The following is a 55,202-nucleotide window of genomic DNA, read 5'->3' as shown; positions in this document are numbered from 1 at the left end:
TTTCCCTGCCAGATCGACGACACCGGGCGCGAGTGCTGCGATCTCGGCGGTGACGTCGCGGTCATTCTTCGAGCCGAAGAGCGCTACCCGAAAGCCTTTCGCCATCATCTCGCGGGCGAGGCCGGCATAGCTTTCGCTCGGCCAGCGCTTGGCCGGGCCGAATTCGGCGCCGGGCATCATGGCGACGAATTTTCCCGGCTGCAGGTCGAAGCGGGCGAGAAGCTCGCCCTGATTGCTCGCATCGACGGTCAGCTGCGGCGGCCGGAAATGTCCGCCCTGGGCAAGGCCGAAATAGGCTTGCGCGGTGCGCCGCTTGACGGCCTCGGGCAGCGGCACGATGTCGGTCAGCAGGCCATAGCGCATTTCGCGCAAATTGCCGAAGCGGCGCGGGATGCGGGCGAAGAAGGGGATCAGCGCCGATTTCCAGCTTCCCGGCAGGACATACGCCATGTCGTAGCGGCCGCGCAGCAGGCGGCCGAAGCGGCGGCGAATGGTGAATTCGAGCGCGCCGGGTTTTAGGGGGAAATCGATCTGCTGGCGCAGTTCGGGCATGCGCTTGACCAAGGGTGCCGCCCAGGCCGGGGCCAGCACGTCGATGGCGGCGTTGGGATGGAGTTCTTTCAGCGCCGAGAACAGGCACTGCGCCATGACCATGTCGCCCACCCAGCGTGGGCCGATCACGAGGATCGTTGGGCTTTCAGCCATTCGACATAGTCTCTGACGCCGGTTTCCACGGTGCGGAATTGCCCATTATAGCCGGCTGCGCGCAAGCGGGACATATCAGCCTGGGTAAAACTCTGGTAGCTGCCCTTGAGATGGTCGGGGAATTCTATGAATTCGATCTCGCCCTTGCCCAGCGTGTCGATGACGGTTTCGGCAATGGCGCGGAACGGCTGGGCGCGGCCGGTGCCGCAGTTGAAGATGCCGCTAGAGCCTCGCTTCCACAGCCACAGATTGACGTCGGCGACGTCGCCGACATGGATGAAGTCGCGGCTCTGCTCGCCTGGTCCAAAACCGTCATAAGCGCCGAACAATTTTGGGTTTTCGCCCCGCTCGACCTGGTTGAACAGATGGAAAGCGACCGAAGCCATTGCGCCCTTGTGCGCCTCGCGCGGTCCGTAGACGTTGAAATAGCGCAGACCGGCGACCTGCGAATGATCGCTATCGAAGACGGTGCGCCTGACATAGTCGTCGAACAATTTCTTCGAATAGGCGTAGACGTTGAGCGGCCGCTCAAGCGCCGGATCCTCGCGAAACTCCGAGCCGCCGCCATAGACGGAAGCCGAGGAGGCATAGAGGAAGGGCAGGCGCAGCGACAGGCAAGCATGCAGCAGCCGTTTCGAATAGGCGTAGTTCACCTCCATCATGAACTTGCCGTTCCACTCGGTGGTGGTCGAGCAGGCGCCCTGGTGGAAAACGGCCTCGACGCGGCCGAGGTCGCCGGCTTCGATGCGGGGCAGGAATTCGTCCTTGTCGAGATAGTCGGCTATCTTGAGATCAGCCAGATTGGCGATCTTGTGGCCATCGGTGAGGTCATCGACGACGAGGATGTCGTCATGGCCTTCGGCATTGAGTGCGGCGACGATGTTGGAGCCGATCATGCCGGCGCCGCCCGTGACGATGATCATGAAGGCCTCTGGTTGCTGCGATTCCGGTCCTTATAAGGGAGGCCAGCCGGACTGTCGATGAAGTGTCGGCCACCCTTCCATTCCGTTCTTGTCTATTTTGTCTGTTTTGTCTATTGTGTGCAAAACGGAGTACCCATGAAGCATTATCCATCTACCGATCTGAAACAGAATCTCGGAGACGTGCTTGCGGCTGCCAGCCAGCAACCGGTCTCCATCACCCGTCACAACAAGCCGAGATACGTCCTGATGAGTATCGAGGCTTACCAGGCTCGCTTCGTCAACGACAGCCGCCGCGCCTACGCCGCCAAGGATGCTCCTCCCGAACATGTCGAGATGCTTGAAGAGTACTCTCGAGAGTTGGATCGTGACTAAAGCCGCCGCCGCCAGCAGTGCAGTCGCTATGGGTTGATTGCCGACAATCACGTGAAGTCAGCGCCGCCCCTCATCCGCCTGCCGGCACCTTCTCCCCGTATATTGACGGGGAGAAGGGTATTGGCCGCAACCTGCCGCTTTTCTTGCAACGCTGGCGATGGCGAAACCATCGATGAGAGCGCCCCTCTCCCCGTCACTATACGGGGAGAGGATGCCGGCAGGCAGGTGAGGGGCAGCGCCAACGCCTGGTAAGATAGTTGGTCGAGTTCGAAGATATCCATATCCGTGATATCGCCAATATGGATGGACCAATATGGATGGATATGAGGGCAGTGAGACGTAGCCCGCCAGAAATGCAATCATTCATCAGGAGCAAAAGAATGCCGTCGACCGAACTGCTCATTGCGTTTTTCGCCACCACGGCGATCTTTGCCTACATTCCGGGTCCGGCGATGCTCTATGCCGCCGCGCAGACCATGGCGCGCGGGCGCTGGTCGGGGCTGACGGCTGCACTTGGCATCCATCTCGGCGGTTATTTCCATGTCTTCGCCGCTGCCGCCGGGCTGTCGGTGCTGTTCCACGCCGTGCCGCCACTCTACATGGCGGTCAAGCTGATCGGCGCGCTCTATCTGATCTGGCTCGGCGTGTCCCTGTTCCGCAAGCGCGGGGAGGGCGACACGGCGCTGCCTATTCTGGAGCGCAAATCGGCGCGCCGCGCCTTTTTCGAGAGCATCACCGTCGAGGTGCTCAATCCAAAGACGGCGATCTTCTTCATGGCGTTCCTGCCACAGTTCATCGATGCCTCGGCGGCCTTCCCGGTCTGGCTGCAGTTCGTCGTGCTGGGCACCATCGTCAATCTGATGTTTTCCTCGGCCGATATCGTCTGCGTGTTCCTGGCTGGTGCGGTCATCGGCCGGTTGCGGCGTTCGAGCCGTGCGCAACGCATGATGCAGCGGGCGGGCGGCGCGGTGCTGGTCGGACTGGGCGTCCACGTCGCCCTGCAGAAGAGCTGACGGCTGCCCTGACGTTGCGCTGCGTGGATTTGCGGTATATCGGCTTCGCCATGAACGATCCGGCCCGTAAATTGACAATTTTCAGCGTGATTGAGATCGGCCTTTCCCTCGCATTGCCAGTGACATGATCAAGCACAATCCGCCTTCTCCCGAACCCTTGCATCGCGCCATTGCCCGCTTTGGCGACGTCGCCGTGCTGGTGGTCGGTGACTTCATCCTCGACCGTTTCGTCAACGGCGTCATCGAGCGGATCTCACCGGAAGCGCCGATCCCGGTTCTGCACGGTCGTGGCGAGACCTCGACGATGGGCGGCGCCGGCAATGTCGTGGCCAATATCGTCTCGCTGGGTGCCAGCGCTATCCCCGTCTCAGTCATCGGCACCGATGTGGCGGGTGACAACCTTGTGCGGATGCTCGGTGAACTCGGCGCCGATACAGCTGGCCTGGCGCAGGCGCGGGACCGCATGACGTCGTCGAAGAGCCGCTTCAGCGCGCTCAACCAGCAGGTGCTGCGCTTCGACGAGGAAGAGATCAAGCCGCTCGACGACAAGGAACGGGCCGGCCTGATTCGGCATTTTCGGGACGCACTGACCCGCGCGGACATCGTCATCCTGTCCGACTATGGCAAGGGCATTTTGCTCGACGGCGTCGCCGCCGAACTGATCGCCATCTGCCGCGAGGCGGGAAAGCCGGTGCTGGTCGATCCGAAGGGCCGCGACTATGCGTGCTATGCCGGGGCGACCGCCATCACCCCGAACCGCAAAGAACTTGGCGAAGCGGTCGGTCATCCGGTTTTTGCCGATGACGAGATCGTAGCTGCGGCACGCGAATTGATTGCCGCGCATGGCTTCGACTTCGTCGTCGCCACCCGCAGCGAAAAGGGCATGAGCGTCGTAGGCCCCGATGAGGCGCGCCACATCGCCACCCAGGCGCGTGAGGTGTTCGACGTTTCAGGTGCCGGCGACACGGTGATCGCGAGCTTCGCGCTGGCTCTGGCCGCGGGCGCCGATCGCGTCATGGCCGCATCCATCGCCAATGCCGCCGGCGGCGTGGTGGTGGGCAAACGCGGCACGGTACGGCTGACGGTCGAGGAACTCACCGGCGCCCTGTTCCGCTCGCATGGGCCGACCGCGCACAAGGACGCCATTCTCGATGCGGCATCGGCAGCTCGCATGGTCGCGGCGTGGAAGGACGAGGGCCTCAGCGTCGGCTTCGCCAATGGCTGCTTCGACATATTGCATGCCGGCCATGTCAGCCTGCTGCATGCGGCGCGCAGCCAATGCGACCGGTTGGTGCTCGGCCTCAACAGCGATGCCTCGGTGCGCAGGCTGAAGGGACCGGGCCGTCCGGTCAACGATCAGCATGACCGCGCCTGCGTGCTCGCGGCCCTGGCGTCGGTCGATGCAGTTGTGGTGTTCGAGGAGGACACGCCGCTGGCGCTGATCGAGGCGCTGCTGCCCGACATACTGGTCAAGGGCGCCGACTACACCGTCGAAACCGTGGTCGGTGCCGATGTGGTGCAGAAAGCGGGCGGACGCGTCGTGCTGGTCGATCTCGTCGCCGGCAAGAGCACCACCGGCACCATCGGCAAATTGCGCGCCGGCGGCGCCACCAACTGAGGGATTTCATGTCGGGACTGAACGATTACCTGGTCCGCTCGGCGGCTGCCATCAACGCGATGGTCGAGCGCGACCTGACCGGCGAGATGGAGCGGGCGGCAGTGGCTGTCGTCACCGCCCTTTCTTCTGGAAAGGCATTGCTGATCTGCGGCAATGGCGGCTCGGCTAGTGACGCCATCCATATTGCCGGCGAACTGGTCGGCCGCTTCCTGAAGGAGCGCAAAGCCTACAATGTCATCGCGCTGCCGGCCAATGCAGCGGTGCTGACGGCATGGGGCAATGACTACGGTTTCGATACGGTGTTTTCACGCCAGGTCGAGGCGCATGGCGCGGCCGGCGGCGTGCTTTTGGCGATCTCGACGAGCGGCAATTCGCCGAGCATTCTTGCCGCCGCCGAACAGGCGCGGATGATGGACATGACCGTGATCAGCCTGACCGGCGACACCGGCGGCAAGCTCAAGCCGCTTACAGACATCCTGCTCAACGTGCCCTCGACCTCGACGCCGATCATCCAGCAGGGGCATCTGTGCCTTTATCACTATCTCTGCGAAGTGGTCGAAGCGCGTCTCAGCGATGGCTGACACCAGCACCTCCGGTCCATACCCGCTGGCAGAGCCCGGCCTGTGGGTCGAGCGGGTCGGTTCGCGGGTCTTTTCAGCCGGGACGCCGGCGCTGTTCCTCGACCGCGATGGCACCATCAATGTCGATACCGGCTATCCCGACGATCCAGCCAAAATGGTGCTGCGCGAGGGCATCATGCCGGTGATTGCTGCGGCCAACCGGGGCAACATTCCGGTGGTCATCGTCACCAACCAGTCCGGCATTGCGCGCGGCTATTTCGGCTGGAAGGAATTTGCCGCCGTCAACGGCCGGGTTCTCGAACTGCTTGCCGACGACAATGCCTTCGTCGACATGGTTCTGGCCTGCGCCTATCACGAGGCAGGCAACGGGCCACTAGCCATCGCCGATCACCCGATGCGCAAGCCCAATCCGGGCATGTTGTTGGAGGCGCGGACGCGTCTTGGCCTCGATCTCAAACGTTCGCTGATCGTCGGTGACAAGCCGGCGGACATGGAAGCGGGGCAGCGCGCCGGCCTGGAGCGTGGCTGGCTGGTCGACGGCGAGGGGGCCAACGAACCGGGCTTCGAGGTTCTGCCGCTGCGCAACCCCGGCGATCTGGGAGGGCTGCTGGCGGCGGTCGAGTCGCTCGGGTCGAGACTGAGCTAGCCGGCCCCTTTCCCGATCTGTTCCCCCGCAGCAATCTCAATAACTTACCTGAATCTTCTCATCGTTTCACAGAGACGGTGAGTCGCGCCGTTCTTTGCTTTTGAGCAATTCCCCCAGGGAAGAGCTACGCGCTTTTTGCGGAAAAACTGCAGAGATCAGACATCATTCAAGCAAGAAATTTGCAGATGTCAGTCTATCGAAGAATGAGGGGGAATTCATTGAAGAAAGCGATCTCTATTGCCGTTGTCTTGTCAACGTTGGCTGTGCTTTCAGCCGTGGGGTATGTTTGGCAAAAACACGGCGTGTATGGGCTTAATGTTCTTCTTCGCCGAGGCGGAAGCTATTGGGTCACCGTTGCACCCGATGATGCGCGTCTCTCGCCTGCCATGCGGCTTGCCTTGAAGCCGGAAATTCCTGGCGTGACCGCTGGAGCCAGCTCATGGAGCGAAACCGAGCCCGGATTCCAGGTCAGAGAAATCCCCGTCATGGCGGGCGATCGTGAAATTGACAGGCTCTATCTCAACCGTTTCGATCCAGCCAAATTCGGTTTCGTCGCCCATAACGAGCCCAGTGGTGCCAAGGACATCGATCAGTGGGAAGCGGCACTCGATCCCGACGGCGCGTGCGGCACCGTTCTAATCGTCAATGGCAGCTATTTCGGACTTAAGGGCGAAGCCGACACGCCCTTTATCAGCAAGGGCGACAGGCTCGGACCTGATGAGTACGATGCCAAGGCTGGGGCATGGGTTGCGAATGCCTCTGGCACGCAGGTAGTCGATCTGGCCGGGCGCGACTGGCGCGCAGTCCTGGAAAATGCTGAAAACGCCATGGTTTCCTATCCGCTGCTTGTTGGCGAGGACGGCCGCAACAATGTCCGCGCCAAGAGCAACTGGCTGGCGAACCGAACGTTTATCGCGGAAGACCGTCAGGGCCGGATCATCGTCGGTTCGACCAAGGATGCCTTCTTCTCATTGGACAGGCTGGCAAATTTCCTTCTCGAGGCTGAACTTGAGCTCAAGACGGCATTGAATCTTGATGGCGGGCCGATCGCCGGTCTGAGCGTTCGCTCCGGAAACTATCACCTGAAGCACTATGCGAGGTGGGAAGCCCAGGTCGTGGATGGCAAGGTATCGCTTCTTCAGGCTCCGCTGGACGTGGCCTGGGGAATGCCTGTCGTTCTCACCGTGGAACGCAGATAGCACGTGCTGCCCTTGGCCTGACTGGCCGCGAGAATGATCCCGATCAAGCGCTGAACGCTACCAGCCCTTCGTCCTTGACGCGGCGGATGGTGAGCGCGGTACGCACCGTGTCGACATTGGGCGCCGAGGCGAGTTGCTCGATGACGAAGGTCTGGAAGGTGCCGAGATCGCTCGCCACGCAATGCAGCAGAAAGTCGGATTCGCCCGACACCATCCAGGCGTCGCGCACGATCGGCCAGCCGCGGGTGCGCTCGGCGAAGGTTTTGAGCTCGGCATCAGCCTGGTGGTGCAGGCCGATCAGGCAGAAGGCGACGACATCCATGCCGAGCGCCGGCGCGTTGAGCAAGGCGCGGTAGCCGCGGATGATGCCGGTCTCCTCCAGCCGACGGACACGGCGCAGGCAAGGCGGGGCGGAAATGCCGACGCGGCTCGACAGTTCGACATTGGTCATGCGCCCGTCGGCCTGAAGCTCGCGCAGGATCTTCCAGTCGATGGCGTCGAGGTCGGCTTTCAGGGGCATGGCTGTCTCAGCTTAAGCGCAAGAATCTTTCGCGATCTCGTCATTAAACGACTTTTGTGGCGATGCCAGCCCTTGGTCAGGCGATTTTCGGGCGGTAACGAAAGCGGTGATTGCACGAATAAGCCTGTGGGCCGAAGCTTTCCGGGGACGACGGCCTGTCCGTCTTGCTGGCGTGGTTGGCAACCCTTACATTACCAGCGACATTTCACGTCTTTTTCCAAGGCACACTCGATTGTCTGCCCCGCAGAGGCTTTAGATGACCACTAAGCACGCGCCTGTTCTCATCATCGGTTCCGGCCCGGCCGGCTATACCGCCGCGGTTTATGCCGCGCGCGCCATGCTGAAGCCGGTGCTCGTCGCCGGCCTGCAGCAGGGCGGCCAGCTGATGATCACCACCGATGTCGAAAACTATCCCGGCTTCGCCGATCCGATCCAGGGTCCTTGGCTGATGGAACAGATGCTGAAACAGGCCGAGCATGTCGGCACCGACATCATCAACGACATAATCACCGAGGTCGATCTCAACGTGCGGCCGTTCCGAGCCAAAGGCGATTCCGGCACCATCTACACGGCCGACGCGCTGATCATCGCCACCGGCGCGCAGGCGAAGTGGTTGGGCATCCCGACCGAACAGACCTTCATGGGTTTCGGCGTCTCGGCATGTGCCACCTGCGACGGCTTCTTCTATCGCGGCAAGGATGTCGCTGTCATAGGCGGCGGCAATTCGGCGGTGGAGGAGGCGCTCTACCTCTCCAATCTGGCGAAGAGCGTGACCGTCATCCACCGGCGCAACGATTTCCGCGCCGAGCGCATCCTGCGTGAGCGGCTGTTGAAGAAGGACAATGTCCGCGTCATCTGGGATACGATCGTCGACGAGATCACCGGCCGGCCCGGCAAGACACCGCTGCCGCCTTCGGTCGAAGGGCTGAAGCTCAGGAATGCGGTGACCGGGGAGATCAGCCATCTCAAGGTCGACGGCGTGTTCGTGGCGATCGGCCATGCGCCGGCGGTGGAGCTGTTTGTCGGCAAGCTGAAGCAGAAGCCGAACGGCTATCTGTGGACGGCGCCGAATTCGACCCGCACCGACGTACCCGGCGTGTTCGCCGCCGGCGACGTGACCGACGACATCTACCGCCAGGCGGTGACCGCCGCCGGGCTTGGCTGCATGGCCGCGCTCGAGGCGGAAAAATACCTGGCCGGCATCGAGGTGCTCCGCGAAGCGGCGGAATAAAATCTATCAAGACGGCGGAGCAAGCCGTTCAAAAGCCTGATTTTTCATTCAGACGCCAAAAACAGAACGAGGGGAACTCAATGGCGTTGGACTGGGACAAGCTTCGCGTGTTTCACGCTGCGGCGGAGGCTGGGTCGTTTACCCATGCCGCCGAGACATTGCATCTGTCGCAATCGGCGATTTCACGCCAGGTCAGCGCGCTCGAACACGATGTCGGCGTGCCGCTATTCAACCGGCATGCCCGCGGCCTGGTGCTGACCGAGCAGGGCGAGATGCTGTTCCGCACGGCCCATGACGTGCTGATGAAGCTGGAGACCATCAAGTCGCGGCTGACCGAGGCCAAGGATCGGCCGTCCGGCGTGCTCAGGGTGACGACGACAGTCGGGCTCGGCGCCGGCTGGCTGACCGAGCGGGTGCAGGAATTCATCGAGCTCTATCCGGAAATCAGCCTGCAGCTGATCCTCGCCAATGAGGAACTCGACCTCACCATGCGCCAGGCCGATTGCGCGATCAGGCTGCGCCAGCCGCAGCAGCCCGACCTGATCCAGCGCCGCCTGTTCACGGTGCATTTCCACCTCTATGCCTCGCCGGCCTATGTCGGCAAACACGGCAAGCCGACCTCGGTCGCAGACCTGAAGAACCATCGCATCGTCACCTTCGGCGTGCCGGTGCCGTCGCATCTGTCGGAGCTGAACTGGCTGGAAACGATCGGCGATTTCGAAGGCGGGCAAAGGGTGCCGACGCTGCAAATCAACGACATCTTATCGATCAAGCGCGCCGTGCAGGGCGGCGCCGGCATTGCCATGCTGCCCGACTATGTGATCTCCAAGGAGTCGGATCTGGTGCAGCTGCTGCCAGAGACCGAGGTGCCGTCCTTCGACACCTATTTCGCCTATCCCGACGCGATGAAGAACCAGGCCAAGCTGCACGTGTTCCGGGATTTCATCATCGCCAAAGCGCGCAGCTGGTCGTTTTAAACATGCCCTTGGGAGGTGCTGCTTACCCCCGCCACGGCGTCAGCCGCGGCAGCCAGCCGGGGACGTTGCGGCGGTAGGTCTCGTATTCGGCGCCGTAGCGGCTGGCCAGTGTCGGCTCTTCGTAAAGCTTCACAAAGGAGCCCATGGCGATCGCGCCGATGACGGCATAGGCGACGACGGTCCAGCTCGAAAACAGCAGCGCCTGGCCGAGGATGATCGACAGCACGGCGACATACATCGGGTTGCGGACATGGCGGTAGATGCCGCCGATCACCAGTCTCTCGGTGGGTGCGACAGGTGCCGGCGTGCCGAGGCCTTCGAGCGCAAAGCGGGCAAAGGAATGAACGAGCAGGGCGATTGCCGCGAGGATCAGAAGCCAGCCGAGCGGAACGAAGCCCGGCACAGTCGATAGCGGCAGATGGTAGTGGTCGGTCAGCAGCCAGGGCACCACACCGGCGACGATGCAAGGTGCGGCGATGAAGAAGACCGCGCTGCCGGCAATCGCCTGAGCTGTCCGCATTTCAGGTCTCCTCGCCGACCCTATCCCGGTCCGATGCTGCAAAAATAACCGCGCTCTGCTCGATTCGACGTCATTCCAGTTTCTTGCGTTTCGGCGCGGAAATCAGGCCCAGTGATGGTCCCTTGACAGCAATGGGCCGTTCGCGCAGGCCATTTGAAGTCTTTTTCTGGTCCTATCGGGCCCCAAAATGGGTTAGACCACAGCCTGCGCCTTTTTGCATGCGTGTGTTGCAAAATAGATGCTTGTTTCTTGGGCATGATGAGCACATATATAGATCATCTCCTGGGCGCGTTCTCCTCCCATTAGCGCCCTCGAGTGTTCCCCTCTGGAGGTTAGCCTTAACAGGCACTTCCAATCAAACTCAGCCGGATCTTCGTTGATCCGGCTTTTTTGTTTTCAGGCCTGCCGCAACCGCCGAAAAAAACCGATCAGCATTGCCGCGTAACAGTGACATGTAACCTCAGGTAACATGGCGCAGGCGCGATTCATCGTTTAAGCAGATCATAGGACGCGGTTTGGTTCGTCCGGGAGATGGGGGCATCACTCGGAAGATCCGGGCTCAGGCGGCTACCGCGTCCGAACCTATTCGTCTGCCAGTGCCGCCAGGCGCGGCGGATACATGCGGCGGACCTGCCGTTTTCCTCCCAAGAAGACGGTCCGCAATAGGAGCGGCGTCCGGATCATCCGGGCGCCGTTTTTTGTGCGGATCAGCACCGCCTGTCATGCAGCCTTGCCGTTGGTGTTCATCGCCTCGTCGGCCAACCGTCCGGTAAGCTCGGCCATATGATCGAAGGCACAGCGATAGCTGGCGACGCCGGCGGTCGCCGAGCGCAGTTCGATGATCAGATCGCCGATCTCGGCCTGCGGCATGGTCGCCTCGACGACATCCCATCCGGGCCAGTCGGGCCGCGCGTCGTAGCCGAGGATCTGGCCGCGCCGCTGCGGGATCAGCGCAATGATCTTCGACGTGGCTTCTGACGGCGTGACGATCTCGACCTTCATCACCGGCTCGAGCAGCACCGGCGAGCAGGCCGCCATGCCTTCCTTCATCGCCAGCTTGGCCGCCATCTGGAAGGCCATGTCCGAGGAATCGACCGCGTGGTAGGAGCCGTCGGAGAGGTTGACGGCGACATCGACCACAGGGAAGCCGAGCGGGCCGGATTTCAGATAGTCGCGCACGCCGGTCTCTACCGACTGGATGTAAGTCTTGGGCACGACGCCGCCAGTGATGGTGTCCGAGAACTGGAAGCCGGAGCCGCGCGGCAGCGGCTTGATCTCGATCACCACATCGCCGAACTGGCCATGGCCGCCGGACTGCTTCTTGTGACGGCCGCGCTGTTGCACCGTCTTGCGGATCGTCTCGCGATAGGGAACGGCCGGAGCATGGCCTTCGACCGGAATCTGGTTCTTGCCTTCCAGCCGCTCGCGCACGACCCGCAGATGCATCTCGCCATGGCCGGACAGCACGGTCTCGGCCGAGTCCTGGTTGTGGCGCAGGGTGAGCGAGGGATCTTCCTCGGCCAGGCGCTGGATGGCCGCCGACATCTTGACCTCGTCCTTGCGCTCCTTCGGCCGCAGCGCGAAGGCAAAGACCGGCTGCGGCGGCGCCAGCGTAAGCAGCGGTTTCATGCCGCCCTTGGCGGAGCTCAGGGTCTGGCCGGTCTTGACCTCGTCCAGCTTGCCCAACGCCACCGTGTCGCCGGCCTTGGCGGCAACGAGCTTGGACTGGTCCTTGCCGAGCATCTTGTAGATGCCCGAGATCTTCGCCGTCTCACCGTTCGACAAATAAAGCTCGGCGGCATCGGCGATCTGGCCGGAGAGCACGCGCGACACCGACAGCTTGCCACCATGCGCGGTGTGGATGGTCTTCATCACCTGGACGACGGTCTGGTTGCCGTCCGGGACGCCGAGCCGCTTACGCGTCGCCTCAACGTCCGGCGCGTCATGGCGGATCGCTTTCAGCAGGCGCAGCACGCCATTGCCCTTTTCGGCGGTGCCGATCAGCACCGGGGTCACCGCGCCGGCGCGCAGGTCGGCGGACAGATCGTCGAAGACCGCGTCCTTCGGCGGCTCGATCTCCTCCAGCAACTGCTCCATCAACTGGTCGTCATGGTCGGCAAGCGTCTCCAGCATGGAGAAACGGGCCTCCAGCTCGCGCGCCTTGTCGTCAGTTGGTATTTCGGCAACCTGGCTTTCGGCATATTCGCGGTAGATGTAGGCGCGCTCCAGCGCCAGGTCGATCGAACCGATCACCACATTGTCCTTGCGCAGCGGAATCTGGCGCAGCAGCAGCGGCGCCGCGCTCGTCGGCTGCAGCATCTTCAGTGTGTCGCGCACGCCGGCGATCGCCTTGTCGACCTTGTTGAGGAACAGGATGCGCGGCACGCCGAGATCGTCGAGCTTGCGCATGATCAATTGCAAGGCGGGGATCTTCTTCTCGTCGGCCTCGGCGACGACCACGGCGATGTCGCAGGCGGCCAGCACCGGCTCTGCCTCGAAGGAGAATTCGATCGATCCGGGACAGTCGACGAAGGTGAGCTGCTCGCCCATGAATTCGGTGGTGGCAAAAGTCGCCTCGACGCTCATGGCATGGGCGCGGGCCTCGGGCGAATGATCGGAAACGGTGCTTCCCGATGAAACAGGATTTTGGCGGGGGATGGCGCCCGTACGGGCGAGGATGGCTTCGAGAAGTGTCGTCTTACCGCTTGCAAAGGGACCGACTATGGCAATGCATTTCGGTCCCGTGCGTCGTCCTCCGGCGCGAGTACCCATGGCTGACCTCCACTCAGGCGTTGCCTTTGGAGTGCGATCAGCAAAAGTGGAAACGGTTTTGCGCCGATCGCACCCTGACGTAAGCGGCGGCCGGCCTGTTCGACCGTCGCGGGCGGGGTTGTTTTCATTTAGCCACCTGCCCAAACCCATCGTCCCACGGGTTAGCCGGCAGGGCAAGGAAAATAGAAATGCGCGGCCGTCTGGCGGAGAGGCAGAAGCCGGGATCAGAAACTGTCGGGAAGTTTCAGCGGGCCTGGCTTTGCAGCGCAGGACTGGCTGTGCTCTGCTTCACTACCGCCTCGGCAAAGCGCGACAGCAGCGGGTTGAACAGCTCCGGCTGTTCCCAGAACGGTGCATGGCCGGCGCCTGATATGACATGGCACTGTTCCCACAGCGAGGCGTAGGCCACCGTCTCGAAGTAGCTCAGCCGCACCAGCGGATCATGCTCTCCGTTGATGACAGCGACCGGGAACGAAGCGTGTTCGACCACCTGTTTCTGGTCGGCGCCGCCGCCGGCAAACATGCTGCGCGCGACGCCGGCGCGAAGCCTGCCGTCGGTGCGCCTTATGGCTTCGCGGAAAGACGGACTTGCGGTGTCGCCGAAGCAAAGCGCCTCAAAACGCTCGACGTCGCGTTCGGAGTAGACCTTCTTGGAAGCGAGCAGCATGTCCCAGTTGGCATGAAAGCCGCGCAACATTCCGAGAGGCCCCCTCGAAACCGGCGGCGCCCCGGTCAGCACCAGGCCGCTCACCGCATGGTGGAAGCTGGCAAGTTCGATCGCCACATGGCCGCCGAGCGACCAGCCGAAGATGATGGCGCGGTCGATGCCCAAGGCATCGAGAAGTCGGGCTGTGGTCTGGGCAAGGCCGGCAATCGTATAGGCGGTTGCCGGGTCGCGGGCATCGGAGGACTCACCATGGCCGGGAAGGTCGAAGGCGATCAGCCGGTGGGCATCGGCGAGCGGACTGTCGAACTGACGGGCAAACACGGCGCGCGAACTGCCGGAACCATGAATCATGACGATGGGTATGCCGGAGCCCGACGACTGGCTGAGGCGCAAATCGGCCTGGGGCGTGCGGAACGTGCGGTCGGAAATGCTCATGCTGGATTAGACCTTCAGATTTGCCTGAAGGCCAACATCGCATCGCGGGCTCTATATGTTCTTTAAACATGTGGTTAAGAAAGGATTTCTAGAAATCGACCATCGGCGTGACCGCCGGGTCCATGGCAACCACCGCGGAATCCCGACAATGGAACCAGCCCTCGACCTTCTTGTCTCGATCTGCAGCATCGCGACGCTTGGCCAGTATGTCTGGTCGATGCGGGCGCATTTCCAATCGCAGGCCATGTCTCCAGGCGCCATCGTGATATCGGCGGCGGTCATCGCCACGGCGCTGTTCTTTCTGGCCATACTGTGGATCCAATCGCAGCCGGTTTCGGCAAAGCTCATCGGGCTCGTCATCGAACTGGCAAGCTCGGCCCTGTTCTGGTGGGCGATTGTCACGTCGCGCAAGGCGCGGCTGCGCTTCGCATTCGCGCCTGACGATCCGCACAGCCTGCTGACCGACGGCCCCTATGGCTATGTCCGCCACCCGTTCTATACGTCCTACATCATCTTCTGGATCGGGTGGGGAATCGCGACCTGGTCGATCTGGGCGGTAGTGCCCGTCGCTGGGATTGCCGTCCTCTATGTGTTTGCGGCGCTCGACGAAGAGAAGAAGTTTTCGCGCACACCGCTCGCCGACTCATACAAGGCCTATCGTGGGCGTGCCGGCTTGTTCTGGCCGCGGCTGGGGTGGTAGCCGGCGCCGGGGCAGGGTAGGTTCAGCCGAACTCGAGGATTGCCAAAGATGAAGATCATTGCCTGCGGCAGCGTGCCGACCATCATCGCCCCGGAGAAGTATTTCACCGGCCGCGTTCTGCAGACGCCGATCATCGAGAAGGAAGCGCCGGCGCGGCTGCGCGCCACGCTGGTCAGCTTCGAGCCCGGCGCACGCACCCACTGGCACACGCATCCGCTTGGCCAGACGCTCTATGTCACTTCGGGCGCCGGCCTCGCGCAGGCATGGGGCGGGCCGATCCAGGAGATCAGAGCCGGCGACGTCATCTCGTTCGAGCCCGGCGAGAAGCATTGGCATGGTGCGGGTCCGAAGACGACGATGAGCCATGTCGCCATGCAGGAAGCGCTCGACGGCGTCCATGCCGATTGGATGGAAGCGGTAACCCCTGAACAATATGGCGGCTGAGCGCATGGCGGCGAAACCGGCATGCACGAAACTCTTCGCCACCGCCTATGCCGGAGCAAGAGCATGAGGCGCCAACAAAAAACCCGGCGGTGACGCCGGGTTTTTCTGTTTCAGGCTGTCCTGATCAGGTCAGCGATGCCGTGAACCGCTGGATGCGCGTGCAGGCTTCCTCCAGCAGCGTCTCCGACGTCGCGTAGGAGATGCGGAAGTTGGGGCCGAGGCCGAAGGCCGAGCCGAACACCACCGCGACGCCCTCAGCCTCGAGCAGTTCCGAGCAGAAGGCTTCGTCGGTGTCGATGACCTTGCCGGCCTTGGTCTTCTTGCCGATCAGCTGCGCGCAGGATGGGTAGACGTAGAAGGCACCTTCGGGCGACGGGCAGCTGATGCCGCGCGCCTGGTTCAGCATCGACACGACAAGATCGCGCCTGCCTTGAAAGATTGCCTTGTTCCTGGCGACGAAATCCTGCGGACCGTTGAGCGCCTCGACCGAGGCCCATTGCGCGATGGTGCAGGCGCCCGAGGTTTGCTGGCCCTGGATCATGTCCATAGCCTTGATCAGCTGCACCGGACCCGCGGCATAGCCGATGCGCCAGCCGGTCATGGCATAGGCTTTCGACACGCCGTTCATGGTCAGCGTGCGCTCGCAGAGTTTTGGCTCGACCTCGGCGATCGTCTTGAAGACGAAGTCGCCATAGGTCAGGTGCTCGTACATGTCGTCCGTCAGCGTCCAGACATGCGGATGCTTCAACAGCACATTGGCCAGCGCGCGCAGCTCGGCTTCCGTATAGGCGGCGCCCGACGGGTTGGACGGCGAGTTCATCAGCAGCCATTTGGTCTTCGGCGTGATCGCCTTTTCCAGCACGGCCGGCGTCAGCTTGAAACCATTGTCGATCGAGGTGTCGGCAAACACCGAGGTACCGCCGCAGATCGCCACCATTTCGGGATAGCTGACCCAGTAGGGGCGGGGGATGATGACCTCGTCGCCTGGGTTCAGCGTCGCCATGAAGGCGTTGAACAGGATCTGCTTGCCGCCGGTGCCGACAATGGTCTGCTCAGGCTTGTAGTCGAGATTGTTCTCGCGCTTGAACTTTTTGGCGATTGCCTCGCGCAGCGGCACAATGCCCGAAACCGGCGGGTACTTGGTCTCGCCACGGCGGATCGCCTCGATCGCCGCATTCTTGATGTTGTCGGGCGTATCGAAATCCGGTTCGCCGGCGCCGAGGCCGATAATGTCACGGCCGGCATTTTTCAGCTCGCGGGCTTTCTGCGTCACGGCGATGGTGGCGGAAGGCTTCACGCGGGAAAGGGCGTCGGCAAGAAAGGCCATGACCAGATATCTCCAGAGGGGTCGGCGCAGCGGAAACAGCTGCGGCGCTTCTCATGTCGCATCAACCCGCCAAGTGCAAGCATTGTCGGATGAGCCAGGGTCAAGGGCCTGTGAAGATCGGCCTTTGGAGCACCGCGTATGCCGGGTTTCGTCCGAGCTTGGGACCTTGCAATCCATGGGGCGCATCCCCGGCAAGAATAAATTCATCAACGGCCGTTAAAACCTTTGACTGCAGGATCGCCAGCCATTTCGCCTGTCTCGCGGAGCGAGGGACCCTTGTCGCGCAGCATCGGGCTTGCCCACATCATCCGTAACGATGACGGCACCTCTTCAGGTGTCTGGGGGCTCTACACCCTGCAGAGCGCCTTCCAGCCGATCTTCGCCTTCAACGAGGGCAAATTGTCGGTGGCGGCGTTCGAGGGGCTGATCCGGCCGTTCCGCGACGGCGAGCCGCAATCGCCGATGAATTTCTTCTCGACCTGTCCGGCCGGCGACCGCCTGCATATCGAGGCGCTGACGCGCACGCTGCATTTGCTCAACGCCGGCGCCTGCCTGCCGCAAGAGGCCTCGATCTTCATCAATTTCGACCCGTCGGTGTTCACCGAGCGTTCCATCGCCGACAACGCGCTGCGCGACATGCGCCTGGTGTTGCACGAGGCCGGGATCGATCCGCGCCGCATCGTGTGCGAGGTCACCGAGCAGAAATCGGCGTCGCAGGAAACGCTTTACAGCTTCGTCGAGGCGCTGCGTGCCAATGGCTTCCGCATCGCCGTCGACGACTATGGAGCCGATGAATCCGACATCAACCGCATCAAGGAACTCAAGCCGGACATCGTCAAATTCGATGCGCACTGGATCACGCAGCTGATGGAGTCCGGGGCCGGCTTTGCCCTGTTGACCACCATGGTGACGAACTTCGAACAGCAAGGCATCCGCACCGTGTTCGAGGGCATCGAGGAGGGCTGGCAGCTTGAACTGGCCGAAAAATCGGGCGCCTCGATGGTGCAGGGTTTCGTGCTGGCAAAGCCGGAACTGGCGCCGACCAGCTTTCGCGTTTTCGGCAAGGATGCGCAGCCACCTGCCGCGGCGACCGAGCCAGCCAAGGCGCCTGCCGGCCGAACCGCTGCAGCGCGGCCGGGCCGGGTGTTCGGGCGCAGGATCGGCCCATGACCGGGCAGCGCGAGCGGCGGCGCGACGTCGGCGAAGCTATCTTCGCCGACGAGGTCGGCATCGAATACGGCGTCTATGGCGCGTTTCGGCTGAAGAGCGCCTACCAGCCGATCTTTACGCCACGCGGCGGCGCGCTGGCCGCGGTCGCCGTCGAGGCACTGATCGAACCGCACCGCGCGGCCATGCCGGTTGCGCCTTCCGTGTTCTTCGACAGCATCACGGCGGGCGACCGCCTGTTTGTCGAGACGATGTGCCGGATGCTGCATCTTAGAAATTTCCGCAACATCGGCGTCGACGGGCTCGACCTGTTCTTCAACTACAACCCGATGATCAACGATCATCTCGGGCGTGCATTGGCCGAGATCCGGCTGATGACCCGGCATCTCGGCGATCTCGACCTGCATGCCGGCATGCTGGTCTGCGAAATCACGGAGCAGGCCGCCGACGATCAAGTGCTGGCCCCGCTGGTGCGCGAGATGCGGCGCCACGGCGTTCGCATCGCCATCGACGATTTCGGCACCGGCCATTCGACCGCGGAGCGGATGAGCCTGCTTCAACCGGATATCGTGAAGATCGATGGCGGCTGGTTCGCCGAATTCTGCCGCCACGCGGCCGCCGAGCGCTTCTTCCGGCCGCTTGTCTCGTCGCTGCACGATCGCGGCGCCAAGGTGCTGGTCGAAGGCATCGAGCAGGCGACACATCTGCGCGTCGCGCTGGATGGTGGTGTCGACCTGCTGCAGGGATATCATCTCGGCCGCCCGACGCTGGCCGGTACGCTCTTCAACCAGGAGCCGCTGTCGATCGAGGCGCTGATGGGCGCTGACAACAAGGTGGTGCCGTTGCATCTGCGGCGCTGAGGATCGCGCCAAAACAAATCGCAGAATGGCTCGACTACTTCAGCAGATGTTCATAGTCGGCATGTGTTCCGATCCAGAACCAGATCACATCGTCATTATTGCGAACAGCGACAGCCCGGTAGTTGTCATCCACACGCGCCGACCAATAGCGTCCGACCTGCTTGAAATGCAATGACGGGTCAAACGGGTCAGAACGGAGTCTGGCAAAACGCCTGTCCGCCTTTGCTCTGATCGACGATGGCAGTTTTTCATAACCCTCCCAGAATGATGGAGAGGCGACGTGGTTCACAGAGGCCGGGTCCGGCCACCGCGATGGTCAGCCAGGGCCTGTTCGGCAAGCTTGTCTAGCCGGCCTGCCTTGGCGTCGGCTTCGATCTGCCGATCCCACATATCCGCCCGAAGCGCCTCGAACCATGCGGCAAAGGCCTTCAGTTCCTCGGGGCTCAGGGCTGCGACGGATTTTTCGATCTGTTCGAGCTTGGTCATGGAGTGGAAAATAACATGATCGAGGTTGCAGGGCCAAGTATCTGCACCAGACAAACAAAAAGGCGGGATAAATCCCGCCTTCCCATTTTCGGTAGCCTGATTGGGAGCTTTAAGTCCGGGCTGGCAGCTATCTGCTGATCCAGCTGGTCGAGTCTTTCCGCTCCAACGCGCTTCTCGCGCGACTGTCAGTACATCCGTGACCTGCCGCGCGCCCCGAACTCTCGTTCAGCGCGCGCTATCGCAAAATCAGGCTGCCTTGCTCAGAGAACCAGCGGACGACTTGCCTGTGCGGCGGTCCTGCTCGATCTCGAAGTTGATCTTCTGGCCTTCGACCAGGGTCGACAGCCCAGCGCGCTCGACAGCGGAGATGTGGACGAAAACGTCCGCGCCGCCCGAATCAGGCTGAATGAAGCCGAAGCCCTTGGTGGCATTGAACCACTTGACCGTACCAGTTGCCATATGAATAGTCCTCGCATTTGCTTTGGTTTGACCGAACCGAGGTTCAGCCGGTGTGTATCGAGATTTTGGAGATAGACGTCAGCAAACGCGAAGATCGCGAGGCCCGGATCGATCGGCCGAAATATCAATGGACCTCATATAGGCAGGTTTTGCACCAAAAACAAGACGGCTCGAAAAATGGCGCCGCCGTGGCATCGCCCAAAGGCCGCCCCAATCGCATGAAAGCGTTGAGCAATCGGGAAGATCGGGACGCCCCACGGCGTTAGTCCGGTTTTGGGAGACAACCATGAAAACCGTCGTGAAAACCATTCTGCTGGCTGTCTGTCTGACGCTGGCGGCCGCCGAAGCGCAGGCGATTTCGCGCTACGACCCCACCCGTATGAGCTGCGACAGGGTGCAAGGCACGATCGCCCGCCAGGGCGCGGTCATCCTGCGCTATCAGTCCAGACGCGTGCCGGGGCTACCGCTCTTCGACCGCTATGTGCAGAGCCAGCAATTCTGCAACATCGGCGAGGTCAGGAAGCGTGCCTATGTGCCGAGCGCCGATACCGATTCCTGCCCGGTCTATCTCTGCAAGCGGATCGAGAATGACCATTTCCATCGCCGCTTCCTGCGCAGGCATTAGTCCTTTCGGGTTCTGATTCTTAGAACCCGAACGAGACCTGGGCCGGGGGCGGCGGGCCGACGCGGACGCCTTCCATGGCCAGCATCTTTTCCTTGGTGACCGAGCCGCCGGGCGCCGAGAAGCCGCCGATCTTGCCACCCGCGGCCAGGATGCGGTGGCACGGGATGACCAGCGGCACCGGGTTGGCGCCGAGCGCTGCCCCGGTTTCGCGCGGCAGGCCGGGCTGGCCGGCGCGCTTGGCCAGTTCGCCATAGGTCGTTGTCTCGCCATAGCCGAGCTTTCGCGCCGCGTCGTAGATGGCGAGGCGGAAGTCGTCGACGCCGTCCAAATCGACCGGCACGCCGGAGAAATCGACGTCCTCGCCTGAGGCATAGGCCTTGATCGAGGCGATCAGCTCGACGACCCATTGCGGCTGCCCAGTGTCGGCGACCGTATTGCCTGAGACACCGGGGTGCCGCATCAGCCGGCGCTCCACCGCTTCGGGGCTCTTTTCGGGCAGGCAGAGCCGGATCAGGCCCTTTTCGCTCCAGGCAATGCCCATGAAGCCGATCACTGTTTCTAACACTGCGTGGCCGGCTGTGATCGAAGATGTCGTTTCCATGATGCGCTCCTTTCCGCAAAGTGGCGAAAACCGGCATACCGACCGGTACATATGCAGAACAATATGGCATCTGGGGCCAGCTCTCGCCACCCGAAAACCACCAGACGGCCCCGATTGCTCACCAGGAATCGCTGGTGTAAGGACTTCTTAACAACCCGACAAACCGGACCCGCGCGGCTTGCCAGCAAAATTCAACTTTATTGCGATCTGCGTGATCGTCGGTGCCGCTGCACTCAGCGGCTGCCAATCGACTTCGCAGATGAAGGCTACGCCTGCGCTGACTGAAACCGCGACCGTCGCCGGCAGCGATGCCGGGTTCACCGTGCCGCTGCCCGACACGGTTTCGGTGCTGCCGCAATCCTCGGGCACAACCCCCGTCCAGGCGGCCGAAGCGACGCCCGTAACCCCAGCGCTCGATGCCGCTGCGCAGCCGGTTGCCGCGACCGCGGCCTTTGCCGGCGCGACGCCCACGGCTCCGGCCGTGCCCGCAGTCATAGCCGCCAGTGCCTGGCAGGCGCCAGCGCCTGCCAAAGCCGGGCAGCCAGTCACGGCTGAGACATACACGACCGCCGGGCTTGTCATGCCGGCGACCGCCAAAGATGGCCAGAAAACCTTGCCCGGCGTACAGCAGGTGGCCTATGTTGGGCCGCAGAATCCGGCTGCCCTGGTGCAGTTCCCTGCCGCCCCGCTCAGCCCGGCGCCAGCAGAAGAGCGTGCGACCGGCATGCGCGGCGACATCGACCAGCTGATCCAGAAATACGCCGTACTCTACGAGGTGCCGGTCGATCTGGTGCGCCGTGTCGTCAGCCGCGAAAGCACCTACAATCCCAAGGCCTACAATAACGGCCATTGGGGCCTGATGCAGATCAAGCACGCGACGGCGCGCGGCATGGGCTATGACGGGCCGGCCAAGGGCCTGTTCGACGCCGAGACCAATCTGAAATACGCGGTCAAATACCTGCGCGGCGCCTGGTTGGTGTCGGACGGCAATGCCAAGAAGGCCGACTGGCTCTACCAGACCGGCTATTATTTCGACGCCAAGCGCAAAGGCCTGCTCGAGGCGACCGGCCTCGGCGTCGATCGCAAGCGCCGCCGGCTGCAGCCCGACGCCTGAGCACAATGCCTGAACCGCGCCCGCCGGCTCCAAACGATATCCGGCTGCGCAAGATCCTCGACGAGACAATCGTTGCCCCGCATTGGCCGGAGGGTTTCGTCATGCGCTGCTTCGAGCCCGGTGATGCATCGGCCGTGCATGCACTTTTGACCGAAGTGTTCGACGACGGTACAGACGGCCCGTTCGAGGAATGGTGGCCGCGCATGTCAGGTAATCCTGAATTCGACGCGGCGCTGTGTTTCCTAGTCATCGACGCCAAGGGCCGGCTGGTGGCGGCTGCGCTGTGCAGGAGGTCGGCCTTTGTCAGGGACCTCGCCGTCCACCCCGAGGCGCGCGGCCGGGGCATTGCGGAAGCATTGATGTGGCACGTCTTCTCCGCCTTTCGCGATCGCGGCGCCGACCACGTCGACCTGAAGACCAACACGGTCGAGAATGCCGCCGCGCTCAGGCTCTATGAGCGGCTGGGCATGGTGCCCGTCGCCTGGGAAGGCTAAGGCGGATTGCACTGTTGAAATCCTGCCGATTGTGAACTGCTTCACATAGGCCGCCGCAACCGGGTGCTACTTCACGATCCATGCCTTTCGACCGATGGCGGATCGACGACTGGCAGATGTGGAGCGGCTGCACCGGCATGTGTTCAGCCACTCCTTGGCGGGTCCCAGGCGGGGGTTTGGGGCCCGCCAGTCGTTTTGCCCTGTGAGCGCTGAGCGCCGGGGCATCGATCCAGCCAATCGTCACCCTTCAAAACTTCAGCCGGCAGAGGGACCGGCGCGGTCGCCGATCAAACGGAATGGCTTGAGTCGGGAACCCAATAGCCTCGCTCCGCATTCAAGTGCCGGGTGGGATCCGAAGAGCTACCGTGGGGAGGTCTCCGTCGCGGGCGGCAAAGGAGATCCACCACCATGAAGTTTTTTCACGCATTTCGGATGCTCGCCGTCGCCGCCATGCTGGCGGCCACGCCGGCGCGTGCCGTCGACCTGTCAATCGTCTCGGGCGACACCGGCAACGGCATCAAGGTTCTGCGCGAGATACTCGATCGCTACGAGAAAGAGAGCGGCAACAAGGTCACCATCGTCGTCATGCCGTCGTCGACGACCGATCAGTTCGGCCAGTACAGGCTGTGGCTTGCCGCCGGAAACAGCGACATCGACGTCTACCAGACCGACGTCATCTGGGCCCCGCAGCTCGCCAGCCAACTCGTCGACCTGACTGCCGCGACCAAGGATGTCGTCGCCACCCATTTTCCGTCGATCATCCAGTCGCAGACCGTCGACGGCAAGCTGGTCGCCCTGCCGATCTTCACCGATGCGCCGGCGCTCTACTATCGCAAGGATCTCCTCGACAAATACGGCGCCAAGGTGCCGGTCACCTGGAAGGAACTGGCCGACACCGCCAGGCTCATTGTCGACAAGGAGCGTGCGGCGGGCAACCGCGACGTATGGGGCTTCGTCTTCCAGGGCAACGCCTATGAAGGCCTGACCTGCAACGCGCTCGAATGGGTGATGTCGAATGGCGGCGGCCAGATCATCGAGCCGGACGGCACCATCTCCATCAACAACAGCCAAGCGGCGGCAGCACTCGACATGGCCAAGGGTTGGATCGGCACCATCTCGCCAGCTGGCGTGCTCGCCTACCAGGAAGAGGAATCGCGCGGCGTCTGGCAGACCGGCAATGCCGTCTTCATGCGCAACTGGCCCTATGCCTATGCGCTCGGCAACAGTGAGGGCTCGCCGATCAAGGGCAAGTTCGATGTCGCACCGCTGCCGGCCGGAACCGGCGAAGGTGCCCGGCCGGCCGCGGCACTGGGCGGCTGGAACCTTGCGGTGTCGAAGTATTCGAAGAACCCGGACACGGCGATCGAGCTGGTCAAGTTCATCGCCTCGCCGGAGATGCAGAAATACCGCACGCTGAAGACCTCCAACCTGCCGACCATCCAGGCGCTCTATGACGATGCCGACATCGCCAGGGAACAGCCGATCGTTCCGCGCTGGAAGCGGATCTTCCTCAATGCGACGCCGCGTCCCTCGGCCGCGGTCAAGGTCAAATACAACGAGGCGTCGAGCCAGTTCTGGAATGCCGTCCACGAGACCATGACTGGTGAAGGCAGCGCCGCCGACAACCTCGCCGATCTCGAAGCGACGCTGACCAAACTGAAGGGCAGCGGCTGGTGACCACCGCGCCGGCGAAGCCGGTCGCAATGGCCGGAGGCGAACCGATGCCCGGAACAGCCCGAGCCCCGCTGCCACCCTCGCGACTGATGCGCCAGCGCGTGCGCTCGGCCTGGCTGTTCCTTGCGCCAATGCTTCTGGTGCTCGCCGCCATCGCCGGCTGGCCGCTGGTGCGCACGGTCTATTTCAGCTTCACCGACGCCTCGCTGTCCGACCTCGAGGCCCGCCAATGGGTCGGCTTCGCCAATTATTTCTCGGTGCTGCACCTGCCGAGCGGCCGGACCATCTATGACGGACTGCTCGTCGACCCGGTCTGGTGGGGCGCCGTCTGGAACACGGTGCGTTTCACCGTGGTTTCGGTGAGCTGCGAGACGGTTCTCGGCATGATCGTTGCCCTGGTGCTCAATGCCGAGTTCGCCGGCCGTGGCATCGTCAGGGCGGCGATCCTCATCCCCTGGGCGATCCCGACGATCGTCTCGGCGAAGATGTGGCAATGGATGCTCAACGACCAGTTCGGCATCATCAACGTGGTGCTGCTCAACCTCGGCTTGATCGACGGCAAGATCGCCTGGACGGCCAGTGCCGACACAGCGATGGTCGCCGTGCTGATCGTCGATATCTGGAAGACGACACCGTTCATGGCGCTGTTGATCCTGGCGGCACTGCAGATGCTGCCGGGCGAGATCATCGAGGTGGCGAAACTCGACGGCGCCAACTCGTGGCAGATATTCTGGCGGGTGACCTTGCCGCTCATCCGCCGGGCGGTGATGGTGGCGGTGATCTTCCGCGCGCTCGATGCGCTGCGCATCTTCGACCTGATCTATGTGCTGACGCCCAACAACGTGCACACCAAGTCGATGTCGGTGTTCGCGCGCGAGAACCTGTTCGAGTTCGACAAGTTCGCCTATGGCTCGGCCGCCTCGACGCTGCTGTTCCTGATCCTCGCGCTGCTTACCATTTCCTATATCCGGATCGGCCGGATAAGCCTGGACGGGGGCCGCTGACATGTGGATCGTCAAGCGCACGGCCTTCTACCTGCTGGTCGCAGTAATCGTCTTCGTCGCCGTGTTCCCGTTCTACTACGCCATCGTCACCAGCCTGAAATCGGGAACTGAATTGTTCCAGGCCGACCTCTGGCCCAAGACGTTCAGTCTCGCCAATTACCGGTCCGTGCTGACCGAGGGCGCCTTCGTGCGCAACCTGATGAATTCGCTGTTCGTCTCGGGCGCGGTCGTCGCAATCTCGCTGTTTCTCGGCGTCACCGCCGCCTATGCGCTGGCACGCATCCGATTTCGCGGCCGCTCGGCGCTGCTGTTCGCCATCCTGTCGGTGTCGATGTTCCCGCAGGTGGCGGTGCTGGCCGGGCTTTTCGAACTGATCCGGCTGTTTCACCTCTACAATTCGCTGTTCGCGCTGATCTTCTCTTACATGATCTTCACTCTGCCGTTCACCGTCTGGGTGCTGACCACCTTCGTCCGCGACCTGCCGGTCGAGGTCGAGGAGGCGGCGATCCTCGACGGCGCGACGCCGTGGATCATCATCACGCGGGTCTTCCTGCCGCTGATGTGGCCGGCGCTGGCGACCACAGGGCTGCTGGCCTTCATCGGCGCATGGAATGAATTCCTCTTTGCCCTGACCTTCACCTCCAACAACGCGCAGCGGACCGTACCGGTGGCGATCGCGCTGCTCTCCGGCAATTCGCAGTTCGAGATCCCATGGGGCAACATCATGGCCGCGTCGGTGATCGTCACGGTGCCGCTGGTGGTGCTGGTTCTCATCTTCCAGCGCAAGATCGTCTCCGGCCTCACCGCCGGCGGGGTCAAGGGATGAGACGGTGGGCGTGCAAAAATGTCGGAACCGATCGCGGCGAAACGTCCTTGGGCCGTAAAGCAATCCGTGCCGGGACGCCGGCGCGACGGCCAAGGAGACGACCATGATCACCTTCCCCAATGAATCCGCTAGATATCGCACCGCCCGCGAAAAGCTTTTGCAGAAGGAAATCGAATTGCGTCGCGCCATGGAGGCCGTGGCCGTCGCGCGGCGTGCCCTGCCGCCAGGCGGGCTGGTGCCGCAGGATTATGTCTTCGACGGGCTGGATGCGGAGGGCAGGCCGGCGCGGATAAAGCTGTCGGAGCTGTTTGCGCCGGGCAAGGATTCGCTGATCCTCTACAACATGATGTTCCCGCGCCATCCGCAGGAAACGCGCGATGTGGCGGCGAGCGGCGAGACCGCGAAGCTGGCGAGGAAGGACCAGCCGTGCCCGTCCTGCACGGCGCTGCTCGATCAGCTCGACGGCGCGGTCGGCCACCTCGAAGGCGCCGGCTTCAATTTCGCCGTGGTGGCCAAGACCGCGCTGGAAAACATGATGGCGCTCGGCCGCGACCGCGGCTGGAGGAACATCCGGCTCATTTCTTCCGCCGGCAATGATTTCAAACGCGACTACCACGCCGAGGCCGATGACGGCGCGCAGCTGCCACTGATGTCGGTATTTCACCGCGATGGAGACGGCATCAGGCATTTCTGGAGTTCGGAGCTTGGTTTCGCGCCAACGGATCCAGGCCAGGATCCCCGCGCCATCGGCACCTGCGAGATCTTGTGGAACCTGATGGATTTTACGCCGGAAGGACGGCCGGATTGGCATGAACAGCTGCAGTATGGCGAGGCGTGTTGTCATTGAGAGAAGCGCGGCCTTACCTTCTCCCCTTGTGGGAGAAGGTGGATCGGCGCGCAGCGCCGAGACGGATGAGGGGTGCTGGAAGGAATGAGGCGGCGGCGATTGTCGCCTTCTCTGTGCGGATGAGGCGGTTGTAACACGGGCGTATCGCCAAGCTGGAACACCCCTCATCCGACCTCGCTTCGCGAGGCCACCTTCTCCCACAAGGGGAGAAGGGGAGGCCTGCGTTCCGCCCGCGTCTGATCTAGACTCAACACCAAAACAAGGGAGCATCCCATGCCCAAGATCGACATGCCATCCGTGCCCGTCCGCAAAGGCTCCGGCTACCCTGCGCCCTTCGACGCCCCTTGCGCCGACCGCACGCGCCGCCGCCTTGGCGACGCCGGAGGCCTCACCGACTTCGGCGTCAACCTGATGACCTTGCCGCCCGGCGGCTGGTCGAGCCAGCGCCATTGGCACAGCCATGAAGACGAGCTCGTCTATGTGCTGGAAGGCGAGCTGGTGCTGGTCGAGGATGGCGGCGAGACGCTGCTCAAGGCCGGCGACTGTGCGACCTTTGCGAAAAACAGCGGCAACGGCCATCACATGATCAACCGTTCCTCGGCCACGGCGCGCTACCTCGAAGTCGGCTCGCGCTCTCAGGACGATGTCATCACCTGCTCCGACATCGACATGATGAGCCCGAGTTCGGATGGGCGGTTCCTGCACAAGGATGGGACGCCGTATCCGGGGCAGGGGTGATGGAGACATGCATCCGCACTGGCGTTCGCCGGGCGGCAGGATAAGCTTCAAGCAATCGCAGAGTCGGCGCCGGCCCCCTCATCCGGCCGCTTCGCGGCCACCTTCTCCCCGCTGGGGAGAAGAGGGAGGCGCCGGCGCTGACAGGCTCCTCTCCGAAGGACGGGCGAGACACGCGGCTCGCCCCGGAACGGTCGCCCGAGCGAAGCGGAGAGCGGGTGAGGGAGCTTGGCACAAACATCAGAGGGAGAACATTATGAACAAGGAAATCATCGATGTGCCGGTGCTGTCGGCGGCGGTGCGTGCGCTCGGCGTGCCGCTGTCGCTGGTGACCAAGGGGGCAGGGCTGGTCTTCGTCTCCGGCATACCGCCGCTCGATCTCGTCACCGGCAAACTGGTCAAGGGCGATATCGAGGTACAGACCGAGGCGTCGCTCAGGGCGTTACGCCATTGTCTCGAAGCGGCGGGCAACTCGCTCAACAACGTGCTGATGGTGCGCATTTACGCCGCCAATGCTGGCTTCTACAGCGCCATCAACCGCGTCTATGCCAGGCACTTCCCGGAAAATCCGCCATCGCGCACCTTCGTGCCGGTGGCGTCATGGCCGATGGAGTTCGATATCGAGATCGAATGTGTGGCGGTGGGGTGAACTGAGCGGCGGCTGGACCATGCGTCGGCGCTGGCGTTCCGCCCGCGCCGGGATAAGCTCCCTGCAAACAAAGGGAGCGCCACCATGAAAAAAGAAATCATCGAAGTGCCGGTCATGTCGGCCAAGGTCCGGGCGCTTGGGCTGCCGTGCTCGACAGCGGTCAGGGCCAACGGCTTCGTGTTCATCTCGGCGACGCCGCCGGTGGACATGGTGACCGGCGAGATGGTGCGCGGCGACATCGAAACGCAGACCGAGGCGTCGTTGAAGGCGCTGAAGCACTGCCTGGAAGCGGCCGGCACCTCGCTGGACAACGTTGTGATGGTGCGCATCTACGCCGTCAATTCCGGCTTCTACATCGCCATCAACCGGGTCTATGCCAAGTATTTCAGCGTGAACCCGCCGGCCCGCAGTTTTGTCCCGGTGGCGTCATGGCCGATGGAGTTCGATATCGAGATCGAATGTGTGGCGGTGGCGTGAGGGTGAATAGCTTCCCAGATTCTATCTCTAAGAGTAGAGCTTTGTTTATTACTGTCGCAGTGCGTGATCGGCTTCTCCAATATGATTTCTTGCCCTAAGATCGAATGGGGTTCGAAAAGTGGGAACAGCAATGGATATCACCGTTGATCAACGCGAAGCTTGGGCAAAGCGGCCTGAAAATCGCGAATGGGAAAATGTGATTGCTCCGCATTACAAGCGACCCGTTGGCGGTTTGGATATAGAAGCACTTCACGAAATTGCCCGTCTCAATGGCCTATTGGATACTCGTGATAAGTACGGCAATCTGAATGTTGGCCAAATTTCGATGAATATTCGTAACAGACTTCGTGTTCTTTGGAAGAATGGGACGCTAAAATTGCCTAGCTGAAATTATTGCGAACGTTTATCGGGAGGGGCGTGATGTCATACTTGGATGCCTTTAAAGCCAATGCAGGACTTATAAAGCAATTAGGCGAGGGTAATGCCTATCTCGCTTGGGTAATGGCTTTATATCTAGAAGAGCCGGATGTGGAGGCTTTGGCTTCTGAGGGTATCACAGATGGACCCAACGATAAGAAAATTGATTTTATATACTTAGATCGCGACACCAAAAGGATTATTTTTTCGCAGGGATATTTATCGGGAACGAAAATCGACGCGGCTCCGGCGAATAAGGCTTCAGACTTGAATACAGCTGCTGCTTGGCTGATATCGGGTGATCTAAAATCTGTACCAACTACGCTGAGGGAGATTATCGTTGAGTGCCGTGAGGCTATCAACGACGGTGAGGTTGAAGGGATTGAGCTCCTCTACGTTCATAATTTGCCTGAGTCGGTTAACGTAACGCGGGAACTTCAGACTGCTGCCCAGCATTTGCAAAAAGCGTTAGGAGATAGCTCCATTTCTATAAGTGCACGAGAACTCGGCGTCTCTAGAATCGAGCATATTTTTGCGACGCAAGAGTCTCATATCGATGTTAAAGATATTATCCATTTCCCATCTGATGTTAAATTTAGTGAATCGGGACCTAAATGGGAAGCATCTGTAGCTTCGGTGCCCGGACTTTGGCTCCATGAACTTTATTCAAAATATGAAGATCGTCTATTTTCTGCAAACTATCGTGGATTCTTAGGCATTAGTAGGAGACGGAGAATAAATACCGGAATTCGACAGTCTGCTGAAACGAAGCCAAAGGATTTTTGGGTATTCAACAACGGGATTACCCTTCTAACCTTAGGTAAAAAGGAAACGAAATCCGGTATCGAATTAACCGGAATATCTATAATAAACGGCGCCCAAACGACGGGCTCTTTGGGCTCTGTGGATCTAAAGAAGAGCGACATAAAATCTGTAAATGTCTTATGCCGTGTGATCCAATGCTCAGATGAGGATTTGGGCCATACCTATGTGCGCAAACGCGGATTTCGAACGGCGGGCGACCAAATAGGCATTGAAGAAGTCGCTCAGCCGCTTTTGGCGTTTCATGGGCGATATCAAGACGGAATTCGAGGAAAAAATCAGATTTTCGAACGAAAACCACTTTACTCCAACGCGTTTGAAAATAAGAAGGCGAGGCATATCCTTCTTGCTTATAGCTTAGCTCGAGCTATAGACGAACGTAGGATTGTTTTGAAGGAGAAATCATCGGCGGCTTCCATAATTAAAATTGAAGAGGATCAGCTCTCTCTATTGAGAAATCTACGGTTTAAATCATTTCTTATAGCTGTTGTTTCGCAAGTGTTGGAATCTATCACGTTGAAGAAGGTCGACCCTCTCACCGTGGCTTTCCAGCCCGATGTAGCTCAAGCCAAGAATAGTTCGCTCGTCGACCTAACTGCAATGTGGGGTCCAGTTGTCGATCATGTTTTGTCTTTGGTTTCGACGCAGGTGACGCCGAGCAGTCTGTCGGAAAATTTCTCCGAAGATACCTTCCTGCCAGCGGTCGCTAAGGCAGTAGGTGCCTTACTTTATGCTGGAAAGGCTGCCGATCAGCATGCTGGATTTTCGAAAGTCATCGCGGACTCATAACTTGGATAGCTCGATACGTACCCATCTAAGCAAAATATTCCTGCAGTGGCCTGACCTCCAGGCTCCCCGCCTTCAGCGCCGCAATCGCCTCCGCCACTGCGGCAGCCCCCGACAGCGTCGTGTAATACGGCACCTTTTGCATCAGCGTGGCGCGGCGCAGCGACTTTGAGTCCGAGACCGCTTTCTGGCCGTCCGTGGTGTTGAAGACGATCTGGACCTGGCGGTTGCGGATGGCGTCTTCGATGTGGGGGCGGCCTTCCAGTACCTTGTTGATTTTCTGTGCGTCGACGCCGTTTTCGGCGAGGAAACGGGCGGTGCCTGATGTCGCCAGCACTTTGAAGCCCTGGCCGGCGAGGCGCTTGACCGCCGGCAGGATGCCCTTCTTGTCCTCGTCGCGCACCGAGACGAACAGCGTGCCGGAACGCGGCAGGTCGACGCCGGCGCCGAGCTGGCTCTTGGCGAAGGCGAGCGCAAAGTCGCGGTCGAGGCCCATGACCTCGCCGGTCGAACGCATTTCCGGGCCGAGCAGAATGTCGACGCCGGGGAAGCGGGCGAACGGGAAGACGGCTTCCTTGACCGCGATGTGGCCGGGGTTCCTCGGGTCGGGCATGGCGCCGTAATGGGCGAAGGCGTCTTCCAGTTTCTCGCCGGCCATGATGCGGGCAGCGATTTTCGCAATGGGCCGGCCGATGGTCTTGGCGACGAAGGGCACGGTGCGCGACGCGCGCGGGTTGACCTCCAGCACATAGACCGTGCCGTCCTTGATCGCATACTGCACGTTCATCAGGCCGCCGACATTGAGTGCGCGGGCGAGGGCTGCCGTCTGGCGCTCCAGCTCGTCGACGAGTTCCGAGGGCAGCGAGTGAACGGGGAGCGAGCAGGCACTGTCGCCCGAATGGATGCCGGCCTCCTCGATGTGCTCCAGGATACCCGACACGAATGTGTCCTTGCCGTCGCAGAGGCAGTCGACATCGACCTCGATGGCGCCACTGAGATAGGTGTCGAACAGCAGCGGGTTCTTGCCCAGCAGCGTGTTGATCTGGCCGGTCTTGTCGTTGGGATATTTCTGCTTGATGTCCTCCGGCACCAGGCCGGGCACGGTGTCGAGCAGATAGGATTGCAGCATGCCCTCGTCATGGATGATCTGCATGGCGCGGCCGCCGAGCACATAGGACGGGCGCACCACCAGCGGGAAGCCGAGCTCGCCGGCGACGAGGCGGGCCTGCTCGACCGAATAGGCGATGCCGTTCTTCGGCTGGGTCAGGTTCAGCTTGTGCAACAGCTTCTGGAAACGGTCGCGGTCTTCGGCGAGATCGATCATGTCGGGTGACGTCCCAAGGATCGGGATGCCAGCCTTCTCCAGCGCGTCGGCGAGCTTCAGCGGCGTCTGGCCGCCGAACTGGACGATGACGCCGACGAGTTCGCCCGAGGCCTGCTCGGCGCGCAGGATCTCCAGCACGTCTTCCGCCGTCAGCGGCTCGAAGTAGAGCCGGTCCGAGGTGTCGTAGTCGGTCGACACGGTCTCGGGGTTGCAGTTGATCATGATCGCTTCATAGCCGGCGTCGCGCAGGGCGAAGGCGGCATGGCAGCAGCAATAGTCGAACTCGATGCCCTGGCCGATGCGGTTGGGGCCGCCGCCGAGGATGACGACCTTCTTGCGCGATGAGACCTGCGCCTCGTTGGCGAGCGCGCCGGCGAAGGGCACTTCATAGGTCGAATACATATAGGCGGTCGGCGAGGCGAACTCGGCGGCGCAGGTGTCGATGCGCTTATAAACCGGATGAACGTCGAGCTTTTCACGAATCTTCTGAATCACTTCGGCGTCGGTCTTCGTCAGCGACGCGAGGCGGGCGTCGGAGAAACCCATCGCCTTCAGCATGCGCAGATTGACGGCATCCTGCGGGATGCCGTGCTCGCGGATGCGGGCTTCCATGGCGAGAATGCCGGCGATCTGTTCGAGGAACCAGGGGTCGATCTTGCACATGGCGTGCACGTCTTCGAGCGAGGTGCCCATGCGGATCGCCTGCGCCACCATGCGCAGCCGGTCGGGCGTCGGCGTGCCGAGCGCGGCGCGAATGGCGTTGCGGTCGTCGACGTGGCTGGCGGGCGCGGTCCCATGACCAAGGCCGGGGATTTCGATCTCGTCGAGGCCGGTCAGGCCGGTCTCGAGACCGCGCAGCGCCTTCTGCAAAGACTCCTGGAAGGTGCGGCCGATGGCCATGACTTCGCCGACCGACTTCATGGCGGTGGTCAGCACCGGCTCGGCGCCGGGGAATTTCTCGAAGGCAAAGCGCGGGATTTTGGTGACGACGTAATCGATCGACGGCTCGAAGGAAGCGGGCGTGGCGCCGCCGGTGATGTCGTTCTCCAGCTCGTCAAGCGTGTAGCCGACGGCGAGCTTGGCAGCGATCTTGGCGATGGGGAAGCCGGTCGCCTTGGAGGCCAGAGCGGACGAGCGCGAGACGCGCGGGTTCATCTCGATGACCACGAGGCGGCCATCGGCGGGGTTGACGGCGAACTGGACATTGGAGCCGCCGGTCTCGACGCCGATCTCGCGCAGCACCGCGATCGAGGCGTTGCGCATCATCTGGTATTCTTTGTCAGTGAGCGTCAGGGCAGGGGCTACGGTGATGGAGTCGCCGGTATGCACGCCCATCGGGTCGATGTTCTCGATCGAGCAGACGATGATACAATTGTCCGCCTTGTCGCGGACGACCTCCATCTCATATTCCTTCCAGCCGAGCACGCTTTCCTCGATCAGCACTTCGGTGGTTGGGGAGGCATCGAGGCCGGACTGGACGATGTCGTAGAATTCGGCGCGGTTGTAGGCGATGCCGCCGCCGGTGCCGCCCATGGTGAAGGACGGGCGGATGATGGCGGGCAGGCCGACATGGTCGAGCGCCTGGGCGGCGATCGCCATGCCATGGCTGATGTAGCGCTGCTTGCGGTCGCCTTCGCCGAGGTTCCAGCGGGTTTCCAGCGCGTCGAGCGCGGCGTCGAGATCGGCAGGCGCCTCGGCCTTGACGGCGGCGCGCTCGGCCTCATGCATCTTGCGGTCGGTGTTCTTGACGTCGGTGGCGTTGGCCAGCATCGACTTCGGTGTTTCCAGGCCGATCTTCTGCATCGCCTCGCGAAACAGCGCGCGATCCTCGGCCTTGTCGATTGCCGTGGCGTCGGCGCCGATCATCTCGACATTGTAACGCTCGAGCACGCCCATGCGGCGCAGCGACAAAGCGGTGTTGAGCGCGGTCTGGCCGCCCATGGTCGGCAGCAACGCGTCGGGGCGTTCCTTGGCGATGATCTTGGCGACGACCTCGGGCGTGATCGGCTCGATATAGGTGGCGTCGGCCAGTTCCGGATCGGTCATGATGGTGGCCGGGTTGGAATTGACCAGGATGACGCGAAAGCCTTCTTCCTTCAGCGCCTTGCAGGCCTGGGTGCCGGAATAGTCGAACTCGCAGGCCTGGCCGATGACGATGGGGCCGGCCCCGATGATCAGGATCGACTTGATGTCGGTGCGTCTTGGCATCGTTGTGAGTTCCGTTCGGCGAGCGGCTTGCACGAAAAACCGGGACGGGAAGACCCGGCCGGTTGTGCTTGCGATTCTGGTATCAGGCTAGGAGGGCCTTATAGGGAAGAGTTTTGGGAGATGTAACCCCGAAAATGCGGGATTGTGGGGGTTCCAACACTCAAGCGCTGTGATCCGTCGCACCCCCCTCTGCCCTGCCGGGCATCTCCCCCTCAAGGGGGGAGATTGGATGTCAATTCGGCTTTCGCCAATTTTCATGGTGAAAAGAGGAGCCAGCGTCAAAGCTGCCAATCTCCCCCCTTGAGGGGGAGATGTCCGGCAGGACAGAGGGGGGTGCTGTCCCGCCGGCGTTCGAGGCTCAAGCTAACCTCCGGTCGCCACGGCGTCGGTAATCTCGAAGCGCTCGGAGGCGCCGATACGGATCATGTTCAAGCTGCCCTCGCGGGTGAAGCGGAATTCGTCGGGAGAGTCCGAGCCGACAGGCAGGCCGCCATGAAAGCTGATGATGCGCGCGCCGCCGTCCGGCCAAGTCACGGTCACGGCGCTGTCGCCGCCGGTATGGGCGACGCTTATCTGGCACTGGGTCATCGGCTCGCCGACATGGCGGGCGCAGGGGACGCCCGGGGCGGGCGGGAAAGCGGATGGCTCGACCGCCGCGAAGGCCAGGCCATAGGCGTCATCCATGGCGGTCCTGCCGATGGCGTCGGCGGATTTCGGCGCGCCGCGATCGGCCGGCGCATCCTCGCCGAGCCGCGCCTTGAGGTCGGGCGGCGGTGCGGTAGGGGCAGCCGGCGCAGACGCAGCCGGAGGGGACGGCATCGCAGCTTCGGCGGCCGGCGCCGCCGCTCCGCCGACGGCATCTGGTGTCTGGCCTGCTTGTGGCGTCGTGTCGTCCGGTGTCTGGCTGGCACTGGCGACAGCGGGCGCGTCCGCCGATTGGTCGGATTCGGGCACTGTCGCCGGATTGACCGGAACGAGATAGCGCGCCGGCGCCCAGCCGGTGACGGCGGGATTGTCTGAGACAATCTTGCACCAGGGATGTCCGTCAATGTCGTTGCAGCCGAGGTTGCGCACGCTCGCACCGGCAGCCACCCGCGCCTCGGTCTTGCCGAGCGGCGATGGCTTGGCGCGGATGTTGAGCAGATCGTCGGGGGCAAGCCCGGTGACGATGGAGATGAAGGGCGCATCTTCGGCGTGGGCCGGGATAGCAGCCAGCCACGCCGCCGTCAGCAGCGGAACGGCAATCAGCGCATGCAGACTTGTTCGGAGCGTAACTATGCGCCTCATCATTGGCCGTGCGCTGATACCTTTGCCGCGACAGGTCCTGCCGCATGCCGAGGCGGTTTATAAGGGACGATGCTGCGCCATGTAAGTCCGAAATGCGTCCGATCTTTGGTGGCGGGAGGCGGAAGCAGGGCACGGCTGCGCGGTCAAGCGGAGCCTTGCCAAGCGGGTTTGGGCATGAAGCCGGTTCGCAGCGCATGCGCCCATTCCGGCCGTCCCGCCTGTTCGGCCTGCCTGGCCGCCGCTTCGTGGTCGTAGTCAACGGCGATGGTCTCGAAACGGTCGGATCCTTCGCCACCCAAGGTGACGATGCCGTAGCGCGCATGCGGGCTGCCTTGCTCCGAAACATGCGCCGGCGGTGTGTCGTCGTCATAGGCGGGAGCGCCGACGCTGCCGGGGTTGAAGAGGACAGGGCCGCCGGGAATGCGGATCAGCTCCGGGCGATGGCTGTGACCGCACAGCACGATGCGGCAGGCGGGGTCGAGCGGCTTCAGCCGCCGCTGGATAGCCGCAAGCGGCGCGCGCACCAGTTGGCCATCGACGATCGCATCGAGCAGATATTTCTCGTCATGGTCGGGCCGGGCATGAAAAGCGACCACGCCCGGAATGATCTCCAACATGAAGGGCAGGGCGAACAGGGCCTCGCGCTGCGCGGATGTCAGCCGCTCCTGCGCATAGCGGTCGGAAGCCCACATCGTGTCGTCGGCCGGATCGACAGCGACGCGGCGGTCATGGTTGCCGCGCACCGTCGGCAGGTCGAGCGCTTCGAGCCGCTCGAATGTCTCGCGCGGCCACAGCGGGCCGGAGACGCAATCGCCGAGATTGATGGTGAGATCGGCGCCGCCGCGCCTCTCGAGATCGGCGAGCACGGCCTCCAGCGCCAGGACGTTGCCATGGATGTCGGCGAGAACGGCAATGCGCATGCGGCGGGCTCCTTGGTGCAGCCCCGTTGGAGGCTTTGCGGCCCGTCTTCGTTATCAAGCTCCTGCCTTCATTATCAAGCCCTTGAGATCGTTCTGGGCAGCCGGGAGCTTGGCTATCGCCGAAGCACTGCATCTGCTAGCTTCCACGCCGTCCAGAGTTCGTCTGGGGAGTATCTGCTCAAGACAGCCTCGGAGGGATCAGGCGATGACCCGCGACCAGATGGTTGCCCACCTTCGCGCCGCCAATGACGTCGCGCGCGAGACTGCCGCGCACGGGCATCATCCTTTCGGCTGTGTGCTCGTCGGCCCCGACGATCGCGTCCTGATGCGGCAAGGCAACATCAACACCATGCGCCACGCCGAAACCGAGCTCTGCCGGCGTGCCGCGGACGCCTATCCGCCGGAATTCCTCTGGTCCTGCACGCTGGTCACAACCGGCGAGCCCTGTGCGATGTGCACCGGAACGCTCTACTGGGCCAATATCGGCCGGCTGGTCTATGGCTACGAGGAGACCAAGCTTCTCGCGCTGACTGGCGACCATGCCGAGAATCCGACGATGAGCCTGTCGTCGCGGACAGTGCTTGGCTCCGGGCAGAAGCCGGTCGAGGTCCACGGTCCTTTCCCCGAGATGGACGAGGAGCTTCTCGCCCCGCATATCGGTTTTTGGCAGCGCTAGGAACGGCCTGACTTCGGCACCAGCTAGGCCGGCACTTCGATGTCGTGGCCGCCGACCGCGGGCAGGGCAGGGTCGTCGCCAGCCGCGGCGATGACGCTGTCGAGCAGGCCGGGGAAGCGGGCGTCGAGATCGGTGCGGCGCAGCGTGATCATCCGGTTGGTGCCGACCACTTCGGCGCGGGTGACGCCGGCTTCGCGCAGTTTGGCGAGGTGATAGCTGAGATTGGTCTTCGAGCCGAGATCGAGGAACTGGCTGCAGTTCAGCGCCACGCCTTCCTTGCTCGCGAGATAGCGCACGATGGCGAGCCTGGTCGGGTCGCCAAGCACGGCGAGCACGATCGGCAGGCTGATCTGGTCTGTATTGGGGTGCGGCAAGGTCATGGCCCGAAACTAAGCACAGTCGGTGGCGATTTCAACGCGTCCATCTTGTCCGGCGCATACACAGTGTTTCTCCGTTTCGCGATCGAGGCTACCGGCTGTCCTGACACAGGGCTGTCAGCAGGCTTCAGCTATTTTTGGCCATCTTCATTGACATCATGCCCTGTTATGTCCAATTGTTCAATAACTTTTGAACTAAGGACACCCCAATGGACAAGCGCCTCTTCTGGCTTGCGCTCGGATCGTTCACGATCTCGACCGAAGGCTTTGTCATTTCCAGCCTTTTGCCCGATATCGCCGGCGATGCCGGCATTTCGATTCCGCTCGCCGGCACGCTGATCACCGCCTTTGCGCTCGCTTATGCGATCGGCACGCCGATCCTGGCGACGCTGACCGGTGAATGGGACCGGCGCCGCGTCATTCTGTGGACGCTGGTGTTCTTCGTCATCGGTAATCTGGTGGCGGCGCTCAGCTCGTCCTTCGAACTGCTGCTCATAGCCCGCATCATCATGGCGCTGTCGTCGGGGCTGTTTGCCGCGACCGCGCAAGGCACGGCGGTGGCGCTGGTCGATGACCATCACCGGGCGCGCGCCATTGCAGTCGTCGTCGGCGGCACCACCGTGGCGGTTGCGCTCGGCGCACCGCTCGGCGCGCTGGTCGCGACGATCGCCGGCTGGCGCGGCACCTTCTTTGCCATTGCCGGGCTCGGCGCGCTGGTCGGCGCGATCCTGTGGTACCGGCTGCCGCGCGGCATTGTCGGCACCAGGCTGCCGCTGAAGCGGCGGCTGGCCGCGGCGCTGCGCCCCGGTGTCATGCCGATCCTGTTGACCACGGCGCTCGCCCTGATCGGCGCCTTTTCGGTGTTTTCCTATATCGCACCGCTGGCCATCCAGAGCGGCGGCTTGAGCCCGCTGGCACTGCCCGGCATGCTGCTCGCCTTCGGCGTCGGCGCCGTCATCGGCAACATCGCCGGCGGCCAGGCGGCCGACCGGTTCGGCGCGACGCGCACCGTCGGCTGGTCGCTGGCGCTGAGCGCCGCCATGCTGGTCATGCTCTCGGTCGTGCCGACCTTCCTGCCGCAGCATCTCGCCGGGCCGGTGTTGATGGCCATGATGGTGCCGTGGGGCATGGTCGGCTGGGCATTCCCGCCGGCGCAGGCCAGCCGGATCATCAAGCTGGCGCCCGATGCCGCCCCGATCGTGCTGTCGCTCAACGCCTCGGCGCTCTATCTCGGTGTGGCGCTGGGAGCTGTGGTCGGCGGCGCCGTGCTGCGCTACGGCGTGCCGGCCGACCTCGGCCTCATCGCCGCCATCTTCCCGCTGATCGGGCTTGGCGTGGTGCTGGCCGGCCGCTGGGCGGCCCGGCTGGCCGCCGTGCCGGCGGAGTAGAACTACTAGTTTGACGCAATTCCGGACGGAAAAACCGCCCAACACTTTTCCTGGAATTGCTTTTCGAGATTTGCTTGCCGGCCGCTCTTTCAGCTTGAAGGGGCGGCCGGCGGCACTTCGTAGTCCAGCGCCGCGACTTCGTCGAGCATGGCGCGCAGATCCGCCGCTCGTTGCTGGCCGACCAGCGCCTCGAACCGCTGCTGGGCAAAGCTCCACAATTTCGTCGTCTCCTCGAGTTTGGCGAGGCCTTGGGGTGTCAGCCGCACCCGCTTGACGCGGCGATCGTCCTTGTCGGCGAAAGTCTCGACATAGAAGTCGCGGATCAGCGGCTTCAGCGTGTGGCCGAGCGCCGACAGATCCATAACCATCTCTTCTGCAATCGTGCCCATCGCCGGCTCGCTGCCGACATGGATCTGGTAGAGCAGGCCATATTGCGTGCCCTTCAGGCCCGAAGGCGCGATCACATCGTCATAGAAGCGGCTGAGCTTGCGCGCGGCGCGCCGCAGCGTTGCATTGTTGCAAGGGCTGAAGCCCGGCATCGCAGTCTTGTCCATCACGACTCCTCGCCGGCAAAAAGCGTCTGCCGGCCTGCCGCAGAAATAGTTTCTGCCGCCTCCGTTGACAAGATAGTGGCATATACCTATTTCCCAGATAGTGGTATATGCCACTAATTGGAAATCAGGCGGCGGGACTGGAGATTTCCGTCTCGCAGGGCAGCGAAAAGGAACACGACAATGAGTGGACAGGACAACAAGGGTACCGCGGTCATCACCGGCGCATCGGCCGGCATAGGTGCTGTCTATGCCGACCGGCTGGCAGGGCAGGGCTATGATCTGGTGCTGGTGGCGCGGCGCGCCGACCGGCTCGAGGAACTGGCTGAAAAGCTGCGTTATGCCTACAAGCGCAAGGTCAGCGTGATCGCCGCCGATCTCGCCGACGACAATGATGTGCGCCGCGTGGAAAAGGCCATTTCTGCCGACGACAGCGTGACGCTGCTGGTCAACAATGCCGGTATCGGCGGCCAGCAGGTGGTGGCAACCGCCGACGCCGACGAGGCCGAGCGCATGATCAAGGTCAACGTCATTGCCTTGACCCGTCTGACCCGCGCCGTGCTGCCGGGGCTTCTGGCGCGCAACCGCGGCGCCATCGTCAACATCGCTTCGGTGCTTGCCTATGAGACCTCGTTCGGCGGCATCTACAGCGGCACCAAGGCCTATGTCGTCAACTTCACCGAGGGGCTGCACCGCGAGGTCGCCGGCACCAATGTGAAGGTGCAGGCGGTGCTGCCGGGCGCGACCCGCACCGATTTCTGGGAACTTGCCGGCAGCGATATCGACCAGCTGCCGAAGGAAATCATCATGAGCGCCGACGATATGGTCGACGCCGCCCTTGTCGGTCTCGCCAGGGGCGAAGCCGTCACCGTGCCGGCGCTGGCCGATGCCGCCAAGATCGACACCTTCCTCGGTGCAAGGCAAGCCTTCTACGGCAGCCTGCACGCCGACAAGCCGGCCGCCCGTTACGCAGCTTGAGGGCTGGATGTGGCGGTCGGCGCCTACGCCGTCCGCCACATCGGAATGATCGACGCCGCCAGCACCAGCGCCAGCACGATGTTGAGCGCGCGCCATTGCCATTCGGTCTTGAGCAGCCGCGCCAGCACCATGCCCGCCACGCACCAGACGGACAGCGAGATGGCGGCGGTGAGGCCGAAGGTCGAGCCGAGCAGCAGGGCGAGTTGTCCCGGTCCGTCGGCGAGGGCCGCGAAAGAGGCCGCGGCACCCAGGCCCATCGCCCAACCCTTCGGGTTCATCCACTGAATGCCGGCGCCGCCGAAGAAGGAGTTGGGCTTGGCCATCGTCACATCGAGATTGGGTGGCCCGGCGCGGCCGATCTTGATCGCCAGCCAGATCAGATAGAGCGAGCCGATGATCTTCATCGCCAGCTGCAGCGACGGCATGGCCAGCAGCAGGCCGGCGAGCCCGGCGGCAGCAGCCCCGGTCACCGTGGCAAGGCCGGCGGCACTGCCGGCCATCAGGGGAACAGAGCGGCGAAAGCCGAACTGCGCGCCCGAGGCGGTGGACAAAGTGGTGGCGATGCCGGGTGTGGCAGTGGCCACGAAGGCAAACAGGATGAGCGGCAGGATGGGCTGGAGCATGGTGCGTCCTTCATCGGAGGCGCCCATGGTAGACTCCCGCCTGCTTCAGTAAATGCAATGTTTGCGATGTCTGACATTAGCAGATATAATGCTGGGCATGATCCGAAACCTCGACATGGCTCTGATCCGTACCTTCGTCACCGTCGCCGACAAGGCCAGCATGACGGTTGCGGCGAACGCGCTGCACCTGACGCAAGGCGCCGTCAGCCAGCAGGTCAAACGGCTGGAGGAGGCGCTGGGCTGCAGCCTGTTCGAGCGCGACCGGCGGGGCTTGCGGCTGACACGGCCCGGCGAGCGACTGTTCGGCAAGGCAAAGCGGCTGCTTGGCCTCAATGACGAGATCTGGGCCGAGATGGCGGGCACCGAGGTCGCCGGCCAGGTGCGGCTCGGTGTGCCCTACGACCTTGTCGGCACCTTGCTGGCGCCGGTGCTAAAGGCCTATGCCGAGACCTATCCGCAGGTCGAGATTTCACTGCTCTGCGCCGCCTCGCCGGACCTCACTGCTGCCCTTGCAGCCGGCACCATCGATCTCGCGGTCATCGAGGAACGGGTCGGCCCGTCGGCCGGTGAATGCCTTGCCATCGACCGGCTGGTCTGGGTCGGAGCCAAGGGCGGCGTCGCCCGCGCCAAGCGGCCGCTGCCGGTGTCGATCGTCGCCGACACCTGCGCTTTCCGCCCGGTGGTGCTGTCGGCGTTGAACGAGCATGGTTTGGAATGGCGCACCGTGTTCGAAAACGGCAACATCGACGCGACGACCGCGACGGTGCGCTCCGACCTCGCCGTCACAGCATGGCTCGCCTCCACTGTGCCGGCCGACCTCGACATTCTGCCCTTCGATACCGGGCTGCCGCCGCTGCCGAATTTTTCGATCAACCTGCATCTGCCAAGGTTTGGCGCGGCGCCGGCCGCGCAGGAGTTTGCACGGTATATCAGGGATGGGCTGGCACGGCGGGCCGTGGCGGCTTGAAAGTCGCACTTCGCTGGAGCACCCCTCATCCGTCTCGGCGCTTCGCGCCGATCCACCTTCTCCCACAAGGGGAGAAGGAAGAGGCGCACCCATGTCACCGCTAATTGCAAACGCTGGAGATTGGCTTAGCCGCGTGGGCCAGGCTCCACCTTCTCCCCTTGTGGGAGAAGGTGGCCGAGCGAAGCTCGGTCGGATGAGGGGTGTTCCAGCTTGGCGCCAAGTCCGATCACTTCCAGTTCTTGCGCCGCTCGAGCTCGGCGTCGGACGGATCCTGCGTGGCGAACGATCCGACCTTGATTTCGCCCGCGCGTTCGTAGGTCGCCATGATGACGCCGGTGGTGGTGGCCTGCGACTTCACGAGCTTGAAGGCGGCCGGCATCGCGCCGCCATCGAACAGCCGCTTGCCCTTGCCCAGCAGCAGCGGGAAGATCATCAGCCGGATCTCGTCGATCAGCCCGTTGGCCAGCAAGGTCTGGATCAGCTCGCCCGAACCCTGGATGAGCAGGTCAGGCCCATCCTCCTGGCTGAGGCGGCGCAACGCCGCGACGATATCTTCCCCAAGCCATTGCGTATTTTCCCAGGTGAGTGTGTCAGGCCGATGCGTCGCCACATATTTGGTCGCAGGGTTGAAGGCATCTCCGATCGGATCTTTCTGATACGGCCAGTACGCGGCGAAGATGTCGTAGGTTCTGCGGCCGAGCAGCAGGGCGAAGGGTTTGGAGAACAGCTCATCCATTGCCACGCCCGCCACCTCGTCAAAGTAGTGGAAGGTCCAGCCGCCGAACTCGAAGCCGCCAACCGGATCCTCTTCCGGACCACCTGGCGCTTGCATGACGCCGTCGAGGCTGACGAAGGTGGCGGCGATGATCTTCCTCATTGGATTTTTCCTTCTCTTTTGGTCCGCGCCGTCGGGGACGGACTTCAGATCCAAGGACGGATGGGCCGGCATCCGTCCGACGGGCGACGGCAATAATTTCCACCGCGCCTTGATGAACGATACCTATAGCTGCTTTCGCCCGCTGCCAGGAGCCTGCGACGAAAACCAGAGGTCGCCGATGACAGCGGTGGCGGTGCTGTCGGGCACCCTGTCCGAAGTCAGCCAGATAGAACGGCTGCTCGCCGCTCTCTTGAGGTCAGGAATTTTCGCCGCTGACCTAGCCACTGAAGCGCCAACGCAAGGGATAAACCATGATCGCATGAACGGGTCGCAGGCAAAGCCTTTGTCGGTGCGGGTCACCATCACGGCCAGACCGACGCTCGGGGACGGACGCCAGGGAAAGATCATGCGGCCGCCGGGCTTCAGCACTCGCAGCCAGGCAACCGGCGGCGCCACAACACCGGCGTTGACATAGATGATGTCGGAAGGCGGCAGGTCGCTTGTGACCGCATCGCCATGGACGACGCTCACATTGTCATAGGTTTCGAGGTTCATTGTCGCTCTGGCAGCAAGATCGGCCTCCAGTTCGAAGGCGGTCACCCGGCCCGGCGAAACCAGGCGGGCCAGCAAGGCGGTGTAGTAGCCGGTGCCGGCGCCGACATGGGTGACGGCCTCACCCGGTCTCGGGGCAATCCTGCCGATCCACATGGCGTGCAGCGAGGGCTCGCCATTGTTGATGCCCTTGTCGGCATCGAGCGCCACCAGCACATCCTGATAGATGTGAACCGGATCGGCGCTCGGCGTCATGATCCGGCCGTTGCCTGTGATGAGCGCCCTGCCGGCGACGACTGTCCAAGGTCCGGGACCGAGGAAGGCCTCGCGCGGCACCGTGGCGAACGCCTCTTCGAGACGCGGATCGGCCGAGCCGGCACTGGCCGCCATCAGCTGTGCATAGAATTTCCTGGCGTCTTCGACCTTAGTCATGGTGCGCTACAAGATAGCGCGAACTGCCGGTTTGTCGCGGTTGTAAGGGGAAATTCAGCCGACGCCGAAGACGGTGTCGTAGAGCAGCTTGAAGTTGAGCACCAGGATGATGGCGGCGACCACCCAGGCAAGGGCCGCGACGCTACGCGGAATGGCAAGGTTGCCCATCTTCTCCTTGTCGGAGACGAACTGCACCAGCGGGATGACCGCGAAGGGCAGCTGCATCGACAGGATTACCTGGCTGAAGACCAGCAGCTGGCCGGTGCCCTTTTCGCCGTAGAGCGCGGTGACGATCACGACCGGAACGATGGCGATGCCGCGCGTCAGCAGCCGGCGCGCCCATTGTGGAATGCGCAGGCGCAAAAAGCCTTCCATGACGATCTGGCCGGCCAGTGTGGCCGTCACCGTCGAATTGAGGCCCGAGGCTAGCAGCGCCACCGCAAACAGGATCGAGGCGATGCCGAGGCCAAGCAGCGGCGAGAGGAGTTCGAAGGCCTGGCCGATCTCCGCGACGTCCTGGTGGCCGGTGCCGTGGAAGGCGACGGCCGAGACGATCAGGATGGAAGCGTTGACGAACAGCGCCAGGACGAGTGCGATGGTCGAGTCGGTCGTGGCCCATTTGATGGCATCGCGCTTGCCCTTTTCGGTCCGCTCGTAGGCGCGCGTCTGCACGATCGAGGAGTGCAAGTACAGATTGTGCGGCATGACCGTGGCGCCGATGATGCCGATGGCGATGTAGAGCATCGCCGGGTTGGTGACGATCTGCGTCGACGGCACGAACATCGAATGCAGGATCGAGCCGACCGGCGGCGCGGCGGCAAAGATCTGGATGGCGAAACAGCCGAAGATGATGATCAGAAGCGCGATGACGAAGGCTTCGAGATAGCGGAACCCCTTGTTCATCAACAAAAGCACGATGAAAGCGTCGAGCGCCGTCAGCATGGCGCCGCCGATCAGCGGAATGCCGAACAGAAGCTGCAGCGCAATCGCCGTGCCGATCACTTCGGCGAGGTCGCAAGCGATGATCGCGAGTTCGCAGGCGATCCACAGCACGAAACTGACGGGGCGCGGATAGTAGGCTCGGCAAGCCTGAGCGAGGTCGCGGCCGGTGGCGATGCCAAGCCGGGCGGCGAGCGCCTGCAGCAGGATCGCCATCAGGTTCGACAGCATGATGATAAACAAAAGCGTGTAGCCGAACTGGGCGCCACCGGCGAGGTCGGTTGCCCAGTTGCCCGGGTCCATATAGCCGACCGAAACCATGTAGCCCGGCCCCATGAAGGCGAACAGACGGCGGAACCAGACGCCGGATTGCGGCACCGCGATCGTGGAATTCACCTCACGCAGACTGGGCGGATTGTCTTCCGGCCTGTCAAATCGCCAGGCTGATCCCACGGTTGCGTCGGCTTCGGACATGGTAGGCTTTCCACTGAAGGGATTGGTATCTGTCATCCTATCTATGCCAGGGCTCAACATTATGCAATAGGCTATATTTCATTGTATATGCTTCTTGCGGGGTAGACGATGGACGCGCAGGGGGTGATCGCAAACGCCGGTTGCGCCTGCCATGGAATGCAAATAAACGGCTGGAACAGTTAAGCCCGTGCTATGAATGGCAAAGGGCGATTGATTTGTCGAAAGCCAAGAGGGAACACGTATTGGCGCTGAAGCACAAACCGGTTCGACGCGAAGAGCCGCTTCCGGATGCCGATGTTCATTCCGAAGGCTTCCGGCACACGCGCGAAGCGCGCCGCAGCGCGCTGGTCGAGGATTATGTCGAGCTGATCGCCGACCTGATCGAGGACGGCAACGAGGCGCGTCAGGTCGATATCGCGGCGAGGCTCGGCGTCGCCCAGCCGACGGTGGCCAAGATGCTGACCAGGCTGTGCGCCGACGGGCTCGTCTCCCGCAAACCCTATCGTGGCGTGTTCCTCACCGATGCCGGCCGCAAGGTGGCGGAGGAGAGCCGCATTCGCCACCAGACGGTGGAAGCCTTTTTGCGCTCGCTCGGTGTCAGCGCCGAAACGGCGCGCATCGATGCCGAAGGCATCGAGCACCATGTCAGCGCCGAGACGCTGGAAGCATTTCGCAAGGCGATGATCGCGCCACGTTGAGGCTTGCGAGCCTCGGACCAAAGTCCGCCGGAACCTCCGCACCTCAGGCTCGTTGCTCCTGACGTCGCGCGCGATTGTTGCGCGCCAAGGGAGGAAAACCATGGGCGTTGAACAGGCACCGACCGCGAAGGGCAAGCAGGCCGCCAGGGGATTGAAGCAGGCAGCCGCCAAGGACGAGCGCAAGACCGAGGCCGAAACCGGCCGGGCGCTGAAGAAGGGCGCCGCGCGTTTCGAGGAACGCTCCAGAAGTTCGGATGGCAAAAGCGCCGGCGCCAAGCAGAAGAGCTGAGTTCTCGGCCGCAAGCGCCAACGCACAGATTATTCTTCGCTCACATCCTGCACCCAGCTGCGCGGATGGCCATCGACGCGGAACTGGAAGATGAAGTACGGCGGAATGCAGGTGCCCTTGCCGGGCTTGGCCTCGGCCAGGTCGTCATAGCCGGCGGTGCAGATATAGTCCTCGCGGCAAGGATGCGCCTTGTCGCAGGCGCGCAGGCCGGCGGTCTTGGTGAATTCCTTGGTGCAGAATTTGTGGTCCTTGCCCGAGGCGATGCAGTCGTTGAAGCCGGTCTTGGCCAGACGTCCGCAACTCGCCTCGTCGGGCAGCTTGTCGCAGCTCGCCTTGCGCAGCATGCCGCCGGGAAAGCCGCCGGTCTTCTGCTCGGGATTGTCGTAGCGCTGGCGCGCCGCACCGTAGCCGGCGAGTTTTATCGGCGGTTTCTTGTCGCGCGCCGGATCGATGGCGCACGCCTTTGCGGTGGCCGGCGACAGGCGGCAATATTGGTCGCTGCCCCATTTCGACATCTTGATCTCGCCGAACTCGACGGGATCGCCGACCTGGGTGCCGGCTTCGCTGACGCAGGTGCCGAAGCCCGGATGGATGGCGCTTTCATGGACACCGGCGCAGCGCAGGCCGGCGCTGCAGCTCCAGTCCTTGAAGCTTGCGTCCTCGCCGCTGTAGCAGATCGAGCCCCAGCCATTGTAGAGATCGGTGCCTTTCAGCGCTTCGGCATATTTCGCATCAGGACGAGCGGCGAAGCCGCGGGAGAAATCCGGATGGCCGCCGGCGGCGAAGTCCTCGACGATGGCGCGGCGGCGCGGCAGGTCGGCGAAGAACACCGCCGAGCCCGGCACGAAGACGGCGTTGCGGCGCGGTTCGCTGGCCGGATCGGCGCCGGTATAGTGGAAGCCGGCAATGCCGTGCGTCTGGTGGCAACCGGTGCAGGTCATGTCATTGAGGCGCAGATTGAATCCGGCCACCGATTTCACGCTGCGCAGCTCGTTGCCCCTGGCGACATAGTCCTTCAGCGCCTTGTCGATATCGGCGTCGTCGAGCAGCCCATAGGCGATGTTGTTTTGCGATCTGGCCATGCCGCCGGGCGCCACCGAGATGGCGCTGGTCGCCAGGAATTTGTCGTCGATCACCAGCCGGCCGCGATCGAGGTCGTAGATGTTGCGGTCCGTCAGCAGCCATTTGGCGAAGGCAGGACGGTCGGCCAGCACGATCTTCCTGTCGATCTGGTTCTCCATCTTCGATTCCTGGAAGGTGGACGTCGCCGGGTCCCATTTGAAAATCTTCAGGAGATATTCGGCGTGGCCGCCGAAGTCGCGGCGGCTCGAGGCCGACAGCCGGAGAACCTGCATGTTGAGTTCGAGGCGCATGATCTGTGATGAATTCAGCATGGCGTTGGACAGCGGACCTTCATCGGAGCGCAGCCAGGCTGCAAGCTGATCGGGCGCAAGATCCTTTTGCCCGGCGGCCAGCCAGCGCTTGGCGACATCGGCACATGAGACAGCGGTGGCGCTTGGACGGTCTCTCGAAGCGCGGGCGCGAGCCTCGCCGGGCTTGGCGTTGAAGACCAGGCTCATGGTCAGCGGCAGGCGCGACGAGATGCGTTGCCCAGTCTTTCCCCCGATTGGCTTTCCCTTCGCCGGCTTCTCCGCCACCGAATAATGGAAGCGGTAGATCAGCCGGATCTCGCCGCATTCGGTGTGGCCGAGATAGCCGCGGTCCATGCGGTTGACGACGCCGGTCAGGTCGAGCGTCGAGCCGTCATCGTCGATGTATTTCGGGTTGAATTTCTGGCTGGGATCCTTCGTCTTCGCCAGCGCGGCGACGTAGGGATCGGGACTGCCGGCGGGCTCGTCGGCGATCTCCTGCTTGACGGCGTTGCGCACCGGGGTCAGCGCGCGCACCGAAAACAGGCCGCGATTGTCGACCTCGCGGGTGAGGCCCAGCGCCGGGCCAAGCAGGCGGCTGATGGAAAGACCGCCGCGCTCGAGCGCCTGCAATGTCTCGGGATCAGTTACGGCGACGCTGGAATCGAGCGTTACGGCGCGCGCCGGCCACGGGCCGAGGCACAGCAGCACCGCCAGCAACAGAAATCGGCCGATCGTCCGCAAGCCCCTGATACCCCCGTTCGAACCGGATTCTACAGTGCCTATGGCGCCTCGACCAGAGCGCGAACCCTCGACGGCGCCCGCATGAAAAATACTGTGACTTGGCGCAACCATTCGGATAATTGTTTGTTGGGTCGGACCTGACCATGACATCGGCCGGGTCCGCCGAAAATTTGCATCACGGGGAGTTGCCATGCTCTGGAAGGGCCGCCGTCAGAGTGACAATGTCGAGGACGAGCGCAGCGACAGCGGCGGTGGTGGCGGTTTCGGCGGCGGCAGCCCCGGCCAGTTCCGCGTCCCGATCGGCGGCCGTACCGGTGGCGGCGGCAGCATCTTGCTCGTCATCCTCGTGGTGCTGGCCGGATGGTATTTCGGCTTCGACCCGTCGCAGATCCTGGGCAGCGGCGACAGCGGCGGCGTGCTGCCGGGCGGCGGCCAGATCACCGACAACAGCGGCGGCCAGGACGAAGGAGCCGGCACGCCTGCTTCCGACGAGATGAAACAGTTCGTGGCGACGGTGCTGGCGGAGACCGAAGAGACCTGGACCGGCATCTTCCAGTCACAGGGCCTGAAATACGAGGATCCGAAACTGGTGCTGTTCAGCGGCCAGATCCGCTCTGCCTGCGGCTCCGCCTCCACGGCCGCCGGTCCGTTCTATTGTCCCGGCGACCACAAGGTCTATCTCGACACTACCTTCTTCCAGCAGCTCGACCAGCAGTTCGGCGCCTCAGGCGATTTCGCCCAGGCCTATGTGATCGCGCATGAGGTCGGTCACCATGTGCAGAACCTCACCGGCATCCTGCCCAAGTTCAACCAGATGCGTCAGTCCATGGGCGAGGCGGAAGCCAACCAGATGTCGGTGCGCATCGAATTGCAGGCAGACTGCTTCGCCGGCGTGTGGGCACATTTCACCGCGCAGAAGGGCATTCTGGAACAGGGCGACATCGAAGAGGCGCTGAACGCCGCCAAGCAGATCGGCGACGACACGCTGCAGAAGAAGATGCAGGGCTATGTCGTGCCGGAAAGCTTCAACCACGGGACCTCGCAGCAGCGGCAGACTTGGCTGGCGCGCGGCTACAAGAGCGGCAAGCTATCGGATTGTAACACGCTGAGCGGTCCGCTCTGAGAGGTGGGTTGCGGGTAAAGACCTGACGGCAAAGACGCCGTCAGGGGATGTCAGGATCAACGGTTCCTGCCTGTTCCCTCATTGTTCCTTACGGCTGGCTCGCCTATAAGGTGCGTCCGCCTGCGCCCCCGGGCGACCACAGGAGCAGACGCCATCATGATCGACCCCAAAACCGCCAGGCGGGGCCTTGCGCTCGTCTTCACCACACTGCTGCTCGACATTATCGGCTTCGGCATGATCATGCCGGTGTTGCCCGCCTTTCTCAGGGAGTTGTCCGGCGTCGGCATCAGCGAAGCGGCGATCGAGGGCGGCTGGCTGTTCTTTGTCTATGCCGCGATGCAGTTCTTCTTCGCCCCGATCATGGGCGGGCTGAGCGACCGCTTCGGGCGGCGGCCGATCCTTCTCGCCTCCGTGCTCACCTTCTCAATCGACAATCTGATCTGCGCCATCGCCTGGTCCTATCCGATGCTGTTCATCGGCCGTGTGCTGGCCGGCATTTCGGGCGCCAGTTATTCGACGACATCGGCGTTCATCGCCGACATCTCGAACGACGACAACCGGGCCAAGAATTTCGGCCTGCTCGGCATCGCCTTCGGCGTCGGCTTCGTCATCGGCCCGGTGCTGGGCGGGCTGCTCGGCACGTTCGGGCCGCGCGTGCCGTTCTATTTCGCCGCCGGTCTTGCCTTCGTGAATTTTCTGATTGCGCTGTTTTTCCTGCCGGAAACGCTTGAGGAAAAGCACCGCCGTCGCTTCGAGTGGAAACGCGCCAACCCCGTCGGCACGCTGCTGCAGATGCGCCAATACCAGGGCATCGGCTGGATCGGGCTCGCCTTCTTCCTGATGACGCTCGGCCACATGATGTATCCGGCGGTGTGGTCGTTCGTCTCCAATTACCGCTATGGCTGGAGCGAGCAGCAGATCGGCTTTTCGCTCGGCGCTTTCGGCCTGTGTGGAGCGATTGTCATGGCGACGGTGCTGCCGCGCGTGATCCCCAGGCTTGGCGAGTGGAGGACGGCGGTCATCGGCCTGACATTCACCGCGGCCAGCGCCTTTGGCTACGCCTTCGCCTCGCAAGGCTGGATGATCTATGCGGTGATCGTCGTCGGCTGCCTCGAAGCGCTGGCCGACCCACCGCTGAGGAGCCTCGCCGCCGCCAAGGTGCCGCCTTCGGCGCAGGGCGAATTGCAGGGTGCGATGACGTCGATCTTCTCGATCACCTCGATCATCACGCCGCTGCTCTATACCGCGATCTTTTCCTGGTTCACGGGGCCGAATGCGCCCGTGACGTTCGGCGGCGCGCCCTATCTGGTTGGCGCATGCTTCCTCACCCTTGCAGTCATCGTCTTTGTGACGAAAGTGGCCAGGCCGGCGGCGGTGAGAAGCGCCGCCACCGGCGTCGCTGAAGATGGAGCACAGGTATGAGCCATGACAGCCGCATAAAGCTGAGCAAGGACGGCGTGTCGCTGTCTCGCCTGGTGTTCGGCGCCTGGCGCCTGCTCGACAGCGCAGTGCGCCCGGACGCCGATGCCGTCGCCCGGCTGATCGGTAGCGCAGTCGACCTTGGCCTGACCAGTTTCGACCATGCCGATATCTATGGGAATTACGAGGTGGAAGCGGCGTTCGGCACGGGGCTTTTGCGCTGGAAGGGCAAACGCGACAGCATCGAGTTGATTTCGAAATGCGACATCATGCTGGCATCGGCCAATCGCCCACAAAACCGGCTGAAGCACTACGACACCAGCGCCGCCCACATCGTTGCGTCGGTCGACCGTTCGCTTGCCAATCTCCACACCGACTACCTCGACCTGTTGCTGTTGCACCGGCCCGACCCGCTGATGGATGCCGACGAGACGGCCGCGGCTCTTGCCGGCCTGGTCAAGTCGGGCAAGGTGAGGGCGGTCGGCGTCTCCAACTTCACGCCGTCCCAGTTCGACCTTCTGGCCTCGCGGCTGCCGTTTGCGCTCGCCACCAACCAGATCGAGATGTCGGTGCTGAAAACCAATGCGCTGACCGACGGCAGCCTCGATCACGCGCAACGGCTTTCCTACGCGCCGATGATCTGGTCGCCGCTCGGCGGCGGCTCGCTGTTCACCGGCAAGGAGGCGCGCGAGGCGCGTGTGCGGGCAGCCCTTGCGAGCGTTGCGGCGGAAACCGGCGTGGCCGATCTTGCCGCTATCGCCATTGCCTGGCTGTTGCGCCACCCGGCCCGGCTGGTGCCGGTGCTGGGCACGATGAAGCCGGAGCGACTGGCGGCCATGGTCAAGGCACTCGATATCGTGCTCGACCGCCAGCAGTGGTTCGCCATTCTGGAGGCGAGCGAAGGCCGGCCGGTGGCGTAGGATCAAGCCCGCTCGGCCAGCAGTTCCTCGCCGCGCTTTTCGCGGATGAGGTTGACGAAGCGGCGGAACAGATAGTGCGAGTCCTGCGGGCCTGGCGAGGCCTCGGGATGGTGCTGGACCGAGAACACCGGACGTCCCGTGAGCGCGATGCCGCAGTTCGAGCCGTCGAACAGCGAAACATGGGTTTCCTCGACGCCTTCGGGCAGCGAGTCGGCATCGACGGCAAAGCCGTGGTTCATCGAGACGATCTCGACCTTGCCTGTCGTGTGATCCTTGACCGGGTGGTTGGCGCCGTGATGGCCCTGATGCATCTTGGCGGTCTTGCCGCCCAGGGCCAGCGCCAGCATCTGGTGGCCGAGGCAAATGCCGAACACCGGGATGTCGGTCTTGAGCAGGTCCTGGATCACCGGCACGGCATAGTCGCCGGTGGCTTCCGGATCGCCGGGACCGTTGGAGAGGAAGATACCGTCCGGCTGCATGGCGAGGATCTCTTCCGAACCGGTGCTGGCCGGAACCACGGTGACCTTGGCGCCGAGGCCGGAAAGCAGGCGCAATATGTTGCGCTTGACGCCATAGTCGATGGCGACGACGTGCATCGACGGTTCTGCCTGTTCGCCAAAGCCTTCGTTCCACACCCAGGGCGTTTCGCGCCAGACCGATGACTGGCCTGAGGTGACTTCCTTGGCGAGGTCGAGGCCGATCAGGCCGGACCAGGCGGCGGCGCGACGCTTCAAATCGTCGAGGTCGAACACGCCGTCGGGCGCATGCGCGATGACCGCGTTGGGCATGCCCTTTTCGCGGATCAGCGCGGTCAGCGCACGGGTGTCGATGCCGGAGAGCGCGACGATGCCGCGCTTCTTCAGCCATTGATCGAGCCCGGTGCCGGCCCGGTAGTTGGACGGGTTGGTGACATCGGCCTTGAACACGGCACCGACGGCACCGGCGCGAGCGACCGGATTGAGGTCCTCGATGTCCTCGTCATTGGTGCCGATATTGCCGATATGCGGGAAGGTGAAGGTGACGATCTGGCCGGCATAAGACGGGTCGGTGAGGATTTCCTGGTAGCCGGTAAGCGCGGTGTTGAAGCAAACTTCGGCAACGGCGGAGCCGGTGGCGCCGAGACCGCGACCTTCGATGACGGTGCCGTCGGCCAGCACCAGCAGGGCGGTCGGCTTTTCGGTTGCCCAGGCGGGGGTCAACGCGGGCGTCATCTCGGCCATGGCGGCGCTCCTGTCAGGTTGCGCGCTTCGATGGCGGGCCATCTGCGCAGCAAACGGCGCGGCCGATCTCTCGAGCCTGCGCGCGTAAATTCATTGTCTTATGCAAGGCCGAGTACATAGGGGAAGGCGCCAGAGCGGTCAATGATGCCGGGCCAAAACGGCGGGCATTTGTTTCGTCAAACGATATCAGGGACTTGGCGCGTTTGCTTTACGAGTTCGCCACGGTTATTGTCCGCGCCGTTCGAAGGAGAAAGCATCATGCGCGCAAAAATCGCCGAATCCCTGAAGAGCGCGATGAAGGCGCAGGACAAGCACCGGCTGTCGACGCTGCGGCTCATCCAGGCTGCCATCCACGACCGCGACATCGCCAATCGCGGCTCCGCCAAGGAGCCGGCCAGCGACGAGGAGATCCTGCAGATCCTGGCCAAGATGGTGAAGCAGCGCGAGGAATCGGCCAAGGCGTTCGAGGACGGCAAGCGGCCGGAACTGGCGGCGCAGGAGCGCGGCGAGATGGAGATCATCCGTGGCTTCCTGCCGACGCAACTGGACGATGCCGCGGTGATCGCGGCAGCGCGAGAAGCGATAGCAGCCACGGGTGCGGCCAGCCAGAAGGACATGGGCAAGGTGATCGCCGCGCTGAAGCAGAAACATGCCGGCCAGATGGATTTCGGCAAGGCAAGCGGCATCGTCAAGGGCCTGCTGCAGTAGGGATTGTCCGCCGCTACATCTGGCTTGCGGGCCGGACGCCAAGTCGTCTGTCGTCATGATCGAAATCGTCAAACCCGCGCTCGAACATCTGCCGTCCTACAAGGCCGCGCTCGAGCGCGGCTGGTCGCCTGACAATGTGCGGCTTGAGGAAGCGACGCGCGAGCAGCTTGCGGCCATCGAGCAGGATCCGGTGGCGTTCCTCGCCGGTCTCGACGATCCCGAGGCCAAGGGTCCGCCCATCACTCTGCCCGATGGCACGACCGTACCGCGGCTGCCCGGCTTCCGGCGCTGGATCTGGGACGGCGAGGCCGTCGGCTCGATCGGCTTTCGCTGGCAGCCCGGAACGTCGGCGCTGCCCGCGCATGTGCTCGGCCATATCGGCTATGCCGTGGTGCCCTGGAAGCGCGGACGCGGCTACGCCACCGAAGCGCTGCGGCTGATGCTCCCCGAGGCAAGGGCGGTCGGCTTGCCGTATGTCGAACTCACCACCGACCTCGACAATCCGGCCTCGCAGAAGGTGGTGCTGGCCAATGGCGGCCGGCTGGTCGGGCGATTCTCTAAGGACGCTGCCTATGGCGGCGCCGAGAGCCTGTTGTTCCGGATCGATCTTTAGGTCGGACCTATTCCGCTGCCGCCGGCAGCGGAGGCGCGGCCTGGCTGCGCCCTTCCCAGATGTAGGAGGCAAGGGCGACTGCCACCGCCACCAGCATGGCGGCCGCGCCGACCACCGGCAGGCTGCGATAGCCGTAATCGGCGTTGAGCATGGCTGCGCCCAGCGATGCGGCGAGCGCGATGCCGACATTGAAGCCGGACGGGATGAGCGATGAGGCAAGGTTCGAGGCGTCCGCCGTCCAGGACAGAATGCGGGTCTGGATCGGCGTGCCGATGGCGAAGTTGAGGCCGCCCCAGATGACGATGGCAACGACCATCGGCAGCGGATAGGGGCTGACCACATAGATCATGCCCAGCATCACCGCCTGCAGGGCAAGCATGGTGATTAGCGACGGCATTAGCTTCCAGTCCGACAGTTTGCCGCCGAGAAAGACGCCGATGGTGGCGCCGACGCCGTTGAGCAGCAGCACCCAGGGGATCAGACTCTCGTCGAGATGGGTGACTTCGAGCAGCGTCGGGGTGATGTAGGTGAACAGGCCGAACTGGCCGATCATCAGCATCAGCATCAGGATCAGCGAAGTCCAGACCTGCTGACGCGCCAGCACGCGAACCTCGCTGCCGAGGCTGGTGGACGGGCTCGATGCCCCCGTTGTGCGCGGCAAGAGCGTGGCCATGGCAGCGAGCGCCACGATGCCAAGCGCGCACATCACCCAGAAGGTGGCGCGCCAGCCCCACAGGTTGCCGATCGCTGTGCCGGCTGGCACGCCGATGACGTTGGAGACGGTGAGGCCGGAGAGAATGACGGCGACAGCCATGCCGCGCTTGTCTTCGGG

58 protein-coding genes (2 of these 58 cut by a window edge) are annotated in these 55,202 nt (G+C 63.0%); 35 read left to right on the top strand and 23 right to left on the bottom strand.

The window, feature by feature from the left end; all coding sequences use genetic code 11:
• Together waaF and rfaD are read right to left on the bottom strand one after the other, a co-directional pair.
• Positions 1-705: the 5' portion of a lipopolysaccharide heptosyltransferase II gene (gene waaF, locus H0241_RS16635; RefSeq protein WP_181058739.1), read on the bottom strand. The gene continues 303 nt to the left of window position 1, outside the view; 705 of the gene's 1,008 nt are visible here — the first part of the coding sequence; it begins with the start codon at positions 703-705; its stop codon lies beyond the left edge, outside the window.
• Positions 678-1,628, bottom strand: coding sequence for an ADP-glyceromanno-heptose 6-epimerase (gene rfaD / locus H0241_RS16630; RefSeq protein WP_181058738.1), 951 nt, complete (start codon positions 1,626-1,628; stop codon positions 678-680). The genes waaF and rfaD overlap by 28 nt, the downstream gene beginning before the upstream one ends.
• 135 nt (positions 1,629-1,763) lie before the next feature.
• On the opposite strand from rfaD, the gene H0241_RS16625 reads away from it, so the two are divergent.
• From H0241_RS16625 to H0241_RS16600, 6 genes are all read left to right on the top strand, one after another.
• Entirely contained in the window at positions 1,764-2,000 is a 237-nt protein-coding gene (locus tag H0241_RS16625; protein WP_181058737.1) for a type II toxin-antitoxin system Phd/YefM family antitoxin, read from the top strand.
• A gap of 380 nt (positions 2,001-2,380) precedes the next feature.
• Positions 2,381-3,013, top strand: coding sequence for a LysE family translocator (locus tag H0241_RS16620; RefSeq protein WP_181058736.1), 633 nt, complete (start codon positions 2,381-2,383; stop codon positions 3,011-3,013).
• Between the two features lie 124 nt (positions 3,014-3,137).
• Positions 3,138-4,631, top strand: a complete 1,494-nt coding sequence (rfaE1, locus tag H0241_RS16615) for a D-glycero-beta-D-manno-heptose-7-phosphate kinase (protein ID WP_181058735.1) — start codon at positions 3,138-3,140, stop codon at positions 4,629-4,631.
• Positions 4,632-4,639: 8 nt separating this feature from the next.
• The gene (locus H0241_RS16610) at positions 4,640-5,212 is read left to right on the top strand and encodes a D-sedoheptulose-7-phosphate isomerase (protein WP_181058734.1); all 573 of its coding nucleotides are present in this window, start codon (positions 4,640-4,642) and stop codon (positions 5,210-5,212) included.
• The gene (locus H0241_RS16605; protein WP_181058733.1) at positions 5,205-5,858 is read left to right on the top strand and encodes a D-glycero-alpha-D-manno-heptose-1,7-bisphosphate 7-phosphatase; all 654 of its coding nucleotides are present in this window, start codon (positions 5,205-5,207) and stop codon (positions 5,856-5,858) included. The genes H0241_RS16610 and H0241_RS16605 overlap by 8 nt, the downstream gene beginning before the upstream one ends.
• 218 nt (positions 5,859-6,076) lie before the next feature.
• Positions 6,077-7,057, top strand: a complete 981-nt coding sequence (locus tag H0241_RS16600) for a phosphodiester glycosidase family protein (protein WP_235984311.1) — start codon at positions 6,077-6,079, stop codon at positions 7,055-7,057.
• Positions 7,058-7,100: 43 nt separating this feature from the next.
• Here H0241_RS16600 and H0241_RS16595 read toward each other — a convergent pair whose 3' ends face one another.
• Positions 7,101-7,577 carry an Lrp/AsnC family transcriptional regulator gene (locus tag H0241_RS16595; protein WP_142869170.1) on the bottom strand — a complete coding sequence of 159 codons (477 nt, stop codon included), beginning with the start codon at positions 7,575-7,577 and terminating at the stop codon, positions 7,101-7,103.
• Between the two features lie 256 nt (positions 7,578-7,833).
• Here H0241_RS16595 and trxB point away from each other — a divergent pair, with 256 nt between their 5' ends.
• Together trxB and H0241_RS16585 are read left to right on the top strand one after the other, a co-directional pair.
• On the top strand, positions 7,834-8,808 hold the full coding sequence (trxB, locus tag H0241_RS16590) for a thioredoxin-disulfide reductase (RefSeq protein ID WP_181058732.1): 975 nt from the start codon (positions 7,834-7,836) through the stop codon (positions 8,806-8,808).
• Between the two features lie 80 nt (positions 8,809-8,888).
• Positions 8,889-9,785, top strand: a complete 897-nt coding sequence (locus H0241_RS16585; RefSeq protein WP_181058731.1) for a LysR family transcriptional regulator — start codon at positions 8,889-8,891, stop codon at positions 9,783-9,785.
• Between the two features lie 22 nt (positions 9,786-9,807).
• On the opposite strand, the gene H0241_RS16580 is transcribed toward H0241_RS16585, so the two are convergent.
• The 3 genes from H0241_RS16580 to H0241_RS16570 all read right to left on the bottom strand — a co-directional run bounded on the left by H0241_RS16580 (position 9,808) and on the right by H0241_RS16570 (position 14,179).
• Positions 9,808-10,305: a methyltransferase family protein gene (locus H0241_RS16580; RefSeq protein WP_181058730.1), complete on the bottom strand. Its 498-nt coding sequence runs from the start codon at positions 10,303-10,305 to the stop codon at positions 9,808-9,810.
• A gap of 720 nt (positions 10,306-11,025) precedes the next feature.
• Complete coding sequence (locus H0241_RS16575) at positions 11,026-13,077, bottom strand: elongation factor G (protein WP_181058729.1); 2,052 nt, start codon at positions 13,075-13,077, stop codon at positions 11,026-11,028.
• A 244-nt stretch (positions 13,078-13,321) separates the two neighbouring features.
• Complete coding sequence (locus tag H0241_RS16570) at positions 13,322-14,179, bottom strand: alpha/beta fold hydrolase (protein WP_181058728.1); 858 nt, start codon at positions 14,177-14,179, stop codon at positions 13,322-13,324.
• Positions 14,180-14,327: 148 nt separating this feature from the next.
• On the opposite strand from H0241_RS16570, the gene H0241_RS16565 reads away from it, so the two are divergent.
• Both H0241_RS16565 and H0241_RS16560 read left to right on the top strand, forming a co-directional pair.
• A complete protein-coding gene (locus H0241_RS16565; RefSeq protein WP_181058727.1) occupies positions 14,328-14,879 on the top strand; it encodes a methyltransferase family protein in 552 nt (183 codons plus the stop codon).
• A 48-nt stretch (positions 14,880-14,927) separates the two neighbouring features.
• A complete protein-coding gene (locus tag H0241_RS16560) occupies positions 14,928-15,323 on the top strand; it encodes a (R)-mandelonitrile lyase (protein WP_181058726.1) in 396 nt (131 codons plus the stop codon).
• 124 nt (positions 15,324-15,447) lie between these two features.
• Here the strand turns inward: H0241_RS16560 and H0241_RS16555 are convergent, their stop codons facing one another.
• The gene (locus H0241_RS16555; protein WP_181058725.1) at positions 15,448-16,650 is read right to left on the bottom strand and encodes a pyridoxal phosphate-dependent aminotransferase; all 1,203 of its coding nucleotides are present in this window, start codon (positions 16,648-16,650) and stop codon (positions 15,448-15,450) included.
• A gap of 276 nt (positions 16,651-16,926) precedes the next feature.
• Between H0241_RS16555 and H0241_RS16550 the strand changes: the two genes are divergently transcribed.
• Together H0241_RS16550 and H0241_RS16545 are read left to right on the top strand one after the other, a co-directional pair.
• Entirely contained in the window at positions 16,927-17,820 is an 894-nt protein-coding gene (locus tag H0241_RS16550; protein ID WP_181058724.1) for an EAL domain-containing protein, read from the top strand.
• On the top strand, positions 17,817-18,677 hold the full coding sequence (locus H0241_RS16545) for an EAL domain-containing protein (RefSeq protein ID WP_181058723.1): 861 nt from the start codon (positions 17,817-17,819) through the stop codon (positions 18,675-18,677). Before H0241_RS16550 ends, H0241_RS16545 begins: the two co-directional genes overlap by 4 nt.
• A gap of 34 nt (positions 18,678-18,711) precedes the next feature.
• Here H0241_RS16545 and H0241_RS16540 read toward each other — a convergent pair whose 3' ends face one another.
• The 3 genes from H0241_RS16540 to H0241_RS16530 form a co-directional block, all read right to left on the bottom strand.
• A complete protein-coding gene (locus H0241_RS16540) occupies positions 18,712-18,966 on the bottom strand; it encodes a type II toxin-antitoxin system RelE family toxin (protein WP_181058722.1) in 255 nt (84 codons plus the stop codon).
• Positions 18,963-19,163: a hypothetical protein gene (locus H0241_RS16535; RefSeq protein WP_181058721.1), complete on the bottom strand. Its 201-nt coding sequence runs from the start codon at positions 19,161-19,163 to the stop codon at positions 18,963-18,965. Before H0241_RS16535 ends, H0241_RS16540 begins: the two co-directional genes overlap by 4 nt.
• Before the next feature lie 246 nt (positions 19,164-19,409).
• On the bottom strand, positions 19,410-19,622 hold the full coding sequence (locus H0241_RS16530; RefSeq protein ID WP_015316174.1) for a cold-shock protein: 213 nt from the start codon (positions 19,620-19,622) through the stop codon (positions 19,410-19,412).
• Between the two features lie 298 nt (positions 19,623-19,920).
• Here H0241_RS16530 and H0241_RS16525 point away from each other — a divergent pair, with 298 nt between their 5' ends.
• Positions 19,921-20,247, top strand: coding sequence for a hypothetical protein (locus H0241_RS16525; RefSeq protein ID WP_181058850.1), 327 nt, complete (start codon positions 19,921-19,923; stop codon positions 20,245-20,247).
• A 19-nt stretch (positions 20,248-20,266) separates the two neighbouring features.
• Here the strand turns inward: H0241_RS16525 and H0241_RS16520 are convergent, their stop codons facing one another.
• Positions 20,267-20,848, bottom strand: coding sequence for a methylated-DNA--[protein]-cysteine S-methyltransferase (locus H0241_RS16520; protein ID WP_181058720.1), 582 nt, complete (start codon positions 20,846-20,848; stop codon positions 20,267-20,269).
• Positions 20,849-21,026: 178 nt separating this feature from the next.
• On the opposite strand from H0241_RS16520, the gene H0241_RS16515 reads away from it, so the two are divergent.
• The 11 genes from H0241_RS16515 to H0241_RS16465 all read left to right on the top strand — a co-directional run bounded on the left by H0241_RS16515 (position 21,027) and on the right by H0241_RS16465 (position 30,696).
• Positions 21,027-21,962: a transglycosylase SLT domain-containing protein gene (locus tag H0241_RS16515; RefSeq protein WP_181058719.1), complete on the top strand. Its 936-nt coding sequence runs from the start codon at positions 21,027-21,029 to the stop codon at positions 21,960-21,962.
• Between the two features lie 5 nt (positions 21,963-21,967).
• Positions 21,968-22,456 carry a GNAT family N-acetyltransferase gene (locus H0241_RS16510; RefSeq protein ID WP_181058718.1) on the top strand — a complete coding sequence of 163 codons (489 nt, stop codon included), beginning with the start codon at positions 21,968-21,970 and terminating at the stop codon, positions 22,454-22,456.
• 408 nt (positions 22,457-22,864) lie between these two features.
• Positions 22,865-24,133: an ABC transporter substrate-binding protein gene (locus H0241_RS16505; RefSeq protein WP_181058717.1), complete on the top strand. Its 1,269-nt coding sequence runs from the start codon at positions 22,865-22,867 to the stop codon at positions 24,131-24,133.
• A gap of 44 nt (positions 24,134-24,177) precedes the next feature.
• Complete coding sequence (locus tag H0241_RS16500) at positions 24,178-25,134, top strand: carbohydrate ABC transporter permease (RefSeq protein WP_235984309.1); 957 nt, start codon at positions 24,178-24,180, stop codon at positions 25,132-25,134.
• Between the two features lies 1 nt (position 25,135).
• Positions 25,136-25,960, top strand: coding sequence for a carbohydrate ABC transporter permease (locus H0241_RS16495; protein WP_181058716.1), 825 nt, complete (start codon positions 25,136-25,138; stop codon positions 25,958-25,960).
• Positions 25,961-26,063: 103 nt separating this feature from the next.
• Complete coding sequence (locus H0241_RS16490) at positions 26,064-26,807, top strand: DUF899 family protein (protein ID WP_181058715.1); 744 nt, start codon at positions 26,064-26,066, stop codon at positions 26,805-26,807.
• A 273-nt stretch (positions 26,808-27,080) separates the two neighbouring features.
• Positions 27,081-27,545, top strand: a complete 465-nt coding sequence (locus H0241_RS16485) for a cupin domain-containing protein (RefSeq protein WP_181058714.1) — start codon at positions 27,081-27,083, stop codon at positions 27,543-27,545.
• Positions 27,546-27,798: 253 nt separating this feature from the next.
• Complete coding sequence (locus tag H0241_RS16480) at positions 27,799-28,191, top strand: RidA family protein (RefSeq protein ID WP_181058713.1); 393 nt, start codon at positions 27,799-27,801, stop codon at positions 28,189-28,191.
• An 84-nt stretch (positions 28,192-28,275) separates the two neighbouring features.
• Complete coding sequence (locus tag H0241_RS16475) at positions 28,276-28,668, top strand: Rid family hydrolase (protein ID WP_181058712.1); 393 nt, start codon at positions 28,276-28,278, stop codon at positions 28,666-28,668.
• Between the two features lie 130 nt (positions 28,669-28,798).
• A complete protein-coding gene (locus tag H0241_RS16470; protein ID WP_181058711.1) occupies positions 28,799-29,056 on the top strand; it encodes a hypothetical protein in 258 nt (85 codons plus the stop codon).
• Positions 29,057-29,088: 32 nt separating this feature from the next.
• Positions 29,089-30,696, top strand: coding sequence for an AIPR family protein (locus tag H0241_RS16465; protein WP_181058710.1), 1,608 nt, complete (start codon positions 29,089-29,091; stop codon positions 30,694-30,696).
• Positions 30,697-30,721: 25 nt separating this feature from the next.
• Here H0241_RS16465 and carB read toward each other — a convergent pair whose 3' ends face one another.
• The 3 genes from carB to H0241_RS16450 form a co-directional block, all read right to left on the bottom strand.
• Positions 30,722-34,225 (bottom strand): carbamoyl-phosphate synthase large subunit, encoded by a 3,504-nt coding sequence (carB, locus tag H0241_RS16460; RefSeq protein ID WP_181058709.1) that lies wholly within the window; start codon positions 34,223-34,225, stop codon positions 30,722-30,724.
• A gap of 363 nt (positions 34,226-34,588) precedes the next feature.
• Positions 34,589-35,515 (bottom strand): SH3 domain-containing protein, encoded by a 927-nt coding sequence (locus tag H0241_RS16455; RefSeq protein WP_181058708.1) that lies wholly within the window; start codon positions 35,513-35,515, stop codon positions 34,589-34,591.
• A gap of 140 nt (positions 35,516-35,655) precedes the next feature.
• The gene (locus H0241_RS16450; protein ID WP_181058707.1) at positions 35,656-36,432 is read right to left on the bottom strand and encodes a metallophosphoesterase family protein; all 777 of its coding nucleotides are present in this window, start codon (positions 36,430-36,432) and stop codon (positions 35,656-35,658) included.
• A gap of 205 nt (positions 36,433-36,637) precedes the next feature.
• Between H0241_RS16450 and H0241_RS16445 the strand changes: the two genes are divergently transcribed.
• On the top strand, positions 36,638-37,108 hold the full coding sequence (locus tag H0241_RS16445; RefSeq protein ID WP_181058706.1) for a nucleoside deaminase: 471 nt from the start codon (positions 36,638-36,640) through the stop codon (positions 37,106-37,108).
• A 23-nt stretch (positions 37,109-37,131) separates the two neighbouring features.
• On the opposite strand, the gene H0241_RS16440 is transcribed toward H0241_RS16445, so the two are convergent.
• Positions 37,132-37,488 carry an ArsR/SmtB family transcription factor gene (locus H0241_RS16440; protein ID WP_181058705.1) on the bottom strand — a complete coding sequence of 119 codons (357 nt, stop codon included), beginning with the start codon at positions 37,486-37,488 and terminating at the stop codon, positions 37,132-37,134.
• A gap of 206 nt (positions 37,489-37,694) precedes the next feature.
• On the opposite strand from H0241_RS16440, the gene H0241_RS16435 reads away from it, so the two are divergent.
• Entirely contained in the window at positions 37,695-38,873 is a 1,179-nt protein-coding gene (locus H0241_RS16435) for an MFS transporter (protein ID WP_181058704.1), read from the top strand.
• A gap of 89 nt (positions 38,874-38,962) precedes the next feature.
• On the opposite strand, the gene H0241_RS16430 is transcribed toward H0241_RS16435, so the two are convergent.
• A complete protein-coding gene (locus H0241_RS16430) occupies positions 38,963-39,427 on the bottom strand; it encodes a MarR family winged helix-turn-helix transcriptional regulator (RefSeq protein ID WP_181058703.1) in 465 nt (154 codons plus the stop codon).
• Positions 39,428-39,607: 180 nt separating this feature from the next.
• On the opposite strand from H0241_RS16430, the gene H0241_RS16425 reads away from it, so the two are divergent.
• The gene (locus tag H0241_RS16425) at positions 39,608-40,402 is read left to right on the top strand and encodes an SDR family NAD(P)-dependent oxidoreductase (RefSeq protein WP_181058702.1); all 795 of its coding nucleotides are present in this window, start codon (positions 39,608-39,610) and stop codon (positions 40,400-40,402) included.
• Between the two features lie 23 nt (positions 40,403-40,425).
• Here H0241_RS16425 and H0241_RS16420 read toward each other — a convergent pair whose 3' ends face one another.
• Entirely contained in the window at positions 40,426-41,025 is a 600-nt protein-coding gene (locus tag H0241_RS16420) for a LysE family translocator (protein WP_181058848.1), read from the bottom strand.
• 97 nt (positions 41,026-41,122) lie between these two features.
• On the opposite strand from H0241_RS16420, the gene H0241_RS16415 reads away from it, so the two are divergent.
• On the top strand, positions 41,123-41,992 hold the full coding sequence (locus H0241_RS16415) for a LysR substrate-binding domain-containing protein (RefSeq protein ID WP_181058847.1): 870 nt from the start codon (positions 41,123-41,125) through the stop codon (positions 41,990-41,992).
• 226 nt (positions 41,993-42,218) lie between these two features.
• Here the strand turns inward: H0241_RS16415 and H0241_RS16410 are convergent, their stop codons facing one another.
• From H0241_RS16410 to H0241_RS16400, 3 genes are all read right to left on the bottom strand, one after another.
• Positions 42,219-42,869, bottom strand: coding sequence for a dihydrofolate reductase family protein (locus H0241_RS16410; protein ID WP_181058846.1), 651 nt, complete (start codon positions 42,867-42,869; stop codon positions 42,219-42,221).
• Positions 42,870-42,992: 123 nt separating this feature from the next.
• Positions 42,993-43,853 (bottom strand): protein-L-isoaspartate O-methyltransferase family protein, encoded by an 861-nt coding sequence (locus H0241_RS16405; protein WP_181058701.1) that lies wholly within the window; start codon positions 43,851-43,853, stop codon positions 42,993-42,995.
• A gap of 54 nt (positions 43,854-43,907) precedes the next feature.
• Positions 43,908-45,266 carry an Nramp family divalent metal transporter gene (locus H0241_RS16400; RefSeq protein ID WP_181058700.1) on the bottom strand — a complete coding sequence of 453 codons (1,359 nt, stop codon included), beginning with the start codon at positions 45,264-45,266 and terminating at the stop codon, positions 43,908-43,910.
• A gap of 242 nt (positions 45,267-45,508) precedes the next feature.
• Between H0241_RS16400 and mntR the strand changes: the two genes are divergently transcribed.
• Together mntR and H0241_RS16390 are read left to right on the top strand one after the other, a co-directional pair.
• Positions 45,509-45,964 carry a manganese-binding transcriptional regulator MntR gene (gene mntR, locus H0241_RS16395; protein ID WP_181058845.1) on the top strand — a complete coding sequence of 152 codons (456 nt, stop codon included), beginning with the start codon at positions 45,509-45,511 and terminating at the stop codon, positions 45,962-45,964.
• Positions 45,965-46,064: 100 nt separating this feature from the next.
• A complete protein-coding gene (locus tag H0241_RS16390) occupies positions 46,065-46,253 on the top strand; it encodes a hypothetical protein (protein WP_181058699.1) in 189 nt (62 codons plus the stop codon).
• A 29-nt stretch (positions 46,254-46,282) separates the two neighbouring features.
• Here H0241_RS16390 and H0241_RS16385 read toward each other — a convergent pair whose 3' ends face one another.
• Complete coding sequence (locus H0241_RS16385) at positions 46,283-48,367, bottom strand: hypothetical protein (protein ID WP_181058698.1); 2,085 nt, start codon at positions 48,365-48,367, stop codon at positions 46,283-46,285.
• Between the two features lie 190 nt (positions 48,368-48,557).
• On the opposite strand from H0241_RS16385, the gene ypfJ reads away from it, so the two are divergent.
• The 3 genes from ypfJ (at position 48,558) to H0241_RS16370 (ending at position 51,829) form a co-directional block, all read left to right on the top strand.
• Entirely contained in the window at positions 48,558-49,490 is a 933-nt protein-coding gene (gene ypfJ, locus H0241_RS16380; protein ID WP_181058697.1) for a KPN_02809 family neutral zinc metallopeptidase, read from the top strand.
• Positions 49,491-49,646: 156 nt separating this feature from the next.
• A complete protein-coding gene (locus tag H0241_RS16375; protein WP_181058696.1) occupies positions 49,647-50,912 on the top strand; it encodes a TCR/Tet family MFS transporter in 1,266 nt (421 codons plus the stop codon).
• Positions 50,909-51,829, top strand: a complete 921-nt coding sequence (locus H0241_RS16370; protein WP_181058695.1) for an aldo/keto reductase — start codon at positions 50,909-50,911, stop codon at positions 51,827-51,829. The genes H0241_RS16375 and H0241_RS16370 overlap by 4 nt, the downstream gene beginning before the upstream one ends.
• Before the next feature lie 2 nt (positions 51,830-51,831).
• Here the strand turns inward: H0241_RS16370 and carA are convergent, their stop codons facing one another.
• Positions 51,832-53,049 (bottom strand): glutamine-hydrolyzing carbamoyl-phosphate synthase small subunit, encoded by a 1,218-nt coding sequence (gene carA / locus H0241_RS16365; protein WP_181058694.1) that lies wholly within the window; start codon positions 53,047-53,049, stop codon positions 51,832-51,834.
• Positions 53,050-53,307: 258 nt separating this feature from the next.
• On the opposite strand from carA, the gene H0241_RS16360 reads away from it, so the two are divergent.
• Entirely contained in the window at positions 53,308-53,757 is a 450-nt protein-coding gene (locus H0241_RS16360) for a GatB/YqeY domain-containing protein (RefSeq protein ID WP_181058693.1), read from the top strand.
• 55 nt (positions 53,758-53,812) lie between these two features.
• Positions 53,813-54,370 (top strand): GNAT family N-acetyltransferase, encoded by a 558-nt coding sequence (locus tag H0241_RS16355; RefSeq protein ID WP_181058692.1) that lies wholly within the window; start codon positions 53,813-53,815, stop codon positions 54,368-54,370.
• Positions 54,371-54,377: 7 nt separating this feature from the next.
• Here H0241_RS16355 and H0241_RS16350 read toward each other — a convergent pair whose 3' ends face one another.
• Positions 54,378-55,202 carry the 3' portion of an MFS transporter gene (locus H0241_RS16350; RefSeq protein WP_181058691.1) on the bottom strand. The gene runs 357 nt beyond the window's last position, so the window shows 825 of its 1,182 coding nt (coding positions 358-1,182); its start codon lies off the right edge, out of view — the gene reads right to left on this strand; its stop codon occupies positions 54,378-54,380.

The sequence above is a fragment of the Mesorhizobium neociceri genome, from assembly GCF_013520985.1.
Lineage (GTDB): Bacteria > Pseudomonadota > Alphaproteobacteria > Rhizobiales > Rhizobiaceae > Mesorhizobium > Mesorhizobium neociceri.
The sequence above is the reverse complement of the archived record's forward strand: the minus strand, read 5'-3'. Positions and strand labels throughout refer to the sequence as shown.

Coding starts and splice junctions, on each gene's coding strand:
- H0241_RS16375 (WP_181058696.1), top strand. CDS start 49,647: ATGATCGACCCCAAAACCGCCAGGCGGGGCCTTGCGCTCGTCTTCACC.
- H0241_RS16490 (WP_181058715.1), top strand. CDS start 26,064: ATGATCACCTTCCCCAATGAATCCGCTAGATATCGCACCGCCCGCGAA.
- H0241_RS16415 (WP_181058847.1), top strand. CDS start 41,123: ATGATCCGAAACCTCGACATGGCTCTGATCCGTACCTTCGTCACCGTC.
- H0241_RS16485 (WP_181058714.1), top strand. CDS start 27,081: ATGCCCAAGATCGACATGCCATCCGTGCCCGTCCGCAAAGGCTCCGGC.
- H0241_RS16560 (WP_181058726.1), top strand. CDS start 14,928: ATGAAGATCATTGCCTGCGGCAGCGTGCCGACCATCATCGCCCCGGAG.
- H0241_RS16450 (WP_181058707.1), bottom strand. CDS start 36,432: ATGCGCATTGCCGTTCTCGCCGACATCCATGGCAACGTCCTGGCGCTG.
- H0241_RS16620 (WP_181058736.1), top strand. CDS start 2,381: ATGCCGTCGACCGAACTGCTCATTGCGTTTTTCGCCACCACGGCGATC.
- H0241_RS16440 (WP_181058705.1), bottom strand. CDS start 37,488: ATGACCTTGCCGCACCCCAATACAGACCAGATCAGCCTGCCGATCGTG.
- H0241_RS16605 (WP_181058733.1), top strand. CDS start 5,205: ATGGCTGACACCAGCACCTCCGGTCCATACCCGCTGGCAGAGCCCGGC.
- H0241_RS16545 (WP_181058723.1), top strand. CDS start 17,817: ATGACCGGGCAGCGCGAGCGGCGGCGCGACGTCGGCGAAGCTATCTTC.
- H0241_RS16420 (WP_181058848.1), bottom strand. CDS start 41,025: ATGCTCCAGCCCATCCTGCCGCTCATCCTGTTTGCCTTCGTGGCCACT.
- H0241_RS16370 (WP_181058695.1), top strand. CDS start 50,909: ATGAGCCATGACAGCCGCATAAAGCTGAGCAAGGACGGCGTGTCGCTG.
- H0241_RS16390 (WP_181058699.1), top strand. CDS start 46,065: ATGGGCGTTGAACAGGCACCGACCGCGAAGGGCAAGCAGGCCGCCAGG.
- H0241_RS16465 (WP_181058710.1), top strand. CDS start 29,089: ATGTCATACTTGGATGCCTTTAAAGCCAATGCAGGACTTATAAAGCAA.
- rfaD (WP_181058738.1), bottom strand. CDS start 1,628: ATGATCATCGTCACGGGCGGCGCCGGCATGATCGGCTCCAACATCGTC.
- H0241_RS16585 (WP_181058731.1), top strand. CDS start 8,889: ATGGCGTTGGACTGGGACAAGCTTCGCGTGTTTCACGCTGCGGCGGAG.
- carB (WP_181058709.1), bottom strand. CDS start 34,225: ATGCCAAGACGCACCGACATCAAGTCGATCCTGATCATCGGGGCCGGC.
- H0241_RS16625 (WP_181058737.1), top strand. CDS start 1,764: ATGAAGCATTATCCATCTACCGATCTGAAACAGAATCTCGGAGACGTG.
- H0241_RS16575 (WP_181058729.1), bottom strand. CDS start 13,077: ATGGGTACTCGCGCCGGAGGACGACGCACGGGACCGAAATGCATTGCC.
- H0241_RS16470 (WP_181058711.1), top strand. CDS start 28,799: ATGGATATCACCGTTGATCAACGCGAAGCTTGGGCAAAGCGGCCTGAA.
- carA (WP_181058694.1), bottom strand. CDS start 53,049: ATGGCCGAGATGACGCCCGCGTTGACCCCCGCCTGGGCAACCGAAAAG.
- H0241_RS16495 (WP_181058716.1), top strand. CDS start 25,136: ATGTGGATCGTCAAGCGCACGGCCTTCTACCTGCTGGTCGCAGTAATC.
- H0241_RS16435 (WP_181058704.1), top strand. CDS start 37,695: ATGGACAAGCGCCTCTTCTGGCTTGCGCTCGGATCGTTCACGATCTCG.
- H0241_RS16475 (WP_181058712.1), top strand. CDS start 28,276: ATGAAAAAAGAAATCATCGAAGTGCCGGTCATGTCGGCCAAGGTCCGG.
- H0241_RS16425 (WP_181058702.1), top strand. CDS start 39,608: ATGAGTGGACAGGACAACAAGGGTACCGCGGTCATCACCGGCGCATCG.
- H0241_RS16430 (WP_181058703.1), bottom strand. CDS start 39,427: ATGGACAAGACTGCGATGCCGGGCTTCAGCCCTTGCAACAATGCAACG.
- H0241_RS16445 (WP_181058706.1), top strand. CDS start 36,638: ATGACCCGCGACCAGATGGTTGCCCACCTTCGCGCCGCCAATGACGTC.
- H0241_RS16510 (WP_181058718.1), top strand. CDS start 21,968: ATGCCTGAACCGCGCCCGCCGGCTCCAAACGATATCCGGCTGCGCAAG.
- H0241_RS16565 (WP_181058727.1), top strand. CDS start 14,328: ATGGAACCAGCCCTCGACCTTCTTGTCTCGATCTGCAGCATCGCGACG.
- rfaE1 (WP_181058735.1), top strand. CDS start 3,138: ATGATCAAGCACAATCCGCCTTCTCCCGAACCCTTGCATCGCGCCATT.
- H0241_RS16570 (WP_181058728.1), bottom strand. CDS start 14,179: ATGAGCATTTCCGACCGCACGTTCCGCACGCCCCAGGCCGATTTGCGC.
- H0241_RS16400 (WP_181058700.1), bottom strand. CDS start 45,266: ATGTCCGAAGCCGACGCAACCGTGGGATCAGCCTGGCGATTTGACAGG.
- H0241_RS16500 (WP_235984309.1), top strand. CDS start 24,178: ATGCCCGGAACAGCCCGAGCCCCGCTGCCACCCTCGCGACTGATGCGC.
- H0241_RS16405 (WP_181058701.1), bottom strand. CDS start 43,853: ATGACTAAGGTCGAAGACGCCAGGAAATTCTATGCACAGCTGATGGCG.
- H0241_RS16610 (WP_181058734.1), top strand. CDS start 4,640: ATGTCGGGACTGAACGATTACCTGGTCCGCTCGGCGGCTGCCATCAAC.
- trxB (WP_181058732.1), top strand. CDS start 7,834: ATGACCACTAAGCACGCGCCTGTTCTCATCATCGGTTCCGGCCCGGCC.
- H0241_RS16580 (WP_181058730.1), bottom strand. CDS start 10,305: ATGCGGACAGCTCAGGCGATTGCCGGCAGCGCGGTCTTCTTCATCGCC.
- H0241_RS16535 (WP_181058721.1), bottom strand. CDS start 19,163: ATGACCAAGCTCGAACAGATCGAAAAATCCGTCGCAGCCCTGAGCCCC.
- H0241_RS16595 (WP_142869170.1), bottom strand. CDS start 7,577: ATGCCCCTGAAAGCCGACCTCGACGCCATCGACTGGAAGATCCTGCGC.
- H0241_RS16530 (WP_015316174.1), bottom strand. CDS start 19,622: ATGGCAACTGGTACGGTCAAGTGGTTCAATGCCACCAAGGGCTTCGGC.
- H0241_RS16410 (WP_181058846.1), bottom strand. CDS start 42,869: ATGAGGAAGATCATCGCCGCCACCTTCGTCAGCCTCGACGGCGTCATG.
- H0241_RS16355 (WP_181058692.1), top strand. CDS start 53,813: ATGATCGAAATCGTCAAACCCGCGCTCGAACATCTGCCGTCCTACAAG.
- H0241_RS16520 (WP_181058720.1), bottom strand. CDS start 20,848: ATGGAAACGACATCTTCGATCACAGCCGGCCACGCAGTGTTAGAAACA.
- H0241_RS16505 (WP_181058717.1), top strand. CDS start 22,865: ATGAAGTTTTTTCACGCATTTCGGATGCTCGCCGTCGCCGCCATGCTG.
- H0241_RS16555 (WP_181058725.1), bottom strand. CDS start 16,650: ATGGCCTTTCTTGCCGACGCCCTTTCCCGCGTGAAGCCTTCCGCCACC.
- H0241_RS16480 (WP_181058713.1), top strand. CDS start 27,799: ATGAACAAGGAAATCATCGATGTGCCGGTGCTGTCGGCGGCGGTGCGT.
- H0241_RS16360 (WP_181058693.1), top strand. CDS start 53,308: ATGCGCGCAAAAATCGCCGAATCCCTGAAGAGCGCGATGAAGGCGCAG.
- H0241_RS16455 (WP_181058708.1), bottom strand. CDS start 35,515: ATGATGAGGCGCATAGTTACGCTCCGAACAAGTCTGCATGCGCTGATT.
- ypfJ (WP_181058697.1), top strand. CDS start 48,558: ATGCTCTGGAAGGGCCGCCGTCAGAGTGACAATGTCGAGGACGAGCGC.